The following is a 55,997-nucleotide window of genomic DNA, read 5'->3' as shown; positions in this document are numbered from 1 at the left end:
GTGTGGTTGTTTTTTTGGTGGGGGGGGGGGGGGGGGGCCTGGTTGCGGCGAGTCGTTTTTTTTTTTTTTTTCCCCCCCCCCCCCCCCCCACTACCGGCATACGGGCACTACAGGCGTGGGGTCAGCCGCGGACGCCGAAGTCAACGCGGTCGGCGAGACCAGCGGCGGCAAAGGCCGCGACGAGCTCGTCGCGGCCCTCGGTGAAGTGGGCCCAGCTGTCGTAGTGGACGGGGACGACGCGGCCGGCGTCGAGGATCTTCGCGGCCTGAGCGGCCTGGGCGCTGTCCAGGACGATCACCTTGCCGTCGAAGACGTCGGGGAAGCGGGGCGCTCCGGCGAAGAGCAGGGCCGTGTCCACCGGGGCGAAACGCCCGGCGATCTCCCTGACCGCGTCGAGTGAGGCATTGTCGCCACTGACATAGACGGTGGGCAGATCCTCGCCGGTCAGGACGAATCCGACGACCTCGCCGCAGATCGGCTCGACGTCCTCGCGCTTGCCCGGTCCGTGGATGGCGGGCACGCCGGTGACGGTGATCGTGCCGGGTCCGCCGTCCCGGCGCTCGAGCTCGATCGACTGCCAGTCGGCGAGGCCAGTGGCCGCCTGCCCCAGACGCTCCCCACCGCCGGGAGTGGTGAGCGTCAGCGGGACATCGGCGAGCAGGGCACGTCCGGAGACGTCGAGGTTGTCGGCATGCTCGTCGTGCGAGAGCAGGACCACGTCGACGCGGCCGAGATCGGCCGGGCTGCCGTCAGCCGCCGCCGTCTTGGTCAGCATGACGGCCGGTGCCTGGTGCTCGCCGGGACCGTCGAAGGTCGGATCGGTGACAAAGCGCAGGCCGCCGTACTCGAACAGGGCCGTCGGGCCGCCGAAGACGCGGACAGGGAACGGGACGGTCTGCAGGGTGGGGGAAGACACGAAAGAAGTTCCTCACGGATAGATAGCGCATTAACCGTGAGGAACTGTAGGCGTGCCTCACGGATGAATGCAACCCGTACCATGAGGAGCGTGGAAGAGTTCGTGATGGAAGAAGCAGTCCTACCGTCGGCGCCGGGCGAGGCGGAGCACCCCGCCCTGGCCCTGGCCAACAGCGCCCTGGCGCTGCCCGGCGGGCACACGGCCGACCTCCTGGGCACCCCGGAGCGGGCCGAGCAATGGCTGGCGCAGCGCGACCTCGCCCCAGCCGACGCCGGCCTGGCGGAGGTATGTGCCACGCAGCTGCGCTCGTTGCGCGAACAGCTCAGGTCGCTCCTGGCCTCCCGTGTCGCCGGGCAGCCCGCCCTGCCTGCCGCCGTCGCGGCGGTGAACGAGGCGATGACCCGCGTCCCGACGGCATCTCTGCTGCTTTGGGACGAGAAAGCCGGCCCCTACCGCGCCGCACCCCACCCCACCACCGCGATCGTCGAGCATGCCCTGGCGGTCATCGCCGCCGACGCGGCCGACCTGCTCACCTCCCCCGACGCCACCCGCCTGACCGCCTGCGCCTCCCCGCCCTGCAACCGCTTCCTGCTCAAACACGGGCGCCGCCAGTGGTGCTCCACCCGCTGCGGCGACCGCGCCCGCGCCGCCCGCGCCTACGCCCGCCGCACCCCGACGGACTGACGCCGCACGACCTGCCCGCCACAGCCATATCTGCACGTTCCCGGCGTACCTGCTCTGCGGCTGGCGTACGAGCCAGGACCCCCAGGCCGCGCCTGGACCGAGCTCATGGCCCGACGCGGCCATCAAACAGGCGAACCTGCACAACCGGCGGCCCCTGCACCCAGTCGTGAACAGCATCATTTGCTCACTGCGAAGAAGCGCCCAGACATCCTCCGCCACCCGCTCATCCCACCCAGTTGCTCGCCCTGGGCCCTGGTGTGGGCAAGGCGGTAGAAGGCGGTGCCGGTCTCGATGATGGCTACGTTGAAGGTGAGCCGGTCCACGATGGCCGCGCAGAGCCGCGGATCGGTGAAGGTTTTCGTCCACCCATCCGGGGCTGGCACCTGTTCCTTTTCGTGGATCGCTGCTGCCACCGGCCCGCATCCATCTCCTGCGGTCCTCGTCGGTCTTCGCGGTGGCGCTCGGTTTCCCCAGGTGCCGCCTTGACCGGACAGGTGCGAGGAACGTGTGCCCGTGACATCCCAGTTGCGGGTGATCGAGGGTAGTACCGTCCCGCTGAGCCGGTGACCGCCGATCCGTGGGAGTTCCAGGCCGAGTGCGTCGAGGCGTTCGTCGCCTCGTGGCGGGCCCGCGGGTTCAGCCCGGTGACGGTCGAGAACGACATCGGCCTGCTGGAGCGAACGCTCACTGCGCTGGGCCGGCCCGCGTGGGACGTCACGCCGGAGGACATCGACCGCGTCGTCGGCGATCTGGCCCTCGCCGGGCGGACGGCATCGACCCGCCGCGAGTATGTGCAGATCTTCAAGGGCTTCCACCGGTTCCTGCATGTCCGCAAGGCCGTTGAGATCGAGTCCGGGTTCGGTGTCCGTCTGGTCTGCCCTGGAACAAGTTCAACGCCTCGCGGCATGTCGGGGACGACTCCCCGGCTCAGCTGCCGCCGCCAGCCCCGGAACGGGTGGCGGAGCTCTTCGCCTTCCTCAAGGACCGGATCGCCACCGCCCACAAGTACGGACCCGCCGCCCGGGACTATGCAATGTTCCGGACCCTCTATCACGCCGGCCTGCGCTCAGAGGAAGCATCCCTGCCGGAGCGTCCCGACGCCCTCTTCTCGCGGAGCCCGTTCGGAAAACTTCACGTACGTTTCGGCAAAGGCGCCCGCACCTCCGGCCCCAGGCCGCGCTGGGTGCCCCTGCTGGACGGCCTCGACCTCGTCCTGCACTGGTTCCTTGACGACGTGCGGGGCAAGTTCCCCTGTGCCCCGAAGGTGGACGATCTCTTCGTGTTGGGCGGCGAGCCTGACCAGGGCCTGAGTACGGAGTTCCGCAAACGACGGCCGCGATCGGCTGGCAGCGAGCAGATTCGGCGCACCCTCGCTTGGTTCATCCGCCGCCGACCATGGGGCCCACTGATCCTTTCGGATTGTGCGGGATGTTGGGCCAGTCGGAGTCCGGTGCCGGCGAAGCGTTCATCGCTCAGTTTGGGCAGCTTAGGCGGCCCCGCCGAGGCCAGCGCGGCCGTTCCGCCCTGACGCCAGGCCCGCCGCCAGCGCTCCACCGACCGCTCACTTACCCGCAGTTCCTTCGCAATCCCCGCGTTCTTCTCACCCCGCACGAACCGTTTGCCGGCCTCGAACCGGATCTACTCCCTCAAGCTCCGTCGCTCGGCGGTCAGCCCGCCGCCCTGTGCGCAGCGCATACCTCCGGCCTTCCGCAAAGATCACCACCCGTCACCCTTACCGACAGCATCCCGAACAGATCAGTAACCATCATCCGCCGGGCAGGCAGCACAACCCTGGGGCTACGACCACGCCCCCGCTACAACGGTGTTGAGCGTGTCACGGCCGCCTCACGCGCGGCCCGACCGTCACGCGGTACGAGATCGAGCTCGGCCCGGCCGTGAAGGTCGAGAAGATCACGGCCCTGGCCAAGAACATCGCGTACGCGGTCGCCAGCCCCGACGTCCGCATCATCAGCCCCACCCCCGGCAAGTCCGCGGTCGGCATCGAGATCCCGAACACCGACAGCGAGATGGTCAACGTCGGCGACGTGCTCCGTTTGGCGGACGCGGCCGAGGACGACCACCCCATGCTGGTGGCGCTCGGCAAGGACGTCGAGGGCGGCTACGTCATGGCCAACATCGCCAAGATGCCGCACACCGCCGAGGAACGCATCCCGGACGTCCCGATAGCACCCCGAACCCCACGCGCTTTAACTGCTAGAGGGACACACTGTGAACATCCGCAGGCTCGCGTCCCGACGACGCCTGTGCGGCGGAGCCGACCACCGCCCGCCGTGGCCGTGGTCGGCGCGTCCGTCGCACCGAAGGCCGTACGTCTGCGACCTGGTGTGCGGAGTCCGTTGGGGTGCGGTTCACCAGCCGGACAGGCCCGGCGCTGCCGTGTCGACCTCCTCCGCGATCTGTGCAGTGATCAGCGGGATCTGCCGGTCCCAGTAGAAGTGGGCGCCAGGGAAGAAGTGCTCACCGATCAGCCGGTCGGCGCCCTCACTCCAGGCGCGCAGTTGTGCGCGGCTGACGACATGGTCGTCCTCGCCACCGAACAGCGAGCAGGGGACAGGGATGCGGCTGCGGTCCTCGGGACGGGGCCGCCATGTCTCCACCAGCTTGAAGTCGGCACGCAGCCGGGGTTCGTAGACCTGCCAGATGTCCTCGTCGTCCAAAATCGCTTGCGGCAGCCCGCCCATCGCGGCAAGGGCCGAGCGGAGCTTCGGCGAGGGCAGGGTGTGCAGCGGGGCACCGCCGAAGGGCGGCTGCTCATCAAAGGGTGCCTCGCAGGCGGAGATGCCCAGCCACACAGGCAGGTCGAGGCCACGCTCGACGAGCTGGAGCGTCATCTCGTACGCGGTGAGTGCGCCCATGCTGTGGCCGAAGAACGCGAACGGGGCATCCAGCAGAGGATGGATGCCCTCCAGCAGGAACGCGGCCAGCGCGGCGGCGTCCTCCCGGGCCGGCAAGCCGCTGAGCGGTCCTCGGCCGGGCGCCTCCATGAGGCAGATGTCCCAGTCATCGGGGAAGTGCTCGACCCAGTCGGTGTAGGCGAGGTGTGAGCCACCCGCGTGGTGTAGGACGAACAGCCTCAGTGCGGGGTCGTCGACGGGGCGGGGGCGTATGGCGGCTCTGACGGCGGTGGTCGTCATGGGGTCCTCTCGGTGTGGATCGCGCGGAGCATGCGGGTGAGTACCGGGCCGGTCCCGACCTCCTGGAACTCGGTGTCCGGGTCGGTATCGAGTAGCCGCTCAACGGTCTCGCGCCATCGCACAGGATGATCGATCTGCTCGGTCAGAAGCCGGGTCGTGTGCTCGGCGGAGTAGGGCTGCGCGGTGCGGTTGGCGTACACGGGGAAGCGGGGAGCTGCGAGCGGTGTCCGGGTGAGCAGCTCGCCGAACTCGCGGGCGGCGGGCGCCATGTGAGTAGTGTGGAACGGCCCTGAGACCTTCAGCGGCCGTACCGCCCGGGCGCCGGACTCCTTCAACAGGACCGCGGCCGCCTCCAGCTTGGCCGCGGGTCCAGCCACCACGGTCTGGTCGGCCGTGTTGAGGTTGGCCACTTCGACCGCTTCCAGGCCTGCGCGGCGCAGCAGCAGCCGGATGACGGCCTCGTCCATGCCGATGACGGCGGCCATGGCCCCGTTGGTGATCCGCGCCATCGCGCGTGCGCGGGCGGCCACAAGGCGCAGCCCGTCGGTGAAGCCGAACACTCCCGCCGCCTGCAGCGCGTTGTACTCGCCCAGGCTGTGTCCGATCGCGGCGTCGGGATCGGGCTGGCCGTCGCCCCGCAGTGCCGCGAGGGACAGAGCGTTCACCGCGTAGACGGCGGGCTGGGTGAACTCGGTCCGGTCCAGGCGCTGGTGAGGGCCGGTCAGGCAGAGGTCGCGCAGTGAATAGCCAAGTACGGCGTCGGCCTCGGCCACGAGGTCGGCGAAGCGGTCGAAGAGCTCGGCGCCGCCCATGCCGACGCGCTGCGCGCCCTGCCCGGCGAACATGAGGACTCGAGTCACGGCAGGTCCTTTCGTACGGGCGGGCAGGACGGTGCGGCGTCTCGCGGGGCGAAGCGGCTGTCGGCGGTCTCGTGCGACGCGAACCGGCTGTCCGCGAAGGTCAGTGCGGGCCGGTCGCTGAGTACACCGAAGGCCTCCGCGCGGCCGACGAACAGCGTGTGGTCGCCGGCCGTGTGGGTGGCGTGGACCGTGCAGTCGAACCAGGCGACCGCCTCCATCAGCACCGGAGCACCAGAGAGGTCCGCTGCCCGCCAAGGAAGGCCGGTGAAGGAGGCCGCGCCGGCCGGCCGCGCAGGGTCGGCGAACCAGCGGGCGTCAGCCTCCTGGGTGTCGGAGAGCACGCTCACGGCGAAGGCACCGCGGGCGAGGATCCGGTCGTGCAGCCGCGAGCCGCGACCGAGGCCGACCATCACCAGATACGGGTCCATGGACACGGTGGTGAAGGAGTTGACGGTCGTCCCGTGCGGTTCGCCGTCCTCGGCGAGCGCAGTGACCACGGTGACTCCGGTGGGAAAGCGGGCCGCGGTGCGGCGGAAGCGGTGGCGGGGTACTTCCGACTCGCCCGGTCTCGTGGCCGCGGTGGGTGCGGGCGCGCTCACGCGGTCAGCCTCCGCAGTTCGTCCAGCGTGCCGAGACCGTCGAGGACGGTCTTCGCCGGCAGCCCGAAGTCGATGAGACAGGCGGTCTCGTCAACGCCGATCGCGGCGAGGCGCTCGACGATCCGTGCGGCCTTCGGCACGGTGCCTAGCAGACCGCCGTCCTCGAAGTAGCGGTCGAAGGCACGGGCCGCCAGGAAGTCGAGGTCCTTGTCGCGCAGCTTGGTCGGGTCGAGTCGGCGGGAGCCGTGGGCCTGGGAGCCGAGAAGCAATCCCACGGAGGTGCGTAGATAGGAGGTGAGGGGTGCACGCACCAGCTCGCGTACGGCGTCCTCATCGCGGTCGAGGTAGGTGTGCACCATGACGACTACATGGCCTCGGGAGCCGTCGGCGTCGGGGCGAGCGGTGTATGCGTCGCGGTAGGCGGCGATCTTCTCGGCGAGTTCGTCGATGTCCTGGCCCAGCAGATGCGTGAGCACACCGGCACCGAGCCGGCCCGCGTTGCGGAAGGTCTCCACGCCGCCCGCGCTGGTGATCCAGACGGGCAAGTCGGCCTGGACCGGACGCGGGTAGGAGCGCACCCGCCGCGGCTCGCCCGTGCCGTCGAGTACCTCGCTCTCCTCGCCGCGCCACAGGGCGCGGACCTGAGCGACCGTCTCGAGGAGGACGTCTCGGCGGTTCTCGTAGGTCTCGGGGCGCAGGGCGAAGTCGGTGGCGTGCCAGCCGGAGGCGAAGGCGAGTCCGGCGCGGCCGCCGGAGATGTTGTCGACCACCGACCACTCCTCGGCGATCCGCACGGGGTGGTGGAGCGGTGCCACGACGCTGCCGGCCCGCACCGCGACACGGCTGGTGACGGCCGCGATTGCGGCTCCTGTGACGGCCGGGTTCGGGTAGAGACCGCCGAAGGCGTGGAAGTGCCGCTCGGGAGTCCATACGGCGGTGAAGTCATGGCGGTCGGCGAAGCGCGCGCCTTCGATCACCAGCTCATAGCGGTCCGCGCTGTCGGCCGGTGCTGTGCTGTCGTTGCCGAAGTAGAACAGGCTGAAGTCCATGAGAACTCTCTGTGTGTGTCGATCTGATGCCTGACTGGGTGGGATTACGCCACCTCGGCGGGCTGCTCGGACTGGGCGGGCCCCGGCGGCTGCGCAGGCGCGGCGTGCTGCGTGGCACTGGCGGGCCGCTCGGGGCCGCCCGGCTCCTCGGGTGTCTCAACCGCACGCGAGCGCTCGGCCCAGCGGGCCACAGCCGGGGTCGCCAGGCCGCCGGCGAGCAGGATGCCTGCGAACAGAAGCCAGCCGGGCCAGCCCCAGCCGATGATCACGGCGGTGGTCAGGGCGGGCGTGACGGCGGCGCCGACGCGCTGGGCCAGATTGAACATGCCTTGGTACTGGCCGTGTGCGTCGGCCGGTGCCAGCTCGTACGACAGGGCCCAGGAGCCGGCCGAGTGCAGCATCTCGCCGCATACATGCACCACGGCACCGACCACGAGACACAGCGCGGCGACCCAGGCGGGTTGCCCCGCCGACAGCGCGAAGCAGGCGCAACACAGGGCGAGCAGCATGCCGGAGCGGCGCATGGCGCGGGCGCCACCCGCGATGTCCTCGGCTCCCTTGCTCATCCGCACCTGGAACAGCACGCACATCGCCGTGTTGATGAAGATCAGGCCCGCGTAGAGCGACACGGGCGCGTCGGTGCGTTCGGCGATCCAGATGGGCAGGGCCACCGTGAGCAGGGCATCGGTGCCCAGGACCAGGACCGCGTTGAGCACTGCGACGACCACGAAGGGCGCGTCGCGCAGGACATTGCGGCGCTCATCAGGGCGTCCGGCATCGGCCGCGCGAGCGGCAGGCAGCGGCAGGCACATCAGTCCGGCCGCCACGAACAGGGCGCCGGCCGCGACCAGCAGCCCGCGGTACAGCGCACCGGAGTCGGCCGCAAGAGCGATGGCGCCCGCCAGCGTGCCGACGGACAGACCGACGTTGATGACCGACTGCAGATAGGCACGAGCCCGTACGCGCTCGGCGGGCGGGAGCGCCTCGGCGATCAGTGCGCCGCGGGCCGCGGCACCGCCCGCGTCCATCACGGCCGACAGGGCGACCACGGCGAGGAAGGAGATGAACCCGCCGGTCAGGGCGTACGCGCACACGGCGATGCCCTGGGCGATGCCGAAGGCGACCGAGGTGTTGCGGGAGCCGAGCCGGTCGGAGAGGTGTCCGGCCGGAATGCTGGCCAGCATGGCGAGGACCGCGGCGACGGTCATGCCGAGACCCACGCGGGCGGAATCAATGCCCACGGCCCGGATGAAGAACAGCACGCTCACCGACAGCAGAAAGCCGTTCGCGACGGTGCGGGCGAGATTGCTGACCGCGAGCACCCGTACCACGGGCGATGGCGGCTTCAGATCGCGCAGCAGGGCGGCGAAGTTGATGGCCATGCCAGTCAGCTCCCTTCGGGGGTGTAGCGGCGCGTCAGGGCCGGGCGGTCGGTCTTGCCGTTGGGGTTCAAGGGCAGGGCGTCGACGTGCTCGTAGCGGCGCGGCACCATGTGAACCGGCACCTGCTTGCGCAGCCAGAGCATGAGGTCGGTGGCCTTGAGCGGATCACCGGTGTGCACGGCCACCAGCTCGGTCTCGGCCGGGCCCGGCACCGCGAGGACGACCGCGTCGGCGATACCGGGGTGGCGGCGCAGCGCGGATTCGATCTCGCCGAGCTCGATGCGGTAGCCGCGGACCTTGACCTGGTTGTCCAGGCGTCCGAGATGGGTGAGGGTGCCGTTCTCCCAGCGCACTCGGTCGCCGGTGCGGTACCAGTGCTCGGCGGTCAGTGGACCCGCGCCCTGGTAGATCTCGGCCGGCTGTCCACTGCCCGGGGTGTGGGCGAGAAACCGGCCGTGGTCGTCCGCCGGGTCGAGGTACCCGTCGAAGCGCTGCGGGCCGCGGACGCACAGCTCGCCCTCGTCGGCGGGCAGGCCGTCCTCGGCGAGGACCACATGCTCGAGGAAGGGGTAGACGGGGCCGATGGGAATGGTGCCGTTGGACGTGGCGGGCCAGTCGGCTGTCTCGGCGGCCAGGCGGAACTCGGTGCAGGCGACGGTGAGTTCGGTGGGCCCGTAGACGTTCTCGATCCGGGCCTTGGGGGCGGCCTCGGCCCACAGCTGGGCCTGGCGTTCCGTGAGCTGCTCGCCGATGAAGATGCCGTAGCGCAGTCCGGTGGCCTGGCCCGCGGGCAGTTTGCCGAGGCTCGCCGAGACCGAGACCACGGAGGGCACCGAGAACCAGTGCGTGATGCGCCGGTCCTCTACGTACCGGATGGGCTCGAGGAGTTCGCTGCGCTGCGGCACGACCAGCGTGGCGCCACCGCCCCAGGTGACGAACAGGTCGAAGACCGACGGGTCGAAGGTCAGGTCGAAGGTGTGCGAGACACGGCAGCCGGGGCCGACCTCGAAGCGGTCGATGTTGTGGGCGATGTATGGGGCGAGGTTGCGGTGCTTGATCGGCACGCCCTTGGGGCGCCCGGTGGAGCCGGAGGTGAACAGCACGTACGCCACGTCGCCGGGTGCCGTGGTGCGCTCGGGCAGGTGGGTGGGCACGGGAAGCGCAGCGGTCTGCTCCTCGGACAGCCGCACGACGGTCACCTCGGGCTCGTCGACGGCCAGTTGCGCGGCACCGCGGGCGTCGGCGAGCAACACGTCGGCGCGGGCCAGTTGCCACACCGCGCGGTTGCGGGCGACCGGGTAGCCCGGGTTGAGCGGTGTCACGGTGGCGCCGAGGCGCAGTGCGGCGAGGTAGCCGGCGAATGCGGTCAGGCTCCGGGAGGCGAGCAGCGCGATCCGCGTGGGTGAGGTCCCGCCGTTCGCCGCGAGCAGGGCCGCGGCGACGGCGGCGGCACGATCGTCGAGCGCGCGGTAACTGTAGGTGGTGCCGAGCACTTCGAGGGCGGGCTCGTCGGGGTGGTCCGCCAGCGAACCGGCGAACCAGTCGTAGAGCGTGCGGTCGTATGCCGCCGGGTGGACGGCAGCGATGAGGTCGGTCATCGAAATCCTTGTTTCGTCAGGGAGTTCATGGGTGGTCCGCGCGGACCGGGCTGTCGCTTCGGCCCCGCGGCCGGCCAGTCAGCTCGCTCCGGCGGCCGTGGTGAGCAGCTCCGCGTAGCCCGGTCGGCGGGCCACGGCGAAAGCGAGGCTGCTCAGCAGGGTGTCCGGGCCGGGGCGGGGGTCGCGGCCCGCGGCCTCGAGCCAGGGCTGCCAGGCCTGTGCCTCGACACTGGACGCGCCCAGCACGAGCCGGCCCATGTCCCGGATCGCGAGCGGATCGAGCGCTTCGTTCTCGCGGTCGAGGGCGCGCAGCGCGACGGCCCGCTGCCACGCGCGCTCAGTGACCGTGCGGGTGGGCCGGTCGGCGCTCGCGAGCAGGTCGAACAGGCGCTGTGTGGTGAGGGTCTCCTCCCCCACCAGGTGATACGCGCGTCCCTCGGACGCGGGCGACAGAGCCAGCTGGGCGATGGCACGGGCCGCCAGGTCCACGGGGCTCACGGCGAGCGGGCGGTCATCGCGCGGGTGGACTCCCGCGGCGAGCGAACCGGCGATCAGCCTCCACAGCGGGTGGTCGGGGTCACACGCTCCGCTGTTCTGCGCGCCGAGGAGCAGACCGGTGCGAAAGACCCGTACCCGCATGCCGTCCCGCTCCGCTCGTTCGGCGAGCTGCTCGCCGATCCAGGCGGCGACGGCGCCGCCTGGCATGCCGGGTCGCAGCGGCTGTTCCCGGCTCTCCTCGATCCGGGCTTGCTCGCCGAGACCGGAACCGCAGGCGCTGAGCGTGGACAGAACCGTGAGGTCGTCGATGCCGTGCTGCCGCATCCAGCGCAACAGGGAGGCCGTCACCAGCACGGTTTCCTCGCGCAGTTGGTCGTACGTGCCGGTGAGGCCGAAGGGTGCACAGGTGTGCACCACACGGGTGATCCGGCTCGCGAGCCGCGGGTCGTACGCGGTCCAGTCGCGCTTCTCGTCGGTACCCGCGGGCAGCACTTCCACGCGCTGCGGGTCGGGTTCGGGCAGCGCACAGGCGACGGCCCGTGCACTCAGCAAGGCGCGGCCCTCGTCCTCGTCGTCCGCGGGGACGACGCAGTGGACCAGGCCGTCGGTGCTGCGCAGCAGTTCGTACAGGACGAAGGTGTCCAGGAACCTCGTGGTGCTGGTCAGTAGGGTGCCGCCGGCCCCGGCGCGGGCCGCGGGCGCAGTCGGTGTACCGAGGTCGAGCGCGAGGTCGGCACTAATGAGGTCGTCGCCGTCGCCCGTCTGTTCGGCGGCGGTCGGGGTGCGCAGGATCTCGGCCATACGGCGAACGGTCGCCTCGGCTCCGCCCGCCCGGTAGACGTTGATGTCCACGCCGAAGGACTTCCGCACGGCTGCCTCGATCCGCATGGCGGTCAGCGAGTCGCCCCCGTAGGAGCCGAAGGTGTCCTCGGGGCCGAGCTGTGCGTGACCGAGCAACCGGCGCCAGATGGCCAGAAGTTCGCGCTCCACGGCGTCGGCACCGGCCGGTACCTCGCCCTCCTGCTCGGCCGGTGCCTCGGTCTGCGGAGCCGTCCCGCCGAGCGGAGCCGCGATCGGCGGCAGGGTGTCGAGGGCCCAGTAACGACCGCGGGTGAAGGGGTAGGTGGGCAGCGGCACACGACGGCCTGTGGCTTCGGGCAGCGCCTCCCAGTCCACTGCTGCGCCGCGCTGCCAGGCGGCGGTGAGCGCGGCTTCCAGGTCTTCGGTCCGTACGCCACCGGCGCTGTCCGGCAGCACGTGGCGATCCGGAGCCGGCTCGCCGTGGCCGAGGAGGATCGCGAAGCGGTCGGCGCGCGGCGGCTGTCCGGGGACGCCGATCTCCGTGCGACCGCGCAGGGCCGCGGTGAGCAGCGCGAGCACCGGGTGGTCCGGGGTGTCGGCGGGCGGCACGAGCACTACCTTGCGCACGACCTTGACCGGGTCGGTCGGGGGGTGGTCGCGCAGCGCGGCGGCCACGGCCCGCGGGTTGTCCCCGGTGGTCTCGATGACTCTGCGATACGCGTGTGCCGTCCGGCCCACCCGCAGGGTGTGGGCTGCGTCGGCGAGCGCCGGGGCACCATCGGTCATCAGGGTGTCGGCCAACTCCTCCGCCAGAACCGTCAGTTCTTGCGCGGTGCGGGCAGAGATCAGCAGGCGTGCCCGGTCACGTACTGGGGCACAGGTGCGCTGTGGCTCGGGCGGCGGGCCGAGTACCGCGGTGGCGTTGGTGCCGCCCAGCCCCATTGAGTTGACCAGGACGTAACTCTCATCCTCCGGCGCCACCCGGCCCGCGTCGGCGCTGATGGTGAACGGACTCTCGGCGAGCACTCCCGGGTTGCGGGGGCGCTCGAACAGCGGATGCGGCGGCAGCGCGCCGGTCCGTGCCACCTCGACCGCCTTGATCAGACCGGCGATTCCGGCGGCCGGGCCCGCGTGCCCGATGTTCGCTTTCACGGAGCCGAGCGCACAGAATGCCGTGGGCGCGTCGGTGCGGTCCGCTGTGGCGCGCAATCCCGCGGTCAGGCCTCGCAGTTCGATCTGATCGCCGAGCGGTGTGCCTGAGCCGTGGGCCTCCACGTAGCGCAGTTGATCGCCGCGGACCCCGGCGACGTCCAGCGCCGTCGCCACCACGTTGGCCAGGCCCGAGGGGCTCGGTGCGGTGAAGCCGGATCGGGCCGCCCCGTCGTTGCCGACGGCGGTGCCGTGCAGCACCGCAAGGACGGTGTCGCCGTCGCGCAGGGCGTCCGAAAGACGCCGCAGCGCCACGACACCGACGCCGGAGCTGAAGGAGGTGCCGGTCGACCGCGCGTCGAAGGGGCGGCAGTAGCCGTCGGTGGATTGCAGGCCACCGGGGTGGTGGCGGTAGCCGAGCAGCGGCTCGTTGACGGAGGCTCCGCCCGCGAGCGCCAGGTCGCACTCGCCCGCGCGCAGGCTGAGGACCGCGTAGTGCACCGCGGTCAGCGACGAGGAGCAAGCGGTCTGGACCCCGATGGACGGGCCGCGCAGCCCGAGTTTGTAGGCGACCCGTGAGGGCAAGAAGTCGCCCAGGCCACCCAGGTGCAGGGCGACGTCGTCGACGGCGCCCATGATCCCGTCGGTGTGGGCGCGAACGGCCTGCAGAGCGGCCATGTAGGTGCTCGGGCTGCCGCCCGCGAACACTCCCGTGACGAGCCTTCCGCCCGAGGGTGCACGTCCGGCTGATTCGAGCGCCTGCCAGCATGCTTCGAGGAAGATCCGCTGCTGCGGGTCGGTGGCCGCCGCCTCTGCCGGCGAGTAGCCGAAGAAGTCGGCGGCGAAGGCACCGGCGTCCGGTACGGACGCCGCCCGGCTGACAAAGTCAGGTGCGTCCAGGGTCTCCTGGCTTAGACCGGCAGCCCTGAGCGCGGCCGGATCGAGGTCGCGGACCGACACCCGGCCCGCGGCGATGTTGGCCCAGTACTCCTGCGGGCTCCAGGCATCGGGGAAGCGGCAGCCGATGCCGATGACGGCGATGGGACCGTCGTGGCTCACGCGGAGTCCTCCTCGAGGAAGGCCACCTGGGCGTCGATGGTGCTGTGTTCGAACAAGTCGGCGGCGTCGAGGTCCTGGCCGGTGAGCTCGGACAGGCGCTCCATGAGGACCATCAGGAGCAGTGAGTCGCCCCCGGCGTCGAAGAAGTTCACGTCCCCGGCGACCTCGGCGCCGTCGAGGACCTCGGTCCACAGGGCAGCCACCTGGTCGGTGAGGTCGGCGGGTGCCTGCTGGGTGTCGGAAGCGGGAGTGAGCACGGGGTTCTCCAGATCGTCGGCGAGGTCGGCGGCGGCTCGCGCCAGGTCGGTGAGGAGCCCTTCGGCGGTGGCACCGTCGAACAGGGCGGTGAGGTAGGTCAGGGAGAGGTGGTAGCGGCCCGGTCCACCGGTGACGGTCAGCTCCAGCTCGTACTTGGACTTCAGGCGGGGCGGGGTGACGAACCGTGCGCGGACCGCCTCGCCGAGCGCGGGCGGCTGCGGAGGTTCCTCGGCCGCGGTGAGGTAGACGGGGGTGACGGCGGGCCGGCTGAGGTCCCGGTCGGGCTGCAGCGCCGCGGCGACCAGGTCGTACGGAGTGTCGGCGTGCCGGTAGGCCGACAGTGCGGACTCGCGTACGCGGCACAGGAGTTCACGCCAGCTCGGCTCGCCGGTCAGATCGGCCCGCACAACGAGGGTGTTGACGAACATGCCGACGGTGGAGGCTCGGGCGGCGCCGTCCCTGGCCGCCCACGGGAAGGTGAATAGGAAGTCACGCTGTGTGCCGCGCCGGGCGAGTGCCGCCCCGAGCAGGGCGACGCCGAGCATGAACGACGTACAGCGCAGCTCGGCCGCAGCATCCCGTAGCCGGTCGGCCAGACCGGCGGGCAGGGCGAGTTCCCGTTGGTCCGCCTCGACGGTCTGAAACGTGCCGCGGGGCCGGTCGTGCGGCAGCTCGATATCGATGGGCGCCTCGCGCAGGGAGGCAAGCAGGTGTTCCAGCGCTGTTGCATCCGGAGCTGCCGGTTCGCGTACGGCGGCGGGATGACCGGCGTGCGGCAGGTTCGGCTCCGTGCCATGGGTCAGGGACCGGTACAGCTCGGCCACGTCGGACAGAACGAGGTCGAGGGACCAGCCGTCGGAGACGAGGTGATGCACCCCGTACACGAGCAGGGTCCGCTCGGACCCAAGCCCCACGATCGCGCCCCGCGCGGGGGCTTCGGCGGCGAGGTTGAAAGGGGTCCAGCACACCTTCGCGAGGTATTCCTCGCGCTCCGCCTCGTTCCACAAGGCGGCGTCGGCCGAGGCGACCTGCGGCGGCGGGCCGTCGGTGCGGTAGACCACCCGGCGGGCCCTGGTGTCCAGACGAAAGCGTGAGCGCAGTCCCGGGTGGCGAGCCAGGGCGCGGGCGAAGGCCTCCCTCAGAAGCGGACGGTCCACGGGCCCGTCGAACTCCACGATGCCGGGCGCCAGATAGGAGGTCCGCACGTTCCGCATCCGGTCCAGGGACCACAGCCGCTGCTGCACGGGGCTCGCGGGGTGCTCGGCACCGGGGTCGAACTCGATGTCGCTGTCACCGGCCGGCGTTGCGTTCTCGAGAGCGCGGGCAAGACCGGCCACGGTGGGATCGGCGAGGAAGGTGCGCAGCGCCACGGGCGTCCCGTAGCGGCGCTCGGCCTCGGCGACGACCCGTACGGCCAGCAGCGAGTGCCCGCCCAGGGTGAAGAAGTCGGCGTCCGGGCCGGGGAGCGCCTCGGGCTCGCAGGGCGCGCTCCCGCGGTCCGCGCCCCGGCTGCGGGTGAGCACGTCGGTCATCAGGAGGGCTGCTCTGCGCTGCATCGGGGTCAGGTCTACGGGTCCGCTCTCCTCGGCCGCGGACAGCGGCCGGTCCCGCTGGGCCGCCAGGGCCTCGAAGTCGACCTTGTCGTTGGCGGTCCGTGGAAGTCCGTCGACCACGTACACCTCGCGTGGCAGAACTGCGGGCGGCAGCCAGCGTTGCAGTGGCCTGACCAGGTCCTCGCGGGAGGGTGGCTCGGCGCCGGAGGCGAGTTCCACATAAGCCACCAGCGCGGGCGGTGATCCGGCGGCGTGCACTGCGGCCATCGCGACGGATGGATGCTCCTCGATGAGGCGGACGACTTCGGCCGGCTCGACGCGGTTGCCCAGAATCTTGAGCTGGTCGTCGGCGCGGCCCAGATAGCCGAGTTGGCCGTCCTCGCGCAGCACCACTAGATCGCCGGTGCGGTACATATGGGCTTCCGGACCGGCGCCGAACCGCTCGGCGTGCGGATCGGGCAGGAAGGCCGTGGCCGTCTGCTCGGGCGCCGCGAGGTAGCCGAGCGCCACACCCGGACCTGCCACATACAGCTCACCAGGGACCCCCGGTGGCAGTTCCTCGCCGCACGGGCCAAGGGCGTACGCACGCATCCCGGGCAGCGGCACGCCGATGGCGGGGGTCTCGTCCGCGGCGGGATCGACCGGCGCGTAGGTACTGTTGCAGGAGGCCTCGGTCGGGCCGTATACGTTGACGATTCGCGCGCCCCAGCGCGCCGCGCACTCGGTGGCGAGGCGCTGTGGCAGGGCCTCACCGCCCGAGTACACGACTCGCAGTGAACTGCCCTGCGCGCCACCGGAGTCGGCCTCCAGCATCGCGTGCAGCAGGCTCGGCGTGAGCGAGCCGGCGACCGTGGCGCCCTCGGGACCGCGCACCAGGCTCAACAGGGCGCGCGGGTCACGCCGCTGCACATCGTCGGCGACGACGAGGCGGGCGCCGGCGAGCAGGGTCTCGACGACGTTGAAAGCGGCAGGGTCGAAGGCAGTGCCCGCGGTCAGGAGCAGCCGGTCGTCGGGGCCGAGACCGCAGTCGTCACCCCACCACAGGGCGGTGGCGAGCAGACCGCGGTGCGGCACGAGGACGCCTTTGGGGCGGCCGGTGGTACCGGAGGTGTAGATCACCGCCGCGGGGTCGTCCGGTCCCGCCGCGGCGGCCGGTGGAGTGAACTCACCAGGCAGTGCTCGGAGTTCCTCGAGGAGTTCCGGCTTGGCGAGGGTGTCGAGCCGGGCGAGCAGGTCGGCGCCCTCGGCGCAGACGAGGACGGTGTCGGCAGCGGTCTGTTCGAGGATGTACGCGATCCGTGCCACGGGGGTGTCCATTGCCAGCGGCACGAAGGCCGCACCGGATCGCAGCACCCCGACCCATGCGGCGACGAGAGCCGGGCCCCGGGCGGCGAGGACCGGAACGCAGGTTCCGGGACCTGCCCCCTCGGCACGCAGGCGCGCGGCCACCGCGCCGGACCAGCCGGCGAGTTCACCCCAGGTCAGGCTGCCGCCCGCACATTCCACGGCGATCCGCTCGGGGTCCGCGGCGGCGAGCACCGACTCCAGTGCCTCGGTGACCGTGACGGCCGGGAAAGGGGCGGCGGCCCGTCCCACAAGGACTCCGTGCGGCAGCGCGCCGGGAGCCCGCAGCGTGACGGGGAGTTCCTTGACCGGGGTGTTGGGTGCAGCGACGGCCGCGGTGAGCAGCGCCACGTAACTCTCGGCGATGCGCCGGGCCGTGGCGGCGGAGTAACGGTCGGTGGCGTACTCCACCGTGCCGGCCAGTCCGCCGCCGGGCGCGTACTCCAGGACGAACGAGAGGTCCTGCTTGGCCGTGCCGGTCGGCAGCAGTTCGGGCGGCGACCACCGCCCGCCGGTGCTCGCGGCTGGGGCGTTCTGCAGGATGAAGCCCACGTCGGCGAGCCCTTCGCCGCCGAGGCGTGCGGCGAGTTTGTCGAAGGGAATCCGCTGGTGCGTCAGGACGCGGAAGGCCTCTCCGCGTGAGTCGGCGCACAGCCGGTCGAACCCGGCCTCGGGGTCGGGAGCGCACAGCAGCGGGACGGTGTTGACGAAGAACCCGATGAGGCCTTCGACATCGGCGCTCGGCCGGTTCGCCGCGACGGTGGAAAGCAGGAACCGCTCCCGACCGCTCCACCGCTGGACCACAGCCTGGAACGCGGCGAAGAGCACCACGAAGGGCGTGACCCTCAAGGTGCGCGCCAAGTCCGTCACGGAGGAAGCCAATTCGGCGGGCAGCGTGAAGCGGTGCTGCGCCCCTTCCCGGTCACCCTCCAATGCCCGCTGCCGCGGCTGGCAGGGGCCGAGCGCGAGGTCACGGCCCGCAGCCGGAGCGAGGACGACGGCCCGCTGCGCGACCAACTCCTCAAGTGCGGCTTCCGTCGAGGCTTCCCGGTCCCGTAGGGCGAACTGCGCATACTGCACCGGGAGCTTGGGAAGGTCGATCCGGCCCGCGTTGGCCAGTGCCTGCTCGTACGCCGAGGCCAGGCCCTCGTAGAGGGCGGGCAACGACCAGCCGTCGACGGCGATGTGATGGATGTTCAAAAGCAGGGTGCCGTGCCCGCCGTCCGCGTGCTGCCATACGGTGGCGCGCCACGGCGCCTCGCTTCCCAGCGCAAAGGGGACACGGGCGCGGCGCGCCACCTCGTCCGGATCCGGTTCCGCGGCGGCGACCACCTCCAGCGGCACGGGACCGGGTGTGCCGACGACCTGCACTGGGCGGCCGCCGCGCATCGCGTACGTGGTGCGCAGGACCGCATGCTGTGCAGCCAGTGCTTCTAGCGCACGCGCCAGAGCGGGGAGGTCGATCGGCTCATGCCAGCGGGTGAGCAGGGGCACGTTGTAGACAGGGGATTCGGGGGCCGCCTGGTGGATGAACCAGAGCCGTTCCTGGGCCTGCGAGAGGGGGGTGTCGGTGACCTCGCGGCGTGCGGGCGCCGGTGGGCGCTCAGGCGCCATCAGTGGTTCTCCTAACGATGGTTCAGGACAGTGCGGCAATGCGGCGGGACGGCTGCAGGGCCGCTACACGGCGGTTCGCCTGGCACGCCCACATGGCGGTCCGGCCCGTACGGCCAGATCCGCGGCTGCGCGATGAGATGGGAGCCCGCGGCCGGGAGAGGTTGCGGACGTCTGTGCTTGATGGCTGGTCGGATTCAGACCTTCGAGGCTCGGCCCAGCTGGTCCGCCAGCTCGGCGAAGCTGGGCGTGAGCAGCACGTCGGTGGGGTCGAGGCGGATGCCCAGGCGTTCACCGATGCGGAACGCCGCCTGCGTCGCCAGGATCGAGTTGCCGCCCAGGCCGATGAAGTCGTCGGTGGCCTGAACGGCCGACGAGCCGGGAAGGCCGAGGAGTTCGGCCCATACTTCGGCGACGACCGTACCGGCCGGGTTGGTCGCGGCTGGCTCTTCGGCAGCCGCCGGGGTGGTCACGGCAGCTTCGGCGGCCTCGGCCAGCACGGATTTGATACGGGTCCGGTCGGCCTTTCCGGTGGAACCGAACGGCAGCTCGGCCAGCGGCACCCACAGGGCGGGCAGCATATAGGCGGGCAGCCCCTCCGCCAGTGCTGCGGCCAGCTCTCCGGCTGCCGCCTCCCCCGATCCCGCAGGGCGCAGGAAGGCGCCCACCAGGCGGGCGGTGTGCCCCTCGCCGTGCTTCTCGACGAAGGCGGCCTCGGTCCGGCCGGTCGCGACGGCGGCCTGTTCGATCTCCTCCAGTTCGATACGGAAGCCGCGCAGCTTGACCTGCCGGTCGGCGCGGCCGACGACCTCGTACTGACCGTCCGGCAGCTGTCGAACGCGGTCACCTGTGCGGTAGATGGTTCCGGTGGCGCCATCGTGCGCCGTGTACGTGACGTAGGAGCGACCGGTGCGCTCGGGGTTGTGCAGGTAGCCGCTGGCCACCGAGGGGCCACCGACACAGAGTTCACCCGTCTCGCCCGGGGCGACAGGGCGCATCTCTTCGTCGAGCACATGCAGCCGCACCCTGCGCACCGGCTGCCCGATCGGGATCCGGGTACGCCCGGCCAGCGTTCGCGGCGTGCAGGTGAACGTCGTGACGAACACGGTGGTCTCGGTGGGCCCGTAGATGTTGAGCAACAGTTCGGGTCCGCCCGCGGCGAGCACACGTTCAGTAGCGGCCAGGTCCATCTGCTCACCGCCCACCAGGAGTTGGCGCAGGGAACCGAGCGCCGCAGGGGCTTCGCGGGCCACCATATGGAAGAGCGAGGTGGTCAGCAGCGCAGTGGAAATCCGTTCGGCGACGAGGAGGCCCGCCCATCGCTCGAGGTCGGTCTCGACGACGGTGGGCAGCACGATCAGCGGTGCTCCGGTGGTCAGGGCGCCCCAGACCTCCCAGGTGAAAGCGTCGAAGGCCGGGTTGGCGAGCTGCCCGACTCGGTCGCCGGAAGTGATTGCGCCGGGCTGTGCGGTGTCGGCCACCAGGTCGTGCACGGCGCCGTGGGGTACGACGACACCCTTGGGAACACCGGTGGAGCCCGAGGTGTACCCCACGCATAGCGGGGCGTCGTCGGCCACGGTGACGTCGGGGGCATCGAGCGCCCCATACGGGTCGTCCCCGTCGACGATGGTCAGGACGGGCACACCAGCGTCAGCTCCCAGCGGCCGGTCACGGTACCCCTCACCCCGGCCCACGATGATGGCCGCCACTCGGGCGTCCTGAAGAATCGCGGCTACCCTGTCGGTCGGCGCCTGGCCATCCACCGGGAGATAGGCGGCCCCGGCCCGGACCACCCCGAGCGCGGCGACGATGAGATCCGCGCTGCGGTTCAGGTCGAGCGCGACGACGTCACCGGTGCCGATCCCTCTTCCCGCAAGCCGAGCGGCCACAACGCCGGCCTCCCGCCACACCTCTTCGCGGCTGAGTTCACGCCCGGTCAGTGCCTCACGCACGGACAAGCTTGCCGAGCCGTCCCTCATGCGCTCGGCGACAAGACGGTGCACTCCCCCGGTACCGCTGCGCAAACCAGCCACAGGCCATGACGGCATGAATCTCCCCCAAATTTGCTGCGAGTGCCCTACCCGGGCAGAGGACGCCTGCCCAGGGCATGAATGAACGCCGGATCACCCGTGGCGCAAGAGTCCCGGGGCGCGGGGAAGGGTCCGGTAGAAAATGGGGCGAAGCTGCCCAAACGGGACACTCTTCACCGATAGTTTTCCGCAATGCGGAATACCTATTCCGTCTGACGGTAGGCTATGATCCGCTCCTGATCATGTCAACAGCAAAACAGGGGACGGGAAATGACCGAGAGCCACGTCGCACTAATCACCGGTTCGTCATCTGGAATTGGTGCAGCCGTTGCCCGCCGGCTGGCCGACGAAGGAATGCGAATAGTCGTCAATTCCGCCAGGAGCGAGGCCGCCGGCAAGGAACTCGCGTCGTCGCTGCCGGACGCTGTGTACGTCAAGGGTGATGTGGCCGACCCCGCGGACGCCCAGCGCATCGTGCAGGCGACGATCGACGCATACGGCCGCCTCGACGTCCTGGTGAACAACGCGGGCACGACACGCTTCATCCCACTGAACGACCTCGAGGGCGCAGACATCAGCGCCTGGCGGGAGATCTTCGACGTTAACGTCTTCGGCGCCTGGCAGCTGACCGCCGCCGCCGTTCCTCACCTGCGCGCCTCCGGCTCCGCCTCGGTGATCAACATCTCCTCCGTGTCGGCCACCCGCGCCCTGGGCAGCTCGATCCCCTACGCCGTGAGCAAGGCCGCGCTCAACCACATGACGCGTCTGCTCGCCTCCCAACTCGGCCCAGATATCCGTGTGAACGCGGTGGCCCCCGGACTTGTCGACACCGCCTGGTACGCCGAGGCCGACGAGGTCTGGGAAAGCTCCCGCGACTGGATCACCGCCAACACCCCGCTCAAGCGCGTGGGCACCCCCGAGGACGTGTCCGAGGCGGTCCACTTTCTGATCCGCGCCACCTACACGACAGGTGACGTCATCACGGTCGACGGCGGCCGCCACATCGTCTGATCCGCAGCCATCTCACTCGACGCAGGCCGTGACCTAGTAGTGCTTCGTCAGCTCTGTTCGTTGGTGCTGATCAGGAGCATGTTGGGTGTGTGGACGCCTATGAAGTGGACGGTCTGCGGGCGGCGTTGGGGTTGTTTGTGGCTGATGTGTTCGCCTCGGTGGCGCGTAAGGATCAGCGGGCCAAGGGTGAGTGCTCTCTGCGGGGGTTGATGCTGGATGGTCGGCGCACGTCGATCCAGCCGATGGCCGCCCGTCTGCCGGATGGTGACATGCAGGCCCTGCAGTAGTTCGTCAGCCAGTCGCCGTGGGAGTGGACGCCGGTGCGCCGGCGGATCGCCCAGCGGCTGTGCGCGGTGATCCGCCGGCAGGTGTTGGTGGTCGATGACATGCCGTTTCCCCAGTGCGGGCGGGCCTCGGTGGGGGTGGCCCGGCAGCACTGCGGAGCGCTGGGCAAACGGGCGAACTGCCAGGTCGCCGTCAGCGTGCATGCGGCCACCGACACCGCCACTGCCCGCTGGAGTGGGAACTTTCCCTTCCCCCGGAATGGGCCGACGATGACCAGCGGCGTCAACGGGCCGGAGTGCCCGAAGAGATCAGGTATGCGTCCAAGACCTTGCTGGCTGGCCCTGAGTCTGCTGGACGTGAGCGGTGCCTGGAGGAGCGTTGAACCGCGGCGGTGGCTACCCCGCGCCGAGGCAGTTGGCTGTCCGACGTCGACGAGGGCCCGACCGCCCTGGGCGTCACAGCGGTGTCCGTGGAAGATTTCTGGTTCGGCTTGCTGCCCGCTCCTCCGCCCCGAGCGGACACTCCCGACTGCGGTGAGTGGACGCACGACCAGTGTGTGCGGGGTCTGGAACAGTTCGAGGACACCGAGCGGGCCGTCGATGCGAGCGTCCGGGCCCCGTCCCTAACTGGAGCCCGAGGTTGCCGAAGCTGCCATGCGTTGTCTCGGCTGGATACGGCACGCGGGCGCCCTGCCGGTCTACTGCGTGAGGCAGCAAAAAGCTGGAAAGAACGACACCTGCGCCTGGTGGAACGGATGATCGCAAACCAGCCTGGTACCGACGGCACAGCCGGAGTCGCCTATCTCCGCTCACGCTTGGGCCTTTCGTAAGCGCTTTGAACCGGACCGCCTGCTCTATCCTTCCCGACTTGATGATCCGCTACGAGCTCGCGGGACACACCCGCGTCCACGTCTCGTGCGTGCGCAACCGGTAGTGGTGCGCCGCATCGCGGCTGGGCGATGTGATGGAACAGCTCGGCGAACTGCACGGATTGCCCGCCGCTGGCCTCGCCGAGCAGGGGCCGGAGGGAGGTGAAGTCCTTCTCGGTCAGCGTGTCGAGCAGGGTGAGCAGGCCTTCGAGCTGGCACAGCAGGTCGTGCACCCGCTGCAGCGTCACCTGGGCGCCGCCGGGCACGCCGCCCGTCGAGAGGCGAAGCTGCCGCAGCTCGACCAGGGCGTGGGCGAGGAGAAGCTCCGAAGCTTGATGCACCACGATGAACAGGTGCTCATCGCACCACTGCGAGCCCCGGGCATGCCGGGTACGCGGCTGCTGCAGAGCGAGAAGCTGCGCCACGTGCAAATAGGCCGCGTATGGGCTCTCGACGTCAGCAGGATCTATTTCGTCCATACGATGGACCATGGTCTGACCCACGCTCATGCTCCCCATCAGGCAGCACTTAGCCGTCCTCGATCGCGGCACACCCATCACTGTGACTCGGCCAGAGGTGTCCGCCCCAAGCGGACTGCCTGGAAGAGCACACCTTCCCCCCGCAGGCAAGGAACGAGCGGGGACGCATGCAGGCGTCCCCGCCTCCGGCTCATACTCATCAGGCGGGCGCAGCCGTGGGCCCGCTGGTCACGCCCAACTCGCCGCAGCCAACGGGTAACCCGGACGCAGGACCGGCGTTATGAGGCCGTGGGAATCTGGATGCTGAACAACTTCACCACTCTCGCGCTCGCCGGGCTGCTCGGCGGCGGCGCCGTACTGGCGGCCGTGGTCGGCGCGCTCGTAGTGCGGCGCGGTTTTCCTCACCACGTGAACGGCACGCACAACGAGATGATCGGCGTCGTGCTCGGCATGTACGCCGCGATCTACGGCATCATCCTGGCCTTCGTCGTCGTTGCCGAGTGGGAGGGCCTCAACGCCGCGGAGACCAACGTCGCGCTCGAAGCCAGCCAGACCGCCGAGGTACTGCGTGATGCTTCCGCGTTCCCGGCCGACCAGGAGCGCCGGGTGACGCACGCCGTCGGGGAATACGTGCGTGTCGTCGTCAACGAGCAATGGCCGCTGATGCGCGCAGGAAAGCCCGACCCCGGGATCACCAATCCCGAAGTGACCGCGCTGTACGAAGCGTTCCAGGAATACGAGCCGCAGACCGAGGCCGAGAAGACCTACTACGCGCAGTCCGTCTCGACCCTGGGCGAGATCGCGGGAGCACGCCGTACTCGGCTCGCCGACGCCCAGCAGTCCCTGCCGTCACTCCTCAACATCCTCGTATACGGCGGCGCGCTCGTCATGCTTCCCCTGACCTTGCTCTACGGCATCAGGAGCCTGCGTGCGAACTTGATGTTCGTCGTGTCGGTCGCCGCTCTGATCGGCGTGAGCCTGCTGCTGTGCTTGACGTTGGACCATCCCTTCTCGGGCGACCTCGCGGTTTCGCCTACCCCCTTCAAGGAGGGCGTGCTCGCTCAGTTCTGGCCTTGATCCCGAACCTGCCAGAAGCGGCTCTACGACGCCGTGCGCCGGGCCCGTTCTTCTGCGTCCGCGTCGAATCCGACCGGTTCCCAGCGCTTGGCCAGCAGTGCGATCAAACCCAGTACGGGGGCGGCGAGGATGACCCAGAAGACGTCGGTGCCCAGGCCGCTGCTGAGGATGGGGAAGAAGAACAGGGTCAGCGTCGAACCGAGGCGCAGTACCGCCTGGTTGAAGCCGATGCTGACGCCGCGCATCGACGTGGGGAAGCCCAGCGAGGCGTAGCTCATGATGTGCGCGCCGGGGCCGAAGCCCTGGGCGAACATGAACGCACCGAGCATCAGGATCCCTGCCGCGACAGCGGCCGTGCCGGAGGGGTCCGCGATGAGGCCGAGCACCGTGATCGCGACGAACTGGATCGCGAAGCCCAGCGTCATCATCGGCCAGGCGCCGCGGGTCGATGCCCAGCGGATCCCGAGCAGTCCGCCGGTCAGGGCGAAGAGGAGGTTCAGGGCGAACGAGGAAGCAATGGTGGTCAGCGGGCCCTGCGTCATCAGGGTGGCGATGATGATCGGCAGCCCGAACGCGACCGCGTTGTAGCCGAAGGTCTCCGCCAGACCGACCGTCACCGACTGGATGGTGCGGGTGCGGTACGGAGGTGTGAAGAGCCGCGCGTACGCGGCGAGGCCGGGCTTGGGCGGGCGGGGCGCCTGCGCGGGTACATCGTCGGCGACGCGCGCGTCCACGTCGTAGGACTGCCGGAGGATCCGCGCCGCGCCTTCCAGGTCGCCCTGGTCGGCGGCCCAGGTCGGGGACTCGTTCATGTAGCGCCGGCGCAGCAGCAGTACCAGCAGCGCGGGTATGGCGCCGAAGCCGACGGTGAACCGCCACAGCCAGCCCAGCTGGGCGTCCGGCAGGAGGAAGTACAGCAACATGATCACCAGGTAGCAGCCGCTGGTCGCGGCGTACCAGGCCGGCGACCAGGCAGCCGTACGTGAGCCCTTACTGCCCTTGCCGCGCAGCCGGGAGAATTCGGCGAGGAACGCGATCGCGACGGGGATGTCCATGCCGACGCCGATGCCCATCACGAAGCGCGCCACGATGAGTGTCCACACATCCTGCGCCAGCGCGCACACCAGCGCGGTCACGACGAAGAAGAGCATGTTCGCCATGAAGACCCGGTAGCGTCCGATCCGGTCAACCAGCCAGCCGCCGACGAGAGCGCCGACGAGCGATCCCACGCTGATCGAGGCGGTGACCGTGCCGGCCATGGCGGAGCTGAGGCCGAACTGTTCCGTGATGTCGGGAAGCCCGTAGGCGAGGGAACTCAGGTCGTAGGCGTCGAGGAAGATGCCGCCGAGCGCGATGATCACGATCATCTTGGCGTGCCGGCCGCGAGCCGTGCCCGAGTTGACCAGGTCGGAGACGTCCGCCGCGGAGCGGATCAGAACCGTGCCCGGTGCGGTCGCCGGGATCGTGCTGCCGGACAAGGGGGAGGTGGAGCTCACGAGCGCCTTCCGGGGTGGTGCGGACGTACGGGCGCATCGTCGCATCGGCCGGAAATCGTCCGTACGTACGTCCGCATAGTGGTCACGGCCGTCTGCATCATGGACTAGTCGGTTGAGGGGACTCAGCCGGAGACTCCCGGGCTTTCCTGCCCCATCCGCACGCCAACACTTTGACCATCAGGCCCTCGAATGGCGGAGGGCGGCGGGCAGGCGCAGAGTGAAAGTGGCGCCCTGACGGGTGGATGAGCCGCTCGTTCCTGCACCACTTGGGAGGCGGCCATGACCGACACAGGAACCATCAGCACAAACGCGTCGACAGGCAGGTCGGGCACGGCGACGCCCGCTCCGGCCAGGGGCTCGACAGACACCGACTCACGCGGCACGACCACTATCGCCGACAGCGTCGTGGCCACCATCGCCGGGATCGCGATCCGGGGGACGGACGGCGTCCACTCCGTCGGCAAGGGTGCGTCGAAAGCCTTCGGAACCGTTGCCGGCAAGATGCCCGGAACGTCGAACGCGGGCCGCTCGGTGCGGGTGGACGTCACCGACAAGCAGGTCGTGATCGACGTGGACATCGAGGTCGAGTACGGCATGCCGATCCACGAACTCGCCGACCAGATCCGCACGCATGTCATCGACGCCGTGGAGACCATGACTGACTTGAGCATGTCCGAGATCAATCTCAACGTCTTCGCCGTCCACGTCGTCGAGGGTGACGACGAGGAGGAGTAAGACTGCGAGCGGCTGATCCAGCCCTCAGGTCGTCTCGGCAGGTCGTCTCGACAGGTCGCCGGGACGGGCCTACCAGTCACGGCTCCTTTGGGGCGCTCGGTGCCGCAACGCAGCTGGCTGGGCGGATACCCCACGTGACGCCTGCTGACGGGGTCCTGGGACACGTTCTCGTCGGTGATCACACCACCGACGGCCCCCCGTGTTGTCGTCACCCCACACGCAGATCGGTACGTTGCTCAAGGCTGCCGCGGTCCTCCGCCGGCTTGTGACCGGCGGAGGGCACGCGTGGCGGGCGGCGGAGGACCACCGCCTGCGCGTGTCAGTTGCTGATGGCTCTCGGCGGTGACTGACTGGTGCTCAAGCCGGGGCACCGTGTCAACGGGGTGGCGAGCAGCCGCGTATGTGTGGTGTCCGCACGCCCGAGGACACCGAACAGCGCCACAACTTTGGATACTACGTGGCCTGGCCCTCGCCTCTGAACGCCGGAGCACTTTCCAGGGCGGCGCCGGCCCGTGGTGCACCTTGTCCTGGTCATGCTCCTGCGTCAGCGTCCACCGGTGAGAATCTACCGTTGGCAAGGTTGCCATGAGTGGCAGCGGGCCCAGCCTGGAGGTAGCTGGTTGCCCCAACCCTGCAGTCGGCGAGGTCACCTTCAGTCCCGGACCCTGATTTCGGGTGGCCGCCTCATGAGGGCGGCTCCAGAAAGGCTTCCGGGTGGCTTAGTTCACGAGAACCGAGCACCTGTGCACGAGTTTGGGCAGCACGGGCCCCTGCTGAGCGTTCAGCAGGGGCCCACGACGCAGAGAGCTTCGGAGGGCCGGGCCCTGTCCTCGTTGAACGGCATACCGGCCGACACCAGCTACCGTCTGCAGCCGGTATGACGGCCCGCTCTCACTTCAGATGTCGGGTGAAGAACTGGCCCGCGGCGTCCCCCGCGAACTGTGGGACGCCGGTGTGCCCGCCCATATTGGCGTGCAGGGTCTTCTCCTTGGAGCCGAATGCGTCGAACAGGTCCAGGCCCGCCTGCCGGTCGTTGCCTTCGTCGTCCCACTGCAGCAGGACGTGCAGAGGAATGGTGACCTGGCGGGCCTCCTCGAACATGGCGCGAGGAATGAAACTCCCGGCGAACAGAACGGCGGCCGCGATGCGCGGCTCGACCACCGCCAGCCGGACGCCGATGGAGATCACTCCCCCCGAGTACCCGACCGGGCCGCCGATCTCGGGCAGCGAAAGGAGGCCGTCCAGGGCGGCCTGCCATTCCGGGACAGCCTTTTCGACCAGCGGGAGGATGAGGGCGTCGATGACCTCGTCGCTCACCGGCTCGCCGGCATCCATTGCCCGGCGCAGGTCGGCGCGGGCCTGCTCGGCGGCGGGCAGGCGGGGCCGGTCGCCGCTTCCGGGGAGCTCGATGGTGGCTGTGGCGAAGCCGTCCGCCCCACATTGCCGGGCTCGGGCCACCAGCCGGGGGTACATCGTGCGCAGCCCGAGGGGAGGGTGGCCGAGCAGGATCAGCGGCGCCGGTGCGGATGCGGAGGCCGATGCGGGTGTCCACAGGATGCCGGGTATCTCACCCAGGGTGAATTCGCGTTCGAGGACGCCGGCATCGAGGCGTTGCTCAGAAGTGAAGTGCATAGTCGTGCCTTTCGGGAGTGCTCAAAGCGGCGCTCCCGGACGACCTATCGCCCGACCGTGACCCCGGAGGGGAGCACCCATGTCGATACTGCGTTCACGGGTACCACCTCCTCGATCTCTCGCACGGCCTCCAGGAGGCTAACAGCGGTCGGCCGTGGCTCGCCACCTCACGCACATCGAACACGACGTACCGCCGACGCCTCCCGAACTCGTGTACAGATACTGTCGGTTGGTTCTCGTGAACAAAGCCACGTTGGGGCTTTGATATGTGAGCGCGGCTGACGGGCTCGCGTGGGTTCGGTAGGCCGCCGCCTCGTCCTCCTCAACGCCCGAACTGCCCCTGCAGTGCTGTGACCGGCATGGTTCGCCGGGTTGATGGGCGGGAAAGTGGGGCGCTCATCGGGAGGCGTTTCGATCAGCCGCTGCGTAGGGTCTGCCAGATGACGCTCTCTCATGATGTGGCCGGAGACGGTCCGGTGCTGGTGCTGTTGCATTCCGGGGTGTGTGACCGGCGGATGTGGGACGCTCAGTGGCCGGCGTTGATCGACGCCGGTTACCGGCTGGTGCGCTGTGATCTTCGGGGCTTCGGAAAGACACCGGCGCCGGACCGGCCTCACAGCGACGCCGAGGATGTGCTGGCCCTCCTCAACACGCTGGGCATCGCGCAGACGGCACTGGTGGGATCCTCGTACGGCGGGCAGGTCGCCTTGGAGATCGCCGCGCGCTGGCCGGATCAAGTGAGCGCCCTCGGGTTGATCTGTTCCGCCCTGCCCGGTCATGAACCTTCTGCCGAACTGAGTGCGCTCGGGGAGCGCGAGGAAGCGCTGATCGAGGCGGGGGACATCGTCGGCGCGACGGAACTGATGGTCGAAACCTGGCTCGGCCCGGACGCCGACGGGACCGCCCGCGAGGCGGTACGCCAGATGCAGCGGCGCGCCTTCGAGCTGCAACTGGCCGCCGCTGAGGAGTTCGAGCCAGTCGAGGCCGTGGTTGATCTGGCGGCAATTCAAGCACCCTGCCTTGTACTGTCGGGCGCGCATGATCTGTCGGACTTCCGACAGATCGCTGCCCGACTGCCGCACCAGCTCGCGGACGCCGACCACGTCGAACTGCCGTGGGCAGGTCACCTTCCCAGCCTGGAGCGGCCATCGGCCGTTACCGATCTGCTGATCGGCTTTCTCAAGGAGAGAGTCCCTGTCGGTTGAGCCTGCTCGCGGCCCGTCCTGTCACGGGGGGTGCTAAGGGGGGTGTCCGCCCCAGTGGGTTGGACTTGGCCATCGTGAACTGCCGCAGCGGGCCGAAGTGCACCTCGATCGGGTTGACACAGCAGGCGTTGGCCGGGGTGACGCTGAGCGGGTAAGGGCCCTTGTTCCCAGGCTTGACCGCCTCCGCCTGTCCCTGCCCCGTTCGACGGACGACCGCTCATCGGCCGCTGTTTGACCTTGCCGTTGGCGGCAGGGTTGCACGATGACCGGCATGACTCAACCTTCTTCGACACGTTGCTGGATGCGGTGCGAGTACCCCGCCTGTCCGCAGGCCGACCCCGTCGCAGGCCCGAGACGGTCATCGCCGACAAGGCGTATTCATCACGAGCCATCCGGACCGGCTTACGACGGCGCGGCATCCGAGCGGTCATCCCTGAACGGTCCGATTAGATCGCCAACCGAAAGCGCCGAGGATCGGCTGGTGGGCGGCCGCCAGCCTCGATCCAGAGCAGTACAAGCCCGCAATGTGGTCGAACGCTGCTTCAGCAGGCTCAAGCAGTTCCAGGCCGTCGCCACCCGTTTCGACAAGGTGGCTGCCCGCTACCTCGCCGGTCTCCGACTCGCCTCGCTCATCCTCTGGCTCCGCAAACCGTGATCATTTGTCAGACACGACCCAGGGGCGCTATCGACGACTACCTCAACTCCCGCGGGATCTCCACAGGCCTCTGGCGCAGCCAGCGCATCGGCAGAACATCCTGGGTGTACGGTCCCAGCGCTGCCGTGGCCGCGCTCTTAGCTACAGCGGAAGGACTCGTGCTGCTCCTGTGTGGGGGCGGATAGGCAGCTCGGACGCCGCCATCTTCGCTGGACCGGCGATCGAGAGGCCGGCCTGCGCATCCTGGCCGGCACGTCGACACCCTGACGGCGTTCAGGAGCGTCACCGAAGACGGGTTGCCGCGGACGGCGACCGTGCCCCCGTTGCGGCGAATGCCTTGCCTAAACGGCGCGGCCGATGAATTTATGGCGCCCGGCCGGTCCAAGCTCGTGGCATCTAAGGAAAGGTCACCGCCATGTCGGAGCTTCTCGTCGACTTCATCACCTCCCTGGACGGCCACGCATCGGCAGAGGGCTGGCCCGGATTCTGGGGCCTTGAGGGCCCGGAGTACCTCGCATGGCTCGGCGAGCAGCCCGAGGCCACCTACCTGATGGGAACGAACACCTACCGCCAGATGTCAGGCTTCGCCGCAGGCGAGGTCCCAGACGGCCAAGACGAGTTCAGGCCCGAAGAAGAGGCATCTGTCGACGAACTCACGCGAGCGTCCAAGATTGTGTTCTCCTCCTCCCTCGAGGAGCCACTGGCATGGGCCAACTCCACGCTCGTCCGCGACGACGCCATCGAAGCGGTCCAATCCATGAAGTCGAGCGGCTCCGGGCTCCTGAGCACGATCGGCAGCCTGCGCCTGTGCCGGTCACTGCTACGAGCCGGACTCGTCGACCGCTTCCGGGTCGTGATGTTCCCGGTGATCACCGGGGTCACAGGCGCAGAACGCATCTACGACGGCTATCCGGACGTCGCCCTCGAGATGATCGGGCACCGCACCTTCGACGGCCGCACCCAACTGGTCGAGTACAAGCCCCGCGTGCTCGAACACCCGCCGCTCGGTGCCCCTGCATGACATCGCCCCGGTCTTCCCGCCCAAAGCCATCCAAGGAGCAGACCGGCCGCGCGGCCGCCCCGGACGAAGCCCCGCCGACCGGGGCAGGGCGGGCAGCAAGCATCACCTGATCACCGACACCACTGGCATCCCGCTCGCCGCCACCCTGAACCGAGCACGGCTCCGGCCTGGGCATCCAACGCTGGGTCGTGGAGCGCGCGTTCGCCCACCTGCACTGGTTCCGCCGCCTGCGCATCCGGTGGGAGATACGCGACGACATCCACGAAGCCTTCCTCACCCTCTGCTGCGCACTCATCTGCTGGAGACGTCTGCGCTCACTCTGAAGGGCACTGGGCGGCGGTGCGTTCGGCTTCCTGCGCTGCCATGACCTCATCACCATGCTCGAAGGCCCACGCTCCCACAGCATCGATGGGCGCCAGCAAAGTCCGGCCCAGGGCGGTGAGCTGGTACTCAACGCGCGGTGGCGCTCCGGGGTGGGCCTGCCGGTCCACCAGTCCGTTGGACTGCAAGCGCCGCAGTGTCTCGGTGAGGACCTTGGAGCTGATCCCCCCGATCTGCTCGCGTAGTTCGACTGGACGCCTGGGGCCGTCGCGCAGGGCCCAGAGCACCACGGCGTTCCAGGTGTTGGACAGGAGGTCGAAGGCCAGGCGGGCCCGGCAGTCGGAGAGGAAGGCGTCGGTCGTCACGTACCAAATGGTGCCTCACAGACCTTCTAGCGTCTTTGCGAACGACCCAAACAGGCACTGGGAGGAATTGCGTGATGCGAATCGGCGTACTGGGCACGGGCAACATGGCGGACGCGCTCGCCACGCACTGGGTCCGGGCCGGACACGATGTGGCCATCGGAGGGCGGGACGTGCACAAGGCGGAGCGGCTCGCGACGCGCCTCGGGGGCAACGCGAAGCCCGCCAGTCTGCGTGCGGCGGCCGAGTTCGGTCAGGTAGTGCTGTCCGCGCTGCCCTTCGGTACAGGGACGAGTGTGGTGCGGGAACTGCGGGCGGCCCTGGATGGCAAAGTACTGATCGACTGTTCCAATCCGGTCGGTCCGGGCTTCCGGCTCCTGACCCAGAGCGGCCTCTCAGCCGCACAACAACTGGCCGCAGCGGCCCCAGGATCTCAGGTGGTCAAGGCGTTCAATCTCTGCCATGAGGACGTGTGGCGTATGTCGCCGCCGATCTTCGACGGGCGGCGACTGGCTGTTCCGGTCTGTGGTGACGACGAAACGGCTCTCACACTTGTGCACCAGTTGGTGCGGAATGTCGGCTGCGAACCCGTGGCCGGCGGCTCTCTCGAACGAGCGGGACTCCTGGAAGCGACCGCGGCACTCTTCATCGGGCTATGGGTCGGCGAGGGAGCCGATGCCCAAGCCATCGCGCCCCCGCTAGCCTATGCCGCCGGACCGAGAGACGAGGAACCACAAACCGCCGAAGAGGCTTTTCGTTAGGAGGTCTTAGCGGAGTGCTCCATCCCAGCAGTTGAGGTGCAGTCGGCGGTGGAGCGCGTCGAGGCCGACGTCATCGACCGAGGCGTAGGCGTTCTCGAAATACGGTAATTCGCCGGCTCGGGCAGGAGGTCGATCCCGTGCTCCGAACCGTGCTCACGGGCGAGGTGGAACAGCACCCAGCGCTGGTCGCTCTGGAATACCGGATCACGGATCGTGGTCAGCAGCAGGTCTGTGGTCATCGCCAGATCACTGGCGGCGCGGGCCCGGTTGATCTGGGAGCCGGATGCCCCAGGTGGACGCCAGCAACGCAACGGCCGACACGATCAGTGAGACGACTTTGAAGTCCATGGCCACCCCCGACCAGGATGGCTTCCCGGCGGGGATGCGTCAGGTGCCGAGCCAGGCGCTGAGGCGCGGGCGGGGCTCGTCGGCCGGGCACGAGGACGTGACACGCTCTTCCTCTACCGGTCCCAACCGTGCAATGAGCAGTGCCTTCACGTTTTTAGCGTTCGTTGTCGATAAAGCGGAGCACTTCTGTCGGGTCCACCGGCAGCAGGAACAGCCACTGTGAATTCGTGTGCCGACGTCTGCGGGAGCTCCCGCTCCCAAAACGGCGTTGACATCCACGAGTTGGCCATAGCCCCGCTCAACAGGACTGACGAGGCTGGAGGCGGAGCAGCCGTCGAGGCTACGTCCCGATACGGCTGCGAGCGCAGTGCCAGAGCGCTGAGTGCCTGTTGTCGTAGCGGCCGGGGGGCTTGACGACTCGAACGGGGTTGTGTGGCGGCTGATGTTCTGGTGGTCCGGGCATGACGGCAGGGCCTCTTGGCAGTTCGGGGTTACGAAGCCAACCGAGATCCCAGGGAACCCTGTTGCCGCGTTTCTACGCGCTCATGCCAGTTGAGTTCAACTCCGCTGCTCCGTGGTGTGTTTGTGTCGCGCACAGGTTCGGGGACACGGCCGGTCATCCCGAGCGTGTTCTGCGTTATCCGTCCGACGTGACGGACGCGGAATGGGAGGCTGTGCGGCCTCTGCTAACCAGTCCCGGCCTGGCTGGAGGGCCGGGGCGGGCAGCCGGAGAGCTACTGCCACCGTCAGCCGCTCGATGCGATGCGCTATCTCATCGGCAACGGCATCAAGTGGCGGTGGCGCGAGTACGGGCTGATCACCGAGTTCCACTCCCGGCTTCGCGACCGGGTCCGGCAGGCCCAGGGGCGGGCGGTGGATCCGACAGCAGCGATCATCGACTCGCAGTCCGTGCGGGCGGCCGAGACCCTCGGCGCCGTAACCCGCGGCTGGGACAACGGCAAGAGGAGGGGCGGTACCGCACCGGGACTCCGTGGATGGACTTTCCCCAGCACGTCGGGGCGCGGACGGGCGCCCGCCGCTACCCCGCGAGCTTGATGTGGCCCGTTGGAGGGTGAACGTGCGGGGCTGGAGTCACGACACTTGGTCACAGGTCTGGCAAGCAGAGCCAGACTTCGGAGAAGGCGAGGCCGTGCTGGTGGGTCACCGCCCCGCACGGGCAGCCCAGCCAGATCAGGCGCCAGTCGCAGGCCACCGCCCACGGGCCGGCCTTGCCCGCGCATGCCGGGCAGCCGAACGTACGAGCCGTCCACACCCCGAAAGCGGGTTGGCCGTAACGACGGAAACGGCCCGTGTACTGGATTTGCCAGGGCTCGAGCGGGGGCGTGAGCGGGATGCTCCCGGGTGGGCTCGCCGCGGCCAGCGGGGTGAACAGGGCGATCAGATCGGGGAGTAGGGCCTCGCCCGCTTGGGTCGGTGCCGCAGCCGGGCCGCGTGCTGTACCCACCGGGGTCCCATACTGTGGGGCCGCCGCTGCGGGCGATGGGTTCGGGGTGGCGTGCCACGGCAGGAAGGCGCGAGCGACGGCGGCCAGAAGGGCGGCAGCGGGCGGGCTCACAGCGCCCGCGTCCAGGTGATGCAGGGTGGTGCGCAAGATGCGTTGCAGGCGCCGGTCCCGGTCGGTGGCCAGTATCCGTGTGGCCGCTGCCCGGCGGGCCGGAAGCGGGGCGGTGAGACGGGCCAGGACGCGCGCTGCCGCTTGGCAGTCCGCTGCGGTAGGGCGCCACTGCCCGGTGGCAAGGAGCTGGCGTGCTCGCCCTGCCTCACGGGTCAGGGCACGCGTCTGCAACGGCTGCAGGTCAGACACAGCGGCTCTCCCGCTGCACTACGCCACCCACCTGTTCCTTGCGCCGGATCTCGCGTTCTGTCGCTTTGAGGTGGCCCAGGTCGGGAGCCCTCGCGGCACGCCCGGCGACGCAGAGGATGTCTGGTCGGCTCCGGCCCTCCCACCCCTGTCGGCGGCACAAGGCCACAAACCGCACGACGTCAGTGAGTGCGATGCGGCCCGTCTCATCCCGGACCCGGACACAAGGCCCAGCAGGCCGGGGATCCTTGGTGTCGTCACGCCTCTGCCGGCCGGCCTCCTGCGACCGGGCTTCGACCAGACGACAGAGGCGATCAGCCGACTGCGTGTCAGCCCACTCCCACCGGATGAGTTCGCCCAGATGCTGCCAGGCGAGAACCACATCCGGCGGCGAGGCGGACAAGACCGTGTCCGCGTCGGCAACCAGCCGGGCGAGACGGCCTCGTGTGTCATCGTCGCCATCCACGCACATCACGGGGAAGCCCGACGACACCTCGCACCGCCGCGACACCCTTGCCCGCTGCCAGGCCTCGTACAGCCCCACCATCTCCCCCTCCCCCAGCGCCGACCGTCTCCGCGGTCGCCAACAGTCCGCACCCCGAACCCTATGACGCACCCCCGCCGCCGACGGGACCATCAACCGGCTCAAGAACTGCCGAGCCGTCGCCACACGCTCCGACAAGCGGGCATACGTCTCCCATGGGACGGTTACAGCGGCTGCTATCCGCCTATGGCTACGTCTCCAATAAAACGCCCCGTTCAGAACTCATCCGCACCCGGGTCGTGGTGGCGCAGTTCGCTGAGCACGCGCGCGTCGCCAGCCCTGACGCCCCACAATGAGTGGCCAGACTCGGCTACCACGGTGCGCGGGTGTCGCGGCGTGCTCTCGGAATCTGTTCGGGCAGGACCGTGTCTTGGTCGGTGCGCAGCAGCATGCCCGGGTCGGGTTCGAAGTCCTCATTGGGCGGTGCAGGCTGGTGGAAACGCTCGGTGCGCGCAATGGTGACTTCCACCAGCCGGCCCTCCTGGAACATCCATAGCCCGAAGCAGTCGTCGTCCAGATCGCGAAGCAGAATTCGCACCGTATGCGGATGCGGCCACGGCAACGACTCCAGGTGCTTGAGCAGGCCCTTGCGGGCCCGCATCTTGTCGAACTCCAGGGCCCACCCGAACTCGTAGCCCCAGTGCCCCGCTATCGGGACGAAGCGGCCTCGCCACATCCGTTCCGGATCGTCGCGGGTCAGCGGTTCCATCACCCCGTCCGACCAGCGGGCGAGCACGATGACCTCAGCATCTCTACTCATGTCGGAGTATCACCGCATCCGCCCAATCCACCGCAACCAAATTGTTCAACCAGCCGACAACGGTGACCCTTTGGCGGCGAGCTCTCAGTGCCAGCGCCACCGCCGAACTGCCCAGCCTCCGCCACTTGCTCAGCATCTCCTGCGCGATTTCGACGCCGTCACGGCCGGTCTCACCCTCCCCTGCAGCTCCGGCGTCGTGGAAGGCCATGTCAACAGGATCTGGGTGCTCAAGCACCGCATGTTCGGCCGCGCAGGATTCGAACTCCTACGGAAACGGGTCCTGTTGGCGTGACCGAGCGCCACGGGACTACACGGAGTGGACCAGAGCCTGGAAAATGACGTCAGGGCGTGGGACGACCTGCCGTCCGAGGGTGCCCCAGACCTCGTGACGCTCCGCGCTGTCGGTGATGGGGCAAGGTGGTTGAGGAGTGTGCCGGCGCCTGTCCGTGCGGGGATTCTGCAGCTTCACCGGTCACTTCTGGGCTGCTGGGATGAGAGCGGGTGCGCCCTTGAACGAGCTGGTCTCCATGAACGGTTTGCGCTTCGTGTTGTGGAAGGCCACAACGCGCCACTGGCCGTCCTGCTCCCGCACCAGGGTGTAGGTCTGAACCTTGGTCAGTTTCTTCGGTTTGCTGCCCTTCTAGCTGTCTCCGCGGCTGGTGATTACGACAGAGTCCAGGCCGTAGAAACGGACGTCCAGGATTTCGTCGGCAAGCTGTGTGCCCTTGAGGAATTTGGCGAACAGCGTCCGGTGGCTGTCGATGATGTCGCGGCGGCCCTGGTAGTACGTGCCCACGAAGGTGACATAGGTGGCGTCCTGTGTGAACTGCGCACCGTAGGTGTCGGCGTCGTGGCGTCGCCAGGCGACTCCACGGCAGGCCGGGGCGGAAGTCGTGGGGCTCAGCGCCTCTGAGTGGTATGCGCTCAGCCAGATCGCGCTGGAAGGCACGCTCACATCGGGAGAACTCGCCGCATGTACCGGTCTCCCCACCGGGGCAACCACCCGCCTGATCGACCGCCTGGAGCGAGCCGGATTCGTCCGCCGGGCTGCCGATCCGGATGACCGACGCAAGGTCATCGTCGAGCCGGTGGCCGGCTCCCAGGACCCAATTGAAAAGGTGGTCGGGCCTGCCCGGCGCCAGATCGCCGAGGTTCTCGGTCGATACACGCCAGACCAACGCGCCATTCTCTTCGACTACTTCGCGCACGCCGCCCAGCTTTCCGTGTGGCCACCAAGGAGATCCGATACGCAGCAGCACACGGCCGTCAGCGCAAGAAAGGTGCGGCCGCCCGCCGCCCGTGAGGGCAGAGCGGGCCGCCGAGTCAGAAGACCTTCCCAGAAGTGCCCGTCCGGCTCATACCCCACAGCAGGGACCGAGCTCTCACCCCGACGCCTAAGGCACGCGACCGCCCTGGGGGCCCGGGCCGGGGAAGGACGAAATGCGCTGTCACCGCAGGTCAACGCCGTCACCCCGCGCGCAGATGCAGGTGAGTCCGTGTTGGCAAGTTGTTGGCGGGCCACGTCATGATAGTTGCGCGGCGGGTGACAGCCCCCTGAAGAGGGCCGCGAACATCCGCTCACGTACATCAAAAAGGGGCGGCGACACAGGTCAGTGGCCGCCCTGTCTAACGAGGGAAATCCAGCTTCATGAACGTACGTCGTATATCTTCTGTGCGGCTTTCGCCCACGGCCCGCAGGTCCGTCTCCTTCGCGCTGGTCGGCGCAAGCGCCGCCACCGTGCTGACGGCCACGGCCTCTCCCGCATCCGCGCTGAGCTGGAAGTGCAACACCAGCTCCCAGTCGATCGACGACCGCAGCTACTCCGGCCCCGCGCCGGACAACATCGACATCAAGGTCAAGAACTGCGTGGCCCGCTCCGGCAGCTACGTCTACGCCAAGGCAACCATGTCCTTCGACTTCCCGCCGACCTACGCCGGCGGCGACATCGGCAACACCATGACCGGCGCGACGATGCCGCTGTACGTCAAGCGCTCCGACGCGGGCGCCGACACCCTGCTGGGGACCAAGACCTACAACGTCCGGGACAACTTCCAGCGGATGAACGCGAGCGGCAACGGCACCTTCACCACATCGACGGTGAAGATAAAGGTCGGCAGCGGAAGCTTCTACACCGACAGCACCATCAAGATCAACTGGGTGAACGACGGCAAGGGCTACTTCGCCTACGGCTTCAAGGCCTCCGGCACCCGCTGACCCCCACAAACCGCCGGACCGGAAGCACACACGCCCGGTCCGGCGGACCAGGCCCTCCCGCTGCGGCTGAAACGCGTCACGGCAACCGTTACCTTCACTCGACTCGATGCCCCGCCACAGGTCACGGCCCGCCTGCGCTGCTGCTTCGGCCGCGCGTGCTCGACGGGGGTGCTGGGACACGCATTCTCATCGAATTGATTGACACGCCCCGACGCTCCGGAGAAGGCTTTCTCCTCGGTGTCTCCGGAGTGCGCTCGAGTGCCGAAGAGCTGCGCTAGTCGCGAAAGGCGTGCGAACGCTCCCCGGGTGGGCGCCAGGAGACGGGTCGTCACACAAACGTGGGGAGAAGTTCGTGACCGAGTGGATTCTGGCATTCGACGCCGACTGCCGCTTCTGTGAAGAAGTCGTCAATCGGGTGGGGAACTCCGTCGACGGAACGTTGAACACCGCGGGCCTTACAGAACCCCGGGTGCGTGCGCTGCGCACGCGTGCCCTGGGGGAAGGGGCCGCGTGGGCCCCGACCCTGCTAAAGGTCGACGGCGACCAGGTACGGGCCTGGACCGGTACGGCGCTGTCCCTGCGCCTGGCGCGGCTGCTGGGACCGGCGGACTCACTGCGGGTGGTACGCGCGCTCGGCGGCCTCGACGCGCTGCGGTCACCGGGCCGTCGGGGGATCCTCAAGGCCGTGCCGGGGCTGGCCCTGGGGACATTCCTGCTCACCGGCGGCCTGGCAACCTCACCCGCGCAGGCGGTGTCCCGTGCGAGGGAGAGCAAGGCCTCGCGCTGGGTGCAGGCCAACTTCGACCGACTGCCCACCAGCTACGCCGAGTTCGTCTCCCATCCCGCGGACTACCGGCGCGCCGTGTACGGAGCGCTGTCCGCCTCGGCCCGGAGCGATCTGTGGGTGGCGCACTTCGATCACTACCGAAAGACACACCGAGGTCTGTCGGCCGGGCAGTCCGCCGTCCTCGACGATGCGATGCGGCTGACACCGCAGATCATCGCGGGACGCGGGAAGGGAACGGCCGCCGATGATCTGGAGACGGCGGTCGTGGCGGCGTTCGGCGAGAGCGGCGCCCGCGCGGTGCTCAGGACGCTCGGCCCCGCCGACACACCCCGCACGGCACCTCAGCGGGACCAAGGCGTCCAGGCCCAGGACTGCAATTCCCGGTGTGGGGTGGGGACCGGAAGCTGCTCCTCGGTCTGCTACGGCGGGTGCACCTGGACTGACTACGGCTGCGGCCCACTGTGGTTGGCACCGTGCAGCGGGCTCTGCAACTGAGAATGTCGGGGCGTAGGTGGCGCCCTACTCGAAGCGGCTGTAGTACGTGAGATAGGTGGTGAAGACGGTCCGGGCGCTCTGAGGGTCCGGACCGTCTGTCTCGCCTCACTCCTGCCGTCGTGTCGCCCGTCTCATCCAGCTGACGATGAACATCAAGACCCCCACGGCTATGAGAGAGAACCCTACGAACCTCAGAGCGTTACCCGCATCGGCATCGATCACTTTCGCGACGACAACCGCCGCGCCGACCGGGACGAGCACAGCCCCGAAGACCGCCATTACCCTTCGGTTATCCGAAATCATTCGTCGAATGCCTTCGTGAGGTCTTCGTATGTGTTGACTCCGTCTACTCTGCTCGCACCGGCGGCAGCAACACCTGCCGCACCCGGCCCCGATAGTCGGTGCGCAGGTCGCGAGGCCCGCATCGGCGTCCAACGCCGTACCCGCAGCAGCCAGTGTGTGTCCCACCCCGTGATCGGGCGGGCGACGTAGTGGTACAGGCCGGTCGGGTTCTGAGTGTTGGCGGCGAAGCGATGGAGTTGGGGGCACTGTTCGCCGTGTGAATTCACTTTTGTGCCAGCCTTGCCGATGGGTGGCGAGGCGTCGCGGAGGGCGTTGAAGTGGTAGTGCGCCTTTCCGCCGGCGCACAACTCGTGCCCCACGAAAGAGGGGTGCGAAGAGCTCACGCAGCCGGGTGCACTGGCGGGAGACAGAGCGCCCAAAGGTGTTACTTCTTGCGTTGGCGTACGAGCCTCGTCACGATGGCTACACCCAGGACTACGGCCACGGCAACGAACAGAATCTGGCCCCAGACCGGGAAGTCAGAGCCGCCACCGCGGCCAGCTGCACATAGGGTCAGCATTCTTCGCCCTCCTCTTCCATAAGGTGTACTGAACTACCGCTGAGCACTTCGGGGTTGGTGGGGCATCTACCTGCCGCCTGCCGTGTACCGAGGCGACCGCGCAGGTCGTGTGGGACGCACCCGACAACACATCCATCCGGCAAAAGTGATCAAGGACTTGGTCTGTCCCGGCACCTGTGTCGAACAGGCCGCGGCCTGCCAAGCCCCGTGCACCGCCCGCGAGTTGGGCTTACTGCCGACGGCCCGAACATTTGCCCTCCAACAGCGTCTGCACGCCGAGCCTGGGGCCTGCGCCGTTGCGGTACAGGGCGGCCAGGAGTGTGACGCGCAAGAACAGCACGCCTGGCCCTCCTCGTCAGCTGACGCCGGAAGGGCTCGGCGCCGATACGGTCCCCGCCGTAGCGGGGCCGCGTGTTGATCAATCACCTGCTCTACGTGAAGCCGTGCCTCACGCGTCGGGTCGAAAGCGCCCTGAGCGGGTACCCGGTGACGGACATCAGGAGGACTTCATGCCACTCACGTTCCGCAAGAGTTTCAGGATACTTCCCGGGGTACGGCTGAACATCAACAAGCGCTCGTGGTCCCTCACCACAGGCGGCCGTCACGGCCCCCGCCGCACCCACAGCAGCACCGGACGGCGCACTACGTCGGTGGACCTGCCGGGCCCGTTCGGCTGGCGCCGCACAACCAAGCGCCGTTAGAAAACCAACAGGAAAGCAGCCTTCCGTCGGCTCCGAGCGCCTAGTCGAAGACGACCGAGGCGCCGGAGAACTGCGCGGCCTGGAAGCAGACCGTACCGCCGGGGACCGACGGGGCAGGTGTGAGGCCGGGTGTGGGTGCCGCGCGCCGTGAGGGACCTTCCGTCGTCGCTGAAGGCGAGGTACGCCGACGGTGTCTCCTGAGGTGAACAGGCCGCCACCCAGGGGCTGGAGCAATGCGGTGTCCCAAGGTTGCACGGTGCCGCCGGCCGCGACGGCCCGGCCAGGATGCGGCCGTCGGGCGGATAGGCCAGCGCGGAGGTGGGTTGGGGCCCGCCGTCCCCCCGCGTCATCGGCGGGGGTTGCTGCGAACATGCTGAGGCGTCGTTCGACACCCCGGTCCCAGACAGTGACCCAGCCCATCTCATCCCCGGTCGCCACCCGGTCGACGGTGTCGGGCCGACCGCGCCGGAGGTCAGCCGGCGGTCGGAAAAGATGTCCGAGCTATGGCGTTGCTGAACAGCCGGTCCAGATGCACGTCGATCGCGACGAGCGCGTCCCGGGGCTCGATCACGTCGAGTTCGATCAGGGAGGTGAAGCCGGTGAGGGCGAGGAGCAGGTTGGTCTCGGTCGCCGGGTCGCGGCCGGAGTCGATGTGCCCGTCGGCGATCGCCTGACGGACCAACTGCTCGACGAGGGCCCGCCCTTGGACGAGGCCGCTGCGCGCCCGCTCGTGCACGGCCTGGTCGTGCAGCGCCTCCAGGACGTAGGCGGCGCTCATCCGGCTTGTCGCGCGGGCGTCGGCATGCAGGGGGAGCATTTCCGTGAGCGTCAGTCGCAGCACGTCACGGGGGTGCGGACGGTCACCGAGCTTTTCGAGCCCCTGGTGTACGCGCACCGAGGTCTGCTCGGACGCGAAATCCATGGCGAAAGAAAGCATGGCGGTCCGGGAGGCGAAGTAGTGCTGCAGCTGCCCGAGTGACATTCCCGCCTCCTGCGCCACCACGCGCATCGTCAGCTGTGTGACGCCGCGCTGCTCCACCACCCGCCACAGTGCGCGGGCGATCGCTTCGCGGCGTCCGCGGTGATCCACCTGTTTGGGCATCGCCGGCCCTTCCCTCGTACTCGAGGACTGTCGCTGTTCCAATACAGTCGACATAATACATTTGACCCATAATCCTGGGGACCGCTCGGGGGAAGGAATCGTCATGCCCGAACAGCCAAAGGTACGGACCATGGAAGGTGTGGTGCAGGGGCGCCGACGGCAGGGGCACGCGGCGTTCCGCGGCATCCCCTACGCCCAGCCCCCGGTCGGAGCGCTCCGCTTCGCCGCGCCCGCGCCGCCGCACCGCTGGGAGGGGACGAGGCAGGCGGTCGAGTTCGGCCCCGTGGTGCCGCTGTCCCTGCCGATCGACGTGCCCCCGCAGGGCACCGACTGGCTGACGCTCAACGTCGGTACTCCGGATCCCGGCGCGGCGGGACTGCCGGTGCTGGTGTGGATCCCCGTGGGCGGCTACCTCTCGGCGGCGTCGAGCGACCCGATGTACGACCCGGCAGCGCTGGCCGAGGCGGGAGTCGTCGTGGTGACCGTCAACTGCCGCGTGGGCGCGGAGGGATTCGCGTTCCTCGACGACGTGCCGCCCAACCGCGGATTCCTCGACCAGATCGCGGCGCTGGAGTGGGTGCAGCGCAACATCGCCGCCTTCGGAGGCGACCCCGGCCGGGTCACCGTGGGCGGGGTGTCCGCCGGGGCGGGCTCGGTCGCCGCCCTGTTGACGATGGAGTCCGCGCGCGGCCTGTTCCGGCGGGCCATCGCCCATTCGGTGCCGGGGCTGCACAGCACCCCCGCGCTGGCACGGCAGGTCACCGCCGCGTTCGCGGACCGGCTCGGCGCGGCGGCCCCCACCGCGGAGGCCCTGCGCGACATCGACCCGTGGCACCTGGCCGCCGAGCTCACCTCATTCAACGCCGACCTCCACGCGCACCGGGAGAGCTGGGGACGTCTCACGGAGACCGGCACCGCGCTGTGCCCCGTCGTCGACGGCGAGGTCCTGCCGGAAACGCCCTGGCCCGCGCTGACCGGCGCGCGCGCGAGCGGGACCGAACTGCTCGTCGGCCACACCCGGGACGAATTCCGCTACTTCAGCGTCATGAGAGGACGGTACGGCACCTTCACCGAGGAGGACGCTCACGCAGCCCTGGAACTGCATGCCCCGCAACCGGACGGCGCGCGGGCCTACCGTGCCGCGTTCCCGCAGGCAGGCCCGGAGGAGCTGGTGGAGACGGTGCACTCCGACGCCCTCTTCCGCATGCCGTCACAGAAGCTGGCCGAGGCGAACGCCGCAGCCGGCGGCACCTCGTACCTGTTCGAACTGTGCTGGGCGGCCCCGGCTCTCGGCGGCATCCTGGGCGCCTGCCACAGCCTCGACGTGCCCCTGGCCTTCGGCACACTGGACAGCCCCGTCGGCACCCAGCTCCTCGGCGAGGAGCCTCCCCCCGAGGCGGTCGCGCTCTCCCGCGAACTCCAGGAGACGTGGGTACGCTTCGTCACCACCGGCGACGCGGGCTGGTCCGCCCACCGGCCCGGCGAGCACCTCACCCGCGTCTTGGACACCGAGTCGAAGACTCTGCCCTACCCCGAACAGGCATCCCGCCAAATCTGGGAAGGCCACTCCCCCGCCCCCTTCGATCACTCGTAATCGTCCGGGCCGGCTCCTACGGCTGCTACGCCGCCACTCACCTGCCCATCGGGGACAGCGCGAATCGGCGTACAGCCAGACCAAACTCGGCCCCGGCCCGCTGGGCATCAGATCCCACCCAACGGTGACGGACGACATCAAGAGCCGGGAAGGTCGACGGGAAAGGGCCCGGGGCACGAATGACCCGGCCGGGGCCCGGATGGGCTCGCTCTACGCCTCCCTCCGCCCCACGAGCGCGTGCGGCAGCAGCTCCACATCGGTGACCGGCGGGTTGGCGATGTCCGGCCGTGCCCAGTGGCCGATCTAGCGGCGGGGCGGCCATCAGCCGCAACTCGCCAGTTCACCGACTGCGCCACTGCTCTTGAGGACCGTGCGGCCATCAGGCGTGTCTCCGGCTCGAAGGCGTCAAGGAACCTTTCACGGGTTTGACACTCAGCGCGTCGGTCACCACCGCACTGACCTGCCTGTTCCGTCTCAGCCCTAGCATGAAGGGGGTCAGTGGCGATGGATCACGCGTCACGAGCGATCACGCCCGCCTGAGGGGTCTACGCGGCACGCTTCCGGGCAGCGTCCAGATCCGTCAGACGGGCCACCAGCAGGCTGGCCTCCTGCGGATCGACGCGGATGTCGAAGACATCGTTGAGCAACTCAGGCACTACCAGCGGCAGGACCTCTTCAGTCACCGGGTCGCACCCAGGGCGCTCCGTCGTCCATACCAACGCGTCGAGCGCATCGTGCCGATCCGTGCGTAGCCGCTGGACGTACGGTCGCGGGACGAACGGGGAGCGGTCGTTCGTGGCCACGAAGTGGTTGCCCACCGCGTAGTCGATGGGGTACTGCGGGTTCTCGGTGAAGACCTGTCGCACGGTCCAGCCTTCCGGCCCCTCGGGCCCCTCACCGCGTTGGTGCATCGCCCATCCCGGCGAACCGTGAGTGATGATCTGTCGGCGCAGCAGATACGGCCATGGCCCGCCGTCGCTGCTGCCTCCGTCGACCAGCTCGATGGGCTCCAACGGACTGGCGCCGAAGCCGACGTCGGTCAGCCACCGAGTACCTTCCAGTTCCACGATCAGCATCGCGTGGGTCGCCGGGCGGGGCCTGCTGGAATCCGCCCCGAGCTGCACCCGGCCCGAAACGGCGGAGAAGCGGAACCCGAGCCTCTCCAATGTGGCGGCGAAGAGCACGACGTGCTCGTAGCAATAGCCACCCCGGCCTCTACGCACCAGCTTGTCCTGGACCGACGGCACGTCAAGGCGGACCTCGCGGTACAGGAAACTGTCGAGGGTGTCCCACCCCAAGGTCAGCACATGCGCGCGCTGTAGGACCCGCAGTGTCTCGAGGGTGGGCGCCAAGTCGCCCTCGTATCCGAGGCGGGTGAGGTAGGCGTCCAGGTCAAGCTGTTGGCTGTTCCACATGAGAAGGTCAACAGGTGCGGCGGTGGTGGCTATTCCGCCCCGCAGTGGTCAGCACCCAAGGGGGCGGCCGCACGCCACCGGGAGCTTGCTTTCGGCGACCCCGCCACGCCGAGCAGCTTCCTGCCCAACGGGGCAGTATCCAAGGCCGGACTGAACCGCTCGATCGCCGGAGAAGTTCCACTGTCTCTCGTGAGGCCACAGCGCGCACGCGGACACGGTGGGCGCGCTCAAGTTCTACGCACAGGGCTGGTCCGCTGCGACGCCAACCCGGCGTCGCAGGAAGCCCCGTCATTCATGGCGGGGAGGAGTCACGACCGAGCTGTCGCCCACAGCGGTCCCAAGGGCGGATCTCACTGCCCTGAGCGGGCCGCGCAAGGAGGCTGATGGCCCCCTCGCAGCAAACAAGGGGGCCATATCTCGGACAGGGGCCCTGCAGCCGGAGCGCGGTGACGCGCTCTCTTCAGCCAAGTAGCAGTGTGGAGGCGCGAGAGCCGGGGCGAGGTGCGCCTGAGCGGTCCGGGAACAATGTGTGCGCCTACGGGCGGGGCAGAACGGCCGATTTGGTGTCCACTTCGCGCGTTCGTGCGCGCGGTGGCTACTTGCTGTGTCCGGGGCTGATGCGCCGTAGTGCACGCCGCCGCTCACGCCGTGCTGGTCGCCCAGCACGACGGCCCCGTCGAAGTGGGCACCTTCGAGGCCGGCCGCCTACAGCGCCTCGGCCTCGCGGTCGCGTGCGATCTGCTCTTGGGCGGCGGCGAGTTTGGCGTTGGCCGCTGCCTCAGCGGCAGCGATCTCGGCGGGGGCGGCGGTCATGGGGTTTCTCCCAAGGTGGACGACAGGTGTACGCGTTGCGTACCGGCTGACATCTTCGAATGAACGCAACGCGTACAGTGAGGGCAAGAGGACAGCCCATGATTCTTCCCATCAAATCCTTTACAGGCAGGCGGAGTTGAAGTCCAGAGCTTGTTTCTGAACCTCGGATGCATGACGATCGTCAGTTCTGCGGTGGTTGGCAGTTCTTATGCGCCTGAAAGGTTGGGGGATGGCGACTCGTCGATGGATCACGGTCCTGGCCTATGTTCTGGTCACGGTTGGGGCCGCCATGTTCTTCATCAACGCCGAGGCGGTTTTGAACGGCGATGCCGTCGAGTGCGACGGCAGTCCGATGAGACCAGGTCAATGGTGCTCAAGCTTCAGCGGCGGAGGAAGCGCCAGCTACGACGAGGAGAAGAAGAACGAAGCCCGGGGCGAACTCGTCGGTTACGCCGGGGTGGGCCTCGGCAGCCTCGGCATCCTTCTCTTCGTCAGCCATGGGATCGCCACGCGACGAAGAAGCCGGTGATGCCTACTGATCCTTTCGGGGTGTTGTCGGATGGTGGGTCAGTTGGAGTCCGGTGCCGGTGAGACATCCATCGATCAGGACGGGGCGGTGTTGGCAAAAGCGCCGCCGCGAGGCCAGCCGGCTCGCGCAGCAGGCCCGCTCGCGTACTGGCCGTTGCCGACCAGCCGATCACGGACGGCGAACCGGTCACCTTCATCGTGAACGGCCCGCGCCGCGGATATCTCGCACCGGCTCGTCTACGCCGAGGGCGTGCGCCATCACATCGAGGCCGGTCGGCACCACCTGGGACGCCGCAGCCAGCGGTGGACGCACCGGCGTCAAGGAACCGACCGGATGGAAGCCGGAGAAGCAGCTCCGGAAGGCGAGCTCCGTTACCGACTGCCTCGACCACCACGCGGGGCCGCTGTTGCAGTAGTGCAGCTTCTCTGACGACATCGGCCGCGAAATCTTCAGCAGGACCGCTGAGTTGCCGAGGCTGGCCGAGAGGACGGCGCCTCGACCGGCTCCGCCATCACGGGGACACAGGGGGATCGGCGGAGCTGGCTTCCGCTGCGTCCAGCAGCACGGTCAGCGTCACCCGGCTTCCGGCAGATCCGCCTCGGCTCGATCCACCTCGGGCGCAGCGCTCCCCCGGCACGGGAACACGGGCCATCAGCGGCGTGTGTGAGGCAGGATGGTGTTCGAAGCATCCCAGTCCGGGATGCTCGTGGATGCCGAGCCGCTCCACCGTGGACGGACTCGGGTGAAGTGAAGGATTGCAGTATGGCCAGCGGCACCGTTAAGTGGTTCAACAGCGAAAAGGGCTTCGGCTTCATCGAGCAGGACGGCGGCGGACCCGACGTCTTCGCCCACTACTCCAACATCTCCGGCGGCGGCTTCCGCGAGCTCGCCGAGGGCGAGAAAGTCAGCTTCGACGTCACCCAGGGCCAAAAGGGCCCCCAGGCGGAGAACATCGTTCGCGGCTGAGCGACGCCGTCCGTAGTCACATGTGGGGGTGCCCGCCGTGACGGTCACCCCCACGTGCTCCTCTGGCGGCTGCTGGTGCGATTACCGGCCTTCCAGCGGGAGACCAGCTGTTCCTTCCAACTCTTGGGCTGGGGCCAAGGAACGCCCCAGTCGGCCAGTTGCCTACGGCTCCAGCCTCCTGCGGGCAGCCAGCAGTGCACTACCGACGCCTCGTCCGTGCGCGTCCGTCTCAACGGCGAGGGCGTCAATCTCCGCGACCGAGTCGGCCAACGCGCGGGCAGCCCGCCTGCCCTGGTCGCTGTAAGCGTCCATGAGGCGCCCAGGCGGCGCGATCGTCGCGAGGCCGAACACGTATGTCTCTCGGTTGGCTCTTCGCCTCCCCACAAGGTTCTCCCTCGCAACAACAGCACGGGTCCGTCGGTAGCAAGCCGCGCCACGTCCCATCCGTCCCCGCGGCGGGCCGTACGCAGTGTGGCCAGCCTCATCGAAGTCAGCTCTCGACATCATGCCGCCAGTGCTATGACGTCATGGTGATGTTGGTCTTGGACGACGCAACTCGCCCGCCATAGCGTCAAGTTGTTAGCACACGTAGATCACCATGAGGAGTTTCCACCATGGGAAATCGAAGCAACCGGCCCCTGTTGAAGAGATTCGCCGCACTGTCGCTGTCCACCGTGGCGGTCGGCATCTTCGCCGTGGGCGGCGCGAGTGCCGAGGCCCCGAAGCTGGGTCGGGTCGAGGTCATCGAGCTCCAGCTCAAGGACCTTGAGTACGAGTCCGTCGATCTCGGCAAGGCAGGGCCGAGTCTTGGCGACATGAGCGTCTACTGCGCCACCGCCGTGGAGAACGGCCGCAACGTCGGACGGGGGGCCGGGACATCTCAGGTCGTATACGTCAGCGATGGGAGAGTCACGTCGCAGGCTGTGATCACGATAGAGCTCGAGAATGGCTCTCTGACAATGCAATCGCTGCGACCGGACAAGGCGAGTTCGCTCGACATGGCGATCACCGGTGGCACGGGCTCTTTCAAGGACGCCCGGGGCAGTGTTCGCTACTGGGACATCAACACGCCGAACGAGAGGCTTCGCGCCGAGATCCTGCACTGATGGAGGACGGGATCACCGTGCCCGCTGCCCCCGCACCGCCAGATCGACCACGGCCGAGTAGGCGTCCTCAAGGCCGGGGCGGGACCAGTGGGTGGCGTAGCAGGAGCCTCTACCAGCCCAAGCCCGAGCCCCAGCCACCGGACTTGTCCGGCCGCGCCCACCGGCCACGACAGACTCGATTGGATCGGTGGGTAGGCAGTTGAACGCCCGGCACTCAGATCCTGTAGCGCCGCGGTGAAGTCCTCCAGCGCGGCCGCCATGCTCGGCTGCATGCCCAGTGTGCGCCGCGCGGTGTTTCCCGTACCGGTCTCCGGCCCGGTGCCAGGGCATCAAGGGTAGCGAACCCGCTCGCTGCGGCCGAGGCCGAGCGCAAGGCCGGTGAGGTCACGCCAATACTGAGCCGGATACGGCGGGTGGCCTTCGCACACAGCCCCAAGGCAACAAAGGGGTCACCGTGGACCATCAGGGTGTCATTGACCCAGAAGCTACCCAAGCCCAACTCCTCGGCCTGCACGGCGAGATCCTCCACACCGGGGTGCGCTGTGACCACGACGCCTGCACGCATTAAACCTCCAAGCACCATGATCGAATCAAGGTTGCTCATGCTGGTAGGTTCGAAGATCGGCCGCCATCGGCCAGGCGCGGTCGCTGGACCGTGGAAACCAGCGGCCAACGCCCAGGCACCCGGCGACAAACCCGCTCCGTGCGTCGATGTCGGCGTCGGCGGGCCGGAGCGGGAAGTGGTTGGACTGTCAACAGCGGAAGCGGGCACCAGCACTCCATGAAGCCCCCACCGCGTTTCACCCTCACCGCGACCACTCTTGATGCATCGAACCCCCATGAGCTGGCGCAGTTCTACCAGGGCCTGCTCGGATGGCCGGTGCGGAAGGAAGAAACTGACTGGGTTGAGATCGCAGCGCCCGGCGGCGGTGCCGCACTGTCGTTCCAGACGGAGCCGCTCTTCACCCGTCCACAGTGGCCTGCCACACGGTCAGAGCAACAGATGATGATGCATCTGGACATCGAGGTGGACGATCTGTCGGCAGCCGTCGAGCATGCTCTTGCTCTGGGGGCCACCATGGCGGACTTCCAACCTCAGGCCGACGTGCGGGTCCTGTGCGACCCCGCCGGCCACCCGTTCTGCCTCTTCGTGCAGAACGCGGCACAGACTGGCTCAAGCCGTGAAGCTTGAAGCCGACATCGGCCACGTCCGCGTCCGCGCTCGGTGAGTGCGGCGTGCTCCGTGAGTGCCGCGTGCTCGGTGAGTGTGATGCTGGAGGAGCGCAGTTCGACCTTCGCCCGCTGACCGACCATCGCGCCCAGGTCCGCCCTGGCTCATCAGCCCATTCTCACCGAGTGAGTCAGAGAGCGGGAGAACCCAGCTCTCTCACCGGAAGGGACCATCGGGCGCGAAAGCCCGGGCTGCAATGCGCTTGCCCCTGCGGAGGTACGCGGTGGCGGTGGGGTGAAGGCCGTCGGCCAGGTCATCTGCCTCGTCGGAACCGAGCAGGTCGCGTCCATCGAGATGGTGGAGGTGCAGATCAGTCGTCTGTCGTGCCGCAACGATTCGGTCCAGCTCGGCGGGACCACCGCCAGCTTCAACGCCCCGCCGACCAGCGCTGGAAGACGCCTGCGGCCTCGGCTTCGCGAGACCGGATCAAAGCGTCCGGCGTGAGCCCGTGCCGTGCTGCCGGAGTGCCTTCCGCGAGCGCCGCGCCGCGCGGACAACCCATTCGACGCCAGATCGCCCATCATGTTTCGCCGAAGGTCCGTCGGTAGGCGCCGGGTGTGGTGCCGAGATGCGCCCGGAAGCGGCGGCGCAGGTTGACCGCCGAAGCGAGTCCGACCCGCGTGGCGATGGCGTCGACCGGCAGGTTGGTCTGCTCCAGCAGGACCCGTGCCGCGTCGAGGCGCTGGCCGAGGAGCCACTGTCCAGGGCTGGTGCCGAGCTGTTCGGTGAACCGCCGGGCGAGGGTTCGACTGGAGACTCCGGCGCGTTCGGCAAGGCCGGCGAGGCTAAGCCGCGTGTGCAGCTGGGAGGTGGCCCAGTCCAGCAGCGGCGCCAATGACTCGTCCACTCTGGCCCGTGCGGGCTGTGTCGCGTACTGGCGTTGGCTGCCTTCCCGGTGTGGCGGCAGGACCATGTTCCGGGCGATCTGGGCAGCGTATGCCGCGCCGTGGTCGCGACGCACCAGGTGCAGACACAGGTCGATCCCAGCGCCGGATCCGGCGCTGGTCGCCACGTCGCCGTGGTCCACGAAGAGCACGTCGGGGTCCACCTGCACCTCGGGGAAAGTGGCGGCGAGCTGGGCAGTGCGGCGCCAGTGAGTGGTGGCGCGCCGGCCGTCGAGCAGTCCGGCCTGAGCGAGGACAAACGCGCCCGTGCAGATGGCGACGATTCTCGCCCCTCGCCGGTGGGCGGACCGCAGCGCGTCGGTGACGGTAGCGGACACCGGTATGCCGGGCGGCTGCCAGCCGGGGAGGACCACGGTGTCCGCCTCTTGCAGGGCCGTCAGCCCGGCGTCGACGGACATCGTGAAGCCGACGGTGGTCGGCAGGAGCCCCGGACGCTCGGCGCAGGTCCGGAAGGTGTAGCGGGCTGGCATGTCCTGCAGGACGGTGCTGAATATCTCGGCGGCACAGGCGAGTTCGAAGGGCGACTGGGGCGGGTTGAGCAGTGCCACGACTCGATGCAGGCTCATGGCAGGAATATACCTGTAGGTGTCTTTCTCGACTCTCGATGAAAGGGCCGGCCCCGTTCACAGTGGTCGCATGAGTGCACTCGCCGAATCAGGAGTCTGTAGGGCCACAGTTCAGGTCAAGGGAGAGACGGCCAGTTACCTGACCGTGGAGCAGAGCGGCCCGGCCGTGTTGCTGCTGCACGGAACGTACTGGAGCCGAGTCTGGCTCCCCGTGCTCGACCGTCTCGCCGCGGCCGGCCTGCGGCCCCTGGCGGTCGATCTCCCCGGACTGGGGCGCTCGGGCGGCGAACTCACCCTGGAGACGGCCACGGTCCCGGCCCTTGCAAACTGGGTGGCGCAATTCGCGTCAGCGGCGGGGCTCTCGGGGCCCATCGCGGTGGCGGGTCATGACATCGGCGGTGCGATCGCCCAGCATCTCCTCGTCCACGATCGGCTGGAGGTGTCCCGCTTGGCTTTGATCAACTCAGTCCTCTACGACTCCTGGCCGGCGCCCCACGTCGCCCGCTTCCGGGACCCGGGGGCCACTGCCGACGACGTTCTAGCCGCCCGCCGACAGGCGGTGACGCGGTCACTGGCCGGTGCCGCAACCGAGAAGCTGGTCGCGCAGTACGTGGATCCGTGGACCCAAGCACGGGTCCGCCGCTCCTGGATGGCCCTGGCGGGTGCGGCCGACAACCGCTACACCCTCGAGCTCATTCCCGCCCTGCAGCGGTCCACGACGCCTAAGTTGCTGATCTGGGGCGAGGACGACGGGCACGAACGGGTGGAGTACGCCGAGCGATTCGCCTCGCAGATCCCGCACACCACACTCGTACGTATCCCGGATGCGGACCACATCCCCACAGAAAACGCGCCCGGCCGAATCGGCCGCGCGCTCATCGACTTCCTTAATGCCTAGAAATCGCAGAAGCCGCTGCCTTACCAGCCCTGGGGTTTGCCGTCGAGCGAGAATCTCGATCGTGGCGGCCGCTGTGTCACACTTCCGGCCACCCGCCGCACGGGGGTGACTTATCGGAGCGATGCGCGCCGACATCCCCCGGGTGCGGCGCGCATCGCAGCCCAAGGTCAGCCGCTGCCCTCGGGCCAGACCTCGTTGAGGACACCCGTGTTCTCATTGAGCGGGTGACCCGGCACCCAGTCCGCAATGTCGTGCGCCCCTCCCCAACTGCCTGCGCACATGCCGGCGCATCCGCAGCGCCGCACGCCTGCTCCGCACCGCGTCAAGCCGTATCCGCGCGCCGGCGCCCTGACTTCCACAGCCCACGCACGCATGCCGAGAGCGGTGGCCTGCCGGTCGTGTTGCCTTGTCCATCGACGCAAACCGCGCAGCGAACACGCGTCTCCACTCATAGTGGACGAATCCGAGACCGTGCTTGAGTGCACGACAGGTCGCGCAGTCGAAGCGCGCTGCGCGGTCCCACGCGACGGTCGGCCAAGCGATCGGGGTGTCATCACTTGGGGGCAAGAACACCCGCACGAGGCGTGGGACGTCATCCGTGAGGTCCCGACGCGCAATTCGGGTTAACAGCGTGCACCGCGTCACAAGCGGGGAACAGGTATGGCGACGTACCGCCCTCCCGATCGGAGATTCATGCCCCGCGACGAAGAAGACAGCCCGGCCGCGCTTCTGCCCCTCCTGCGCATCTGCGCCGACCGGTTGATCGCGACGGCGTCTACATTTTCGGACCATGATGTCCGCGCGCCGTCCTTGCTGCCCGGCTGGAGCCGTGCCCACGTCCTGACGCACGTGGCCCGTAGCGCCGATTCCCGCACCCGTCTGCTCACTTCCGCGCGCACCGGCTCCAACCTTGCGCAGTACGCCAGCGACGATCAGCGGGAGCGGGAGATCCAGGAGGGCGCCGGACGGTCCGCCGGGGCCCTCCTCGACGACCTGGACACCGCGTTGCACCGCTTCCTGTCCGCAGCCGACGACCACCCCGCCCACGACTGGGATGTGCCCGTGCGCTGGCTCGGGGGCGGTCTGCGACCGGTGCGCGGAGCCGTCGGAAGCATGCTGCGCGAGGTGGAGGTGCACCACACCGACCTGGCCACCGGGCACTCCCCGGCCCACTGGCCCGCCTCCTTCACCGCCCGCGAACTGGAGACAACCATCGAGAGACTGCGCGCCAACCCCCACACCCCACCCATGGCACTATGCGCCGACGAGGACCAGGCCCCCCGGGTAATCGGCAACATCCCGGGGCCGCTGGTCTGCGGGCCTGGAGCCGAGCTCCTGGGCTGGCTCACCGGACGGACCGACGGGCTCACCCTGACCGTGCAGCCTCAAGGCCCCCTACCGACCCCACCGGCCTGGCGCAGCTGACCGTCGAAGGCGTCCGGCGCGGACAGGTCGCGCTCCGATCCGGCTGCTCACCGCAGCGAGAGGCGGCACTCAGTGGTGGACAGCACGTCCGGCTGAGCCGCCGCCGCATAGTCGGCGGTGGCCGGCAGCAGGAGCCTGTCGAGCCGGGCGGCGCGTGAAAAACGCTTCGGCTCTTCCGGTTGGCTTGGGGGCGGGGGTCGGCGCGAGCGGCACTTGGCCGCCTGCTCGGGCAGTTGCCCCGCAGGGGCACTGGCCGTGCCGTGTCCCTGGGCCACGGCGGGCGCGCCCCATCACCCCCACGTCACGGCGCGGTTCAGCGTGTCGTCCCGGAAACCGATGAAGAAGCCCAGCGTGGTGCGGGTGGCACCGTGGGCCTGTTCGATCTCGTGGTAGTAGGTCGGATTGATGAGGTACACGTCATAGGTCTGCGGCCGGAAGATGTGTCGCGGCGCGGCGGCGACAACCTCGCTGCGGTAGCCCAGTTCACCCGGGACCTTCCACCGCTCGTCGCGCGGTTCCCACCGCTTCCCGTAGGTGACCAGCTCGCCGCCCCAGTCGCACTCCTGGAGGCAGACGATGCAGCTGAGTTGGCTCACCACATCGGCCACGTTCCATGCCGTGCCCCTCGCGTCGCGGGCGATGTGGTCGTTGTGCAGGGGGTTGCGCACCCCATCGGCGTGCAGGCGGATGACGGCCTCGCCGTACCTACGGCCATCCGGCCCGCTCGCCGGGTCCAGGGCGGTGAGATCGAACGTCCGGCGCAGCGCGGCACGCACGCGGGCCGGAAGGTCGAAGCCGGCGTCCGCCATGAGTGCGTTGGCGCGGGTGGCGACGTCGAAGTACCCCTGCGGGTCCTGGAGGTGGGCGGCGAGGTAAGGGCCGACGGTGGTCAGGGAACCGTTGAGGTAGTTCACGGTCGAGGCGAGGGCCAGCAGGTCGTGGGCCTGTCGGCGGGCTGTGTCCAACTCCTTCTCCCCCAGCAGTCCGCGGAGGTGGACGACCGCGGTCTCGCCCGCGCAGAGCCGGCGCAGCGGTTCGAGTCCCAGGACGGTGCCATCCGCTATGTCGTAGGGGGTGCGGTTCCACGTGGTCTCAAGCTGCACGGTGGAAGCTCCTCTCGTGCTGGGGCGTGAAGGGCAGTTCGATGACGGTGGCCGGCGGCAGCGTTTCCCAGCGATGTGTGCCGGTGAGCGCGGGGACGGGTTCGGAGGCGATGATCTCGGCCTCCGGCAGGCGGAGCCGGCGGAGTGTGAAGTAGTCCTGGTAAGGGGCCCCGGGCGCGGTCCAGTGCACGACGTAGGCCCGCCGAGGGTTGAGCAGGATGGCGTTGCCGCTGGTCCCGCCGGGCGGAATGGCCCGCAGCCGCGCCAGGGCTCGGTCGATGTCAAGTTCCTCTTCGCCGCGGGGCAGCAGGTAGTCGAAGTACTCGGCGGAGTCGAAGGCCGAGGCGCTCAGGCCGAGGCTCTGGTACACGGTGGGCAGGAACCCGTTGTGCATGAAATACCAGGGGCCGGAGTCGTCCAGGCGTTCCAGGGGGTGCGTGAATGCCGGCCCGATCCGGTCCGGCAGGGTGGCGTGCCGGACGTGGACGGCGAGCATGTCGGTGCGCAGCTGATCCAGTCCGTGCTCGCGGCTCTCGGCCAGTGAGCGGTGGTCCCGGTGCGCAGCCAGGGCGCCCTCGGCGGTTCGCCAGACCGCGCCCCAGCCGTTGGGGTGCACGCGGGTGGGGACATCGTCCAGGGCGGTGTCGCCGGTGCTCATGCCGAGCGCAGCGTCGAGTATGGCGACGGAGTCGAAGCGGCCGCGCGCGATGATGAAGCGGCACATGGGTCCTCCTCTTGAGCGGTGGCGCAGTCACTGAGCAGTCGCCGGGCGCCCTCTGGCGTGTTCGCCTGGACGATGACGCGTCCCAGGACGACAGCGTGACGCTGCCGGTCGGAGACGAGTACGGCGACGTGTGCAGGGTCCAGGGATGCCTCGCCGGGCACCGGCGCGGCCGGCAGTACCTCCACCGGCGTGCCGGCGCGGGCGAGTATGGCGGCGCGCTCGAGTTGTTCCGGGCGGGTGCAGGTCAGTTGTCCCAGGAAGGGCCCCTGGTCATGGGTGACCGCCGGGCGGCCGGGGGGTGTCTCCTCGCCGAGGTGGACGCCGAGCGCGAGATCCGCCCAGCGGACGCCGAGGGCCCGCTCGGTGAGGGCCACCAGCCCTCCTCCCGACAGCCGGAAGCCCATCTCGACGAAGTGCAGGTCGCCGCCCTGGCCGGCGATCACATCAAGATGGAAGGGTCCGTTGTGGTAGCCGAAGGCCGTCAGGCAGGTCTGCGCAAGGGCCAGCAGCCGCGGGTCGGCCGTGGCCGGCGGCAGCATCAGGTGGCCGGCTTCGCGGAAGCCGCACAACCCTTCATCCGGGGCCGGTTCGAGCAGCACCAGCTTCTCGCAGACGCTGAGTACGCGGGCCTG

The 55,997-nt window shown here is 69.0% G+C and carries 48 protein-coding genes and 7 pseudogenes (1 of these 55 only partly in view); 27 read left to right on the top strand and 28 right to left on the bottom strand.

Annotated elements, in window-relative coordinates; genetic code table 11:
• Positions 1-121: 121 nt before the first annotated feature.
• Positions 122-916 carry an MBL fold metallo-hydrolase gene (locus tag ACZ5U5_RS17450; protein ID WP_469022155.1) on the bottom strand — a complete coding sequence of 265 codons (795 nt, stop codon included), beginning with the start codon at positions 914-916 and terminating at the stop codon, positions 122-124.
• Positions 917-997: 81 nt separating this feature from the next.
• Between ACZ5U5_RS17450 and ACZ5U5_RS17445 the strand changes: the two genes are divergently transcribed.
• Positions 998-1,600 carry an ABATE domain-containing protein gene (locus ACZ5U5_RS17445; RefSeq protein ID WP_469022153.1) on the top strand — a complete coding sequence of 201 codons (603 nt, stop codon included), beginning with the start codon at positions 998-1,000 and terminating at the stop codon, positions 1,598-1,600.
• A gap of 176 nt (positions 1,601-1,776) precedes the next feature.
• On the opposite strand, the pseudogene ACZ5U5_RS17440 reads toward ACZ5U5_RS17445, so the two are convergent.
• Positions 1,777-1,968, bottom strand: a pseudogene (locus ACZ5U5_RS17440) (hypothetical protein); the annotation flags it as partial.
• Between the two features lie 763 nt (positions 1,969-2,731).
• Entirely contained in the window at positions 2,732-3,211 is a 480-nt protein-coding gene (locus tag ACZ5U5_RS17435) for a helix-turn-helix domain-containing protein (RefSeq protein WP_469022150.1), read from the bottom strand.
• Positions 3,212-3,447: 236 nt separating this feature from the next.
• On the opposite strand from ACZ5U5_RS17435, the pseudogene ACZ5U5_RS17430 reads away from it, so the two are divergent.
• Positions 3,448-3,753 (top strand): annotated as a pseudogene (locus tag ACZ5U5_RS17430) (DNA translocase FtsK); the annotation flags it as partial.
• A 216-nt stretch (positions 3,754-3,969) separates the two neighbouring features.
• Here the strand turns inward: ACZ5U5_RS17430 and ACZ5U5_RS17425 are convergent.
• The 9 genes from ACZ5U5_RS17425 to ACZ5U5_RS17385 all read right to left on the bottom strand — a co-directional run bounded on the left by ACZ5U5_RS17425 (position 3,970) and on the right by ACZ5U5_RS17385 (position 20,468).
• A complete protein-coding gene (locus ACZ5U5_RS17425; protein ID WP_469022148.1) occupies positions 3,970-4,755 on the bottom strand; it encodes a thioesterase II family protein in 786 nt (261 codons plus the stop codon).
• Entirely contained in the window at positions 4,752-5,615 is an 864-nt protein-coding gene (gene fabD / locus ACZ5U5_RS17420; RefSeq protein ID WP_469022146.1) for an ACP S-malonyltransferase, read from the bottom strand. The genes ACZ5U5_RS17425 and fabD overlap by 4 nt, the downstream gene beginning before the upstream one ends.
• Positions 5,612-6,214 carry a flavin reductase family protein gene (locus tag ACZ5U5_RS17415; RefSeq protein ID WP_469022143.1) on the bottom strand — a complete coding sequence of 201 codons (603 nt, stop codon included), beginning with the start codon at positions 6,212-6,214 and terminating at the stop codon, positions 5,612-5,614. Before ACZ5U5_RS17415 ends, fabD begins: the two co-directional genes overlap by 4 nt.
• Positions 6,211-7,263, bottom strand: a complete 1,053-nt coding sequence (locus ACZ5U5_RS17410; RefSeq protein ID WP_469022140.1) for a MupA/Atu3671 family FMN-dependent luciferase-like monooxygenase — start codon at positions 7,261-7,263, stop codon at positions 6,211-6,213. Before ACZ5U5_RS17410 ends, ACZ5U5_RS17415 begins: the two co-directional genes overlap by 4 nt.
• 44 nt (positions 7,264-7,307) lie before the next feature.
• Complete coding sequence (locus ACZ5U5_RS17405) at positions 7,308-8,645, bottom strand: MFS transporter (RefSeq protein ID WP_469022139.1); 1,338 nt, start codon at positions 8,643-8,645, stop codon at positions 7,308-7,310.
• A gap of 5 nt (positions 8,646-8,650) precedes the next feature.
• The gene (locus ACZ5U5_RS17400) at positions 8,651-10,243 is read right to left on the bottom strand and encodes an amino acid adenylation domain-containing protein (protein WP_469022136.1); all 1,593 of its coding nucleotides are present in this window, start codon (positions 10,241-10,243) and stop codon (positions 8,651-8,653) included.
• A gap of 78 nt (positions 10,244-10,321) precedes the next feature.
• Positions 10,322-13,750: a beta-ketoacyl synthase N-terminal-like domain-containing protein gene (locus ACZ5U5_RS17395; RefSeq protein WP_469022134.1), complete on the bottom strand. Its 3,429-nt coding sequence runs from the start codon at positions 13,748-13,750 to the stop codon at positions 10,322-10,324.
• The gene (locus tag ACZ5U5_RS17390) at positions 13,747-18,519 is read right to left on the bottom strand and encodes an amino acid adenylation domain-containing protein (RefSeq protein WP_469022131.1); all 4,773 of its coding nucleotides are present in this window, start codon (positions 18,517-18,519) and stop codon (positions 13,747-13,749) included. The genes ACZ5U5_RS17395 and ACZ5U5_RS17390 overlap by 4 nt, the downstream gene beginning before the upstream one ends.
• 194 nt (positions 18,520-18,713) lie before the next feature.
• Complete coding sequence (locus tag ACZ5U5_RS17385; protein ID WP_469022128.1) at positions 18,714-20,468, bottom strand: non-ribosomal peptide synthetase; 1,755 nt, start codon at positions 20,466-20,468, stop codon at positions 18,714-18,716.
• A 348-nt stretch (positions 20,469-20,816) separates the two neighbouring features.
• Between ACZ5U5_RS17385 and ACZ5U5_RS17380 the strand changes: the two genes are divergently transcribed.
• The 4 genes and pseudogenes from ACZ5U5_RS17380 (at position 20,817) to ACZ5U5_RS17365 (ending at position 22,671) form a co-directional block, all read left to right on the top strand.
• Positions 20,817-21,557 (top strand): SDR family NAD(P)-dependent oxidoreductase, encoded by a 741-nt coding sequence (locus ACZ5U5_RS17380; RefSeq protein WP_469022125.1) that lies wholly within the window; start codon positions 20,817-20,819, stop codon positions 21,555-21,557.
• An 89-nt stretch (positions 21,558-21,646) separates the two neighbouring features.
• A pseudogene (locus ACZ5U5_RS17375) lies at positions 21,647-22,093 on the top strand (transposase); the annotation flags it as partial.
• The gene (locus tag ACZ5U5_RS17370; RefSeq protein ID WP_469022470.1) at positions 21,994-22,224 is read left to right on the top strand and encodes a transposase; all 231 of its coding nucleotides are present in this window, start codon (positions 21,994-21,996) and stop codon (positions 22,222-22,224) included. The pseudogene ACZ5U5_RS17375 and the gene ACZ5U5_RS17370, both read left to right, overlap by 100 nt.
• A gap of 9 nt (positions 22,225-22,233) precedes the next feature.
• Positions 22,234-22,671, top strand: coding sequence for a DUF7691 family protein (locus ACZ5U5_RS17365; protein ID WP_469022123.1), 438 nt, complete (start codon positions 22,234-22,236; stop codon positions 22,669-22,671).
• On the opposite strand, the gene ACZ5U5_RS17360 is transcribed toward ACZ5U5_RS17365, so the two are convergent.
• Positions 22,641-23,213, bottom strand: a complete 573-nt coding sequence (locus ACZ5U5_RS17360; protein ID WP_469022120.1) for a tryptophan 2,3-dioxygenase family protein — start codon at positions 23,211-23,213, stop codon at positions 22,641-22,643. The genes ACZ5U5_RS17365 and ACZ5U5_RS17360 overlap by 31 nt on opposite strands.
• A 276-nt stretch (positions 23,214-23,489) precedes the next feature.
• Here ACZ5U5_RS17360 and ACZ5U5_RS17355 point away from each other — a divergent pair, with 276 nt between their 5' ends.
• The gene (locus tag ACZ5U5_RS17355; RefSeq protein ID WP_469022117.1) at positions 23,490-24,266 is read left to right on the top strand and encodes a bestrophin-like domain; all 777 of its coding nucleotides are present in this window, start codon (positions 23,490-23,492) and stop codon (positions 24,264-24,266) included.
• 23 nt (positions 24,267-24,289) lie between these two features.
• Here the strand turns inward: ACZ5U5_RS17355 and ACZ5U5_RS17350 are convergent, their stop codons facing one another.
• Complete coding sequence (locus tag ACZ5U5_RS17350; protein WP_469022115.1) at positions 24,290-25,762, bottom strand: MFS transporter; 1,473 nt, start codon at positions 25,760-25,762, stop codon at positions 24,290-24,292.
• Between the two features lie 279 nt (positions 25,763-26,041).
• On the opposite strand from ACZ5U5_RS17350, the gene ACZ5U5_RS17345 reads away from it, so the two are divergent.
• Positions 26,042-26,497, top strand: a complete 456-nt coding sequence (locus ACZ5U5_RS17345; protein ID WP_469022113.1) for an Asp23/Gls24 family envelope stress response protein — start codon at positions 26,042-26,044, stop codon at positions 26,495-26,497.
• Between the two features lie 891 nt (positions 26,498-27,388).
• Here ACZ5U5_RS17345 and ACZ5U5_RS17340 read toward each other — a convergent pair.
• Positions 27,389-28,129: a dienelactone hydrolase family protein gene (locus tag ACZ5U5_RS17340; RefSeq protein ID WP_469022110.1), complete on the bottom strand. Its 741-nt coding sequence runs from the start codon at positions 28,127-28,129 to the stop codon at positions 27,389-27,391.
• A gap of 440 nt (positions 28,130-28,569) precedes the next feature.
• On the opposite strand from ACZ5U5_RS17340, the gene ACZ5U5_RS17335 reads away from it, so the two are divergent.
• From ACZ5U5_RS17335 to ACZ5U5_RS17320, 4 genes and pseudogenes are all read left to right on the top strand, one after another.
• Positions 28,570-29,334, top strand: a complete 765-nt coding sequence (locus ACZ5U5_RS17335) for an alpha/beta fold hydrolase (RefSeq protein WP_469022108.1) — start codon at positions 28,570-28,572, stop codon at positions 29,332-29,334.
• A gap of 237 nt (positions 29,335-29,571) precedes the next feature.
• Positions 29,572-29,989: pseudogene (locus ACZ5U5_RS17330) on the top strand (transposase); the annotation flags it as partial.
• 415 nt (positions 29,990-30,404) lie between these two features.
• Entirely contained in the window at positions 30,405-31,010 is a 606-nt protein-coding gene (locus ACZ5U5_RS17325) for a dihydrofolate reductase family protein (RefSeq protein WP_469022105.1), read from the top strand.
• A 61-nt stretch (positions 31,011-31,071) separates the two neighbouring features.
• Positions 31,072-31,333, top strand: a pseudogene (locus tag ACZ5U5_RS17320) (transposase); the annotation flags it as partial.
• On the opposite strand, the gene ACZ5U5_RS17315 reads toward ACZ5U5_RS17320, so the two are convergent.
• Positions 31,325-31,696 carry a winged helix-turn-helix transcriptional regulator gene (locus ACZ5U5_RS17315; protein ID WP_469022102.1) on the bottom strand — a complete coding sequence of 124 codons (372 nt, stop codon included), beginning with the start codon at positions 31,694-31,696 and terminating at the stop codon, positions 31,325-31,327. The pseudogene ACZ5U5_RS17320 and the gene ACZ5U5_RS17315 sit on opposite strands and share 9 nt — an antisense overlap.
• Before the next feature lie 74 nt (positions 31,697-31,770).
• Here ACZ5U5_RS17315 and ACZ5U5_RS17310 point away from each other — a divergent pair, with 74 nt between their 5' ends.
• Positions 31,771-32,454: an NADPH-dependent F420 reductase gene (locus ACZ5U5_RS17310; protein WP_469022099.1), complete on the top strand. Its 684-nt coding sequence runs from the start codon at positions 31,771-31,773 to the stop codon at positions 32,452-32,454.
• Here ACZ5U5_RS17310 and ACZ5U5_RS17305 read toward each other — a convergent pair.
• Positions 32,451-32,693, bottom strand: coding sequence for a hypothetical protein (locus ACZ5U5_RS17305; RefSeq protein ID WP_469022097.1), 243 nt, complete (start codon positions 32,691-32,693; stop codon positions 32,451-32,453). The genes ACZ5U5_RS17310 and ACZ5U5_RS17305 overlap by 4 nt on opposite strands.
• A 53-nt stretch (positions 32,694-32,746) precedes the next feature.
• Here ACZ5U5_RS17305 and ACZ5U5_RS17300 point away from each other — a divergent pair, with 53 nt between their 5' ends.
• Positions 32,747-33,025 (top strand): hypothetical protein, encoded by a 279-nt coding sequence (locus ACZ5U5_RS17300; RefSeq protein WP_469022094.1) that lies wholly within the window; start codon positions 32,747-32,749, stop codon positions 33,023-33,025.
• A gap of 539 nt (positions 33,026-33,564) precedes the next feature.
• Positions 33,565-33,858: a hypothetical protein gene (locus tag ACZ5U5_RS17295; RefSeq protein ID WP_469022091.1), complete on the top strand. Its 294-nt coding sequence runs from the start codon at positions 33,565-33,567 to the stop codon at positions 33,856-33,858.
• A 49-nt stretch (positions 33,859-33,907) separates the two neighbouring features.
• Here the strand turns inward: ACZ5U5_RS17295 and ACZ5U5_RS17290 are convergent, their stop codons facing one another.
• Complete coding sequence (locus tag ACZ5U5_RS17290; protein ID WP_469022088.1) at positions 33,908-34,627, bottom strand: hypothetical protein; 720 nt, start codon at positions 34,625-34,627, stop codon at positions 33,908-33,910.
• A 626-nt stretch (positions 34,628-35,253) separates the two neighbouring features.
• Between ACZ5U5_RS17290 and ACZ5U5_RS17285 the strand changes: the two are divergent.
• Positions 35,254-35,373 (top strand): annotated as a pseudogene (locus ACZ5U5_RS17285) (IS5/IS1182 family transposase); the annotation flags it as partial.
• A gap of 105 nt (positions 35,374-35,478) precedes the next feature.
• Here the strand turns inward: ACZ5U5_RS17285 and ACZ5U5_RS17280 are convergent.
• From ACZ5U5_RS17280 to ACZ5U5_RS17270, 3 genes are all read right to left on the bottom strand, one after another.
• On the bottom strand, positions 35,479-35,928 hold the full coding sequence (locus tag ACZ5U5_RS17280; RefSeq protein WP_469022085.1) for a hypothetical protein: 450 nt from the start codon (positions 35,926-35,928) through the stop codon (positions 35,479-35,481).
• Positions 35,921-36,136 (bottom strand): hypothetical protein, encoded by a 216-nt coding sequence (locus ACZ5U5_RS17275; protein ID WP_469022479.1) that lies wholly within the window; start codon positions 36,134-36,136, stop codon positions 35,921-35,923. The genes ACZ5U5_RS17280 and ACZ5U5_RS17275 overlap by 8 nt, the downstream gene beginning before the upstream one ends.
• A gap of 432 nt (positions 36,137-36,568) precedes the next feature.
• A complete protein-coding gene (locus ACZ5U5_RS17270; protein WP_469022083.1) occupies positions 36,569-36,877 on the bottom strand; it encodes an SgcJ/EcaC family oxidoreductase in 309 nt (102 codons plus the stop codon).
• Between ACZ5U5_RS17270 and ACZ5U5_RS17265 the strand changes: the two genes are divergently transcribed.
• The 4 genes from ACZ5U5_RS17265 (at position 36,768) to ACZ5U5_RS17250 (ending at position 40,988) form a co-directional block, all read left to right on the top strand.
• Positions 36,768-37,457 (top strand): MarR family winged helix-turn-helix transcriptional regulator, encoded by a 690-nt coding sequence (locus tag ACZ5U5_RS17265; RefSeq protein ID WP_469022081.1) that lies wholly within the window; start codon positions 36,768-36,770, stop codon positions 37,455-37,457. The genes ACZ5U5_RS17270 and ACZ5U5_RS17265 overlap by 110 nt on opposite strands.
• Positions 37,458-37,576: 119 nt before the next feature.
• The gene (locus ACZ5U5_RS17260) at positions 37,577-38,143 is read left to right on the top strand and encodes a hypothetical protein (RefSeq protein ID WP_469022078.1); all 567 of its coding nucleotides are present in this window, start codon (positions 37,577-37,579) and stop codon (positions 38,141-38,143) included.
• A gap of 352 nt (positions 38,144-38,495) precedes the next feature.
• Positions 38,496-39,425: a bacteriocin fulvocin C-related protein gene (locus ACZ5U5_RS17255; RefSeq protein WP_469022075.1), complete on the top strand. Its 930-nt coding sequence runs from the start codon at positions 38,496-38,498 to the stop codon at positions 39,423-39,425.
• Positions 39,426-40,796: 1,371 nt separating this feature from the next.
• Positions 40,797-40,988: a DUF4236 domain-containing protein gene (locus ACZ5U5_RS17250; RefSeq protein WP_469022072.1), complete on the top strand. Its 192-nt coding sequence runs from the start codon at positions 40,797-40,799 to the stop codon at positions 40,986-40,988.
• Positions 40,989-41,460: 472 nt separating this feature from the next.
• On the opposite strand, the gene ACZ5U5_RS17245 is transcribed toward ACZ5U5_RS17250, so the two are convergent.
• A complete protein-coding gene (locus ACZ5U5_RS17245) occupies positions 41,461-42,090 on the bottom strand; it encodes a TetR/AcrR family transcriptional regulator (RefSeq protein WP_469022069.1) in 630 nt (209 codons plus the stop codon).
• Between the two features lie 103 nt (positions 42,091-42,193).
• Between ACZ5U5_RS17245 and ACZ5U5_RS17240 the strand changes: the two genes are divergently transcribed.
• Positions 42,194-43,684, top strand: a complete 1,491-nt coding sequence (locus ACZ5U5_RS17240) for a carboxylesterase/lipase family protein (RefSeq protein ID WP_469022066.1) — start codon at positions 42,194-42,196, stop codon at positions 43,682-43,684.
• A gap of 545 nt (positions 43,685-44,229) precedes the next feature.
• Here the strand turns inward: ACZ5U5_RS17240 and ACZ5U5_RS17235 are convergent.
• A complete protein-coding gene (locus ACZ5U5_RS17235) occupies positions 44,230-45,099 on the bottom strand; it encodes an arylamine N-acetyltransferase family protein (RefSeq protein ID WP_469022064.1) in 870 nt (289 codons plus the stop codon).
• A gap of 1,042 nt (positions 45,100-46,141) precedes the next feature.
• Here ACZ5U5_RS17235 and ACZ5U5_RS17230 point away from each other — a divergent pair.
• The 3 genes from ACZ5U5_RS17230 (at position 46,142) to ACZ5U5_RS17220 (ending at position 48,513) form a co-directional block, all read left to right on the top strand.
• A complete protein-coding gene (locus ACZ5U5_RS17230; protein WP_469022062.1) occupies positions 46,142-46,441 on the top strand; it encodes a hypothetical protein in 300 nt (99 codons plus the stop codon).
• A gap of 762 nt (positions 46,442-47,203) precedes the next feature.
• A complete protein-coding gene (locus ACZ5U5_RS17225; protein WP_453692568.1) occupies positions 47,204-47,407 on the top strand; it encodes a cold-shock protein in 204 nt (67 codons plus the stop codon).
• Positions 47,408-48,021: 614 nt separating this feature from the next.
• Positions 48,022-48,513, top strand: coding sequence for an allene oxide cyclase barrel-like domain-containing protein (locus ACZ5U5_RS17220; protein ID WP_469022058.1), 492 nt, complete (start codon positions 48,022-48,024; stop codon positions 48,511-48,513).
• A gap of 191 nt (positions 48,514-48,704) precedes the next feature.
• On the opposite strand, the pseudogene ACZ5U5_RS17215 reads toward ACZ5U5_RS17220, so the two are convergent.
• A pseudogene (locus tag ACZ5U5_RS17215) lies at positions 48,705-49,078 on the bottom strand (LLM class flavin-dependent oxidoreductase); the annotation flags it as partial.
• 216 nt (positions 49,079-49,294) lie between these two features.
• On the opposite strand from ACZ5U5_RS17215, the gene ACZ5U5_RS17210 reads away from it, so the two are divergent.
• Positions 49,295-49,705, top strand: a complete 411-nt coding sequence (locus ACZ5U5_RS17210) for a VOC family protein (RefSeq protein ID WP_469022055.1) — start codon at positions 49,295-49,297, stop codon at positions 49,703-49,705.
• A gap of 559 nt (positions 49,706-50,264) precedes the next feature.
• Here ACZ5U5_RS17210 and ACZ5U5_RS17205 read toward each other — a convergent pair.
• On the bottom strand, positions 50,265-51,215 hold the full coding sequence (locus ACZ5U5_RS17205) for a GlxA family transcriptional regulator (RefSeq protein ID WP_469022053.1): 951 nt from the start codon (positions 51,213-51,215) through the stop codon (positions 50,265-50,267).
• Positions 51,216-51,285: 70 nt separating this feature from the next.
• Between ACZ5U5_RS17205 and ACZ5U5_RS17200 the strand changes: the two genes are divergently transcribed.
• Together ACZ5U5_RS17200 and ACZ5U5_RS17195 are read left to right on the top strand one after the other, a co-directional pair.
• Positions 51,286-52,113: an alpha/beta fold hydrolase gene (locus ACZ5U5_RS17200; protein WP_469022050.1), complete on the top strand. Its 828-nt coding sequence runs from the start codon at positions 51,286-51,288 to the stop codon at positions 52,111-52,113.
• Positions 52,114-52,806: 693 nt separating this feature from the next.
• On the top strand, positions 52,807-53,538 hold the full coding sequence (locus tag ACZ5U5_RS17195) for a maleylpyruvate isomerase family mycothiol-dependent enzyme (protein ID WP_469022047.1): 732 nt from the start codon (positions 52,807-52,809) through the stop codon (positions 53,536-53,538).
• A gap of 290 nt (positions 53,539-53,828) precedes the next feature.
• Here the strand turns inward: ACZ5U5_RS17195 and ACZ5U5_RS17190 are convergent, their stop codons facing one another.
• The 3 genes in view from ACZ5U5_RS17190 to ACZ5U5_RS17180 are tightly spaced (each overlapping or abutting the next) and all read right to left on the bottom strand, a layout consistent with a single transcriptional unit that may run on beyond the window.
• Complete coding sequence (locus ACZ5U5_RS17190; RefSeq protein WP_469022045.1) at positions 53,829-54,641, bottom strand: 2OG-Fe(II)-dependent halogenase WelO5 family protein; 813 nt, start codon at positions 54,639-54,641, stop codon at positions 53,829-53,831.
• Complete coding sequence (locus ACZ5U5_RS17185; protein ID WP_469022042.1) at positions 54,631-55,365, bottom strand: class II glutamine amidotransferase; 735 nt, start codon at positions 55,363-55,365, stop codon at positions 54,631-54,633. The genes ACZ5U5_RS17190 and ACZ5U5_RS17185 overlap by 11 nt, the downstream gene beginning before the upstream one ends.
• On the bottom strand, positions 55,296-55,997 hold the 3' portion of the coding sequence (locus ACZ5U5_RS17180) for an ATP-grasp domain-containing protein (RefSeq protein WP_469022039.1). Its footprint extends 642 nt past the window's final position; the window shows 702 of its 1,344 coding nt (coding positions 643-1,344); its start codon lies off the right edge, out of view; its stop codon occupies positions 55,296-55,298. The genes ACZ5U5_RS17185 and ACZ5U5_RS17180 overlap by 70 nt, the downstream gene beginning before the upstream one ends.

This window comes from Streptomyces sp. NPDC033177 (assembly GCF_055577715.1).
The sequence above is the reverse complement of the archived record's forward strand: the minus strand, read 5'-3'. Positions and strand labels throughout refer to the sequence as shown.

Bases quoted from the DNA above. Each gene is read 5' to 3' on its own strand.
- ACZ5U5_RS17445 (WP_469022153.1), top strand. From the start codon at position 998: ATGAGGAGCGTGGAAGAGTTCGTGATGGAAGAAGCAGTCCTACCGTCG.
- ACZ5U5_RS17390 (WP_469022131.1), bottom strand. From the start codon at position 18,519: ATGGCGCCTGAGCGCCCACCGGCGCCCGCACGCCGCGAGGTCACCGAC.
- ACZ5U5_RS17335 (WP_469022108.1), top strand. From the start codon at position 28,570: ATGACGCTCTCTCATGATGTGGCCGGAGACGGTCCGGTGCTGGTGCTG.
- ACZ5U5_RS17280 (WP_469022085.1), bottom strand. From the start codon at position 35,928: ATGAGTAGAGATGCTGAGGTCATCGTGCTCGCCCGCTGGTCGGACGGG.
- ACZ5U5_RS17205 (WP_469022053.1), bottom strand. From the start codon at position 51,215: ATGAGCCTGCATCGAGTCGTGGCACTGCTCAACCCGCCCCAGTCGCCC.
- ACZ5U5_RS17185 (WP_469022042.1), bottom strand. From the start codon at position 55,365: ATGTGCCGCTTCATCATCGCGCGCGGCCGCTTCGACTCCGTCGCCATA.
- ACZ5U5_RS17245 (WP_469022069.1), bottom strand. From the start codon at position 42,090: ATGCCCAAACAGGTGGATCACCGCGGACGCCGCGAAGCGATCGCCCGC.
- ACZ5U5_RS17355 (WP_469022117.1), top strand. From the start codon at position 23,490: ATGCTGAACAACTTCACCACTCTCGCGCTCGCCGGGCTGCTCGGCGGC.
- ACZ5U5_RS17230 (WP_469022062.1), top strand. From the start codon at position 46,142: ATGGCGACTCGTCGATGGATCACGGTCCTGGCCTATGTTCTGGTCACG.
- ACZ5U5_RS17195 (WP_469022047.1), top strand. From the start codon at position 52,807: ATGCCCCGCGACGAAGAAGACAGCCCGGCCGCGCTTCTGCCCCTCCTG.
- ACZ5U5_RS17380 (WP_469022125.1), top strand. From the start codon at position 20,817: ATGACCGAGAGCCACGTCGCACTAATCACCGGTTCGTCATCTGGAATT.
- ACZ5U5_RS17210 (WP_469022055.1), top strand. From the start codon at position 49,295: ATGAAGCCCCCACCGCGTTTCACCCTCACCGCGACCACTCTTGATGCA.
- ACZ5U5_RS17345 (WP_469022113.1), top strand. From the start codon at position 26,042: ATGACCGACACAGGAACCATCAGCACAAACGCGTCGACAGGCAGGTCG.
- ACZ5U5_RS17310 (WP_469022099.1), top strand. From the start codon at position 31,771: ATGCGAATCGGCGTACTGGGCACGGGCAACATGGCGGACGCGCTCGCC.
- ACZ5U5_RS17305 (WP_469022097.1), bottom strand. From the start codon at position 32,693: ATGACCACAGACCTGCTGCTGACCACGATCCGTGATCCGGTATTCCAG.
- ACZ5U5_RS17220 (WP_469022058.1), top strand. From the start codon at position 48,022: ATGGGAAATCGAAGCAACCGGCCCCTGTTGAAGAGATTCGCCGCACTG.
- ACZ5U5_RS17295 (WP_469022091.1), top strand. From the start codon at position 33,565: ATGCGCTATCTCATCGGCAACGGCATCAAGTGGCGGTGGCGCGAGTAC.
- ACZ5U5_RS17275 (WP_469022479.1), bottom strand. From the start codon at position 36,136: ATGGCCTTCCACGACGCCGGAGCTGCAGGGGAGGGTGAGACCGGCCGT.
- ACZ5U5_RS17410 (WP_469022140.1), bottom strand. From the start codon at position 7,263: ATGGACTTCAGCCTGTTCTACTTCGGCAACGACAGCACAGCACCGGCC.
- ACZ5U5_RS17260 (WP_469022078.1), top strand. From the start codon at position 37,577: ATGAACGTACGTCGTATATCTTCTGTGCGGCTTTCGCCCACGGCCCGC.
- ACZ5U5_RS17250 (WP_469022072.1), top strand. From the start codon at position 40,797: ATGCCACTCACGTTCCGCAAGAGTTTCAGGATACTTCCCGGGGTACGG.
- ACZ5U5_RS17425 (WP_469022148.1), bottom strand. From the start codon at position 4,755: ATGACGACCACCGCCGTCAGAGCCGCCATACGCCCCCGCCCCGTCGAC.
- ACZ5U5_RS17405 (WP_469022139.1), bottom strand. From the start codon at position 8,645: ATGGCCATCAACTTCGCCGCCCTGCTGCGCGATCTGAAGCCGCCATCG.
- ACZ5U5_RS17200 (WP_469022050.1), top strand. From the start codon at position 51,286: ATGAGTGCACTCGCCGAATCAGGAGTCTGTAGGGCCACAGTTCAGGTC.
- ACZ5U5_RS17340 (WP_469022110.1), bottom strand. From the start codon at position 28,129: ATGCACTTCACTTCTGAGCAACGCCTCGATGCCGGCGTCCTCGAACGC.
- ACZ5U5_RS17225 (WP_453692568.1), top strand. From the start codon at position 47,204: ATGGCCAGCGGCACCGTTAAGTGGTTCAACAGCGAAAAGGGCTTCGGC.
- ACZ5U5_RS17325 (WP_469022105.1), top strand. From the start codon at position 30,405: ATGTCGGAGCTTCTCGTCGACTTCATCACCTCCCTGGACGGCCACGCA.
- ACZ5U5_RS17240 (WP_469022066.1), top strand. From the start codon at position 42,194: ATGCCCGAACAGCCAAAGGTACGGACCATGGAAGGTGTGGTGCAGGGG.
- ACZ5U5_RS17235 (WP_469022064.1), bottom strand. From the start codon at position 45,099: ATGTGGAACAGCCAACAGCTTGACCTGGACGCCTACCTCACCCGCCTC.
- ACZ5U5_RS17400 (WP_469022136.1), bottom strand. From the start codon at position 10,243: ATGACCGACCTCATCGCTGCCGTCCACCCGGCGGCATACGACCGCACG.